The 54,059-nt window shown below is 65.9% G+C and carries 55 protein-coding genes and 2 pseudogenes (1 of these 57 running past the window's edge); 34 read left to right on the forward strand and 23 right to left on the reverse strand.

The genetic code is table 11. The features are described 5' to 3' along the window. Positions 1-246: 246 nt before the first annotated feature. Positions 247-1,218 (forward strand): IS110 family transposase, encoded by a 972-nt coding sequence (locus E8F11_RS03470; RefSeq protein WP_280287409.1) that lies wholly within the window; start codon positions 247-249, stop codon positions 1,216-1,218. Positions 1,219-1,333: 115 nt separating this feature from the next. Here E8F11_RS03470 and nadE read toward each other — a convergent pair whose 3' ends face one another. The 6 genes from nadE to E8F11_RS03500 form a co-directional block, all read right to left on the reverse strand. Further along, positions 1,334-2,164 carry an ammonia-dependent NAD(+) synthetase gene (gene nadE / locus E8F11_RS03475; protein ID WP_280287410.1) on the reverse strand — a complete coding sequence of 277 codons (831 nt, stop codon included), beginning with the start codon at positions 2,162-2,164 and terminating at the stop codon, positions 1,334-1,336. Positions 2,165-2,173: 9 nt separating this feature from the next. After that, positions 2,174-3,379 carry a nicotinate phosphoribosyltransferase gene (pncB, locus tag E8F11_RS03480; RefSeq protein WP_280287411.1) on the reverse strand — a complete coding sequence of 402 codons (1,206 nt, stop codon included), beginning with the start codon at positions 3,377-3,379 and terminating at the stop codon, positions 2,174-2,176. A 309-nt stretch (positions 3,380-3,688) separates the two neighbouring features. Beyond that, positions 3,689-6,229, reverse strand: coding sequence for a penicillin acylase family protein (locus E8F11_RS03485; protein ID WP_280287412.1), 2,541 nt, complete (start codon positions 6,227-6,229; stop codon positions 3,689-3,691). An 82-nt stretch (positions 6,230-6,311) separates the two neighbouring features. Beyond that, the gene (locus tag E8F11_RS03490; protein WP_280287413.1) at positions 6,312-6,962 is read right to left on the reverse strand and encodes a glutathione binding-like protein; all 651 of its coding nucleotides are present in this window, start codon (positions 6,960-6,962) and stop codon (positions 6,312-6,314) included. 223 nt (positions 6,963-7,185) lie between these two features. Beyond that, positions 7,186-7,380 carry an SEC-C metal-binding domain-containing protein gene (locus E8F11_RS03495; protein WP_280287414.1) on the reverse strand — a complete coding sequence of 65 codons (195 nt, stop codon included), beginning with the start codon at positions 7,378-7,380 and terminating at the stop codon, positions 7,186-7,188. Positions 7,381-7,387: 7 nt separating this feature from the next. After that, a complete protein-coding gene (locus tag E8F11_RS03500) occupies positions 7,388-7,888 on the reverse strand; it encodes an LEA type 2 family protein (RefSeq protein ID WP_280287415.1) in 501 nt (166 codons plus the stop codon). A gap of 114 nt (positions 7,889-8,002) precedes the next feature. On the opposite strand from E8F11_RS03500, the gene E8F11_RS03505 reads away from it, so the two are divergent. Beyond that, entirely contained in the window at positions 8,003-8,566 is a 564-nt protein-coding gene (locus tag E8F11_RS03505; RefSeq protein WP_280287416.1) for a hypothetical protein, read from the forward strand. Between the two features lie 42 nt (positions 8,567-8,608). Here the strand turns inward: E8F11_RS03505 and E8F11_RS03510 are convergent, their stop codons facing one another. Further along, positions 8,609-9,079 carry a YchJ family protein gene (locus E8F11_RS03510; protein WP_280287417.1) on the reverse strand — a complete coding sequence of 157 codons (471 nt, stop codon included), beginning with the start codon at positions 9,077-9,079 and terminating at the stop codon, positions 8,609-8,611. Between the two features lie 3 nt (positions 9,080-9,082). After that, a complete protein-coding gene (locus E8F11_RS03515; protein ID WP_280287418.1) occupies positions 9,083-9,580 on the reverse strand; it encodes a DUF6231 family protein in 498 nt (165 codons plus the stop codon). Positions 9,581-9,710: 130 nt separating this feature from the next. Between E8F11_RS03515 and E8F11_RS03520 the strand changes: the two genes are divergently transcribed. The 4 genes from E8F11_RS03520 (at position 9,711) to E8F11_RS03535 (ending at position 12,383) form a co-directional block, all read left to right on the forward strand. After that, positions 9,711-10,406, forward strand: coding sequence for an OmpA family protein (locus E8F11_RS03520; protein WP_280287419.1), 696 nt, complete (start codon positions 9,711-9,713; stop codon positions 10,404-10,406). Positions 10,407-10,499: 93 nt separating this feature from the next. Further along, positions 10,500-11,228 (forward strand): OmpA family protein, encoded by a 729-nt coding sequence (locus E8F11_RS03525; RefSeq protein ID WP_280287420.1) that lies wholly within the window; start codon positions 10,500-10,502, stop codon positions 11,226-11,228. A 122-nt stretch (positions 11,229-11,350) separates the two neighbouring features. Further along, entirely contained in the window at positions 11,351-11,629 is a 279-nt protein-coding gene (locus tag E8F11_RS03530; protein ID WP_280287421.1) for a DUF1145 domain-containing protein, read from the forward strand. After that, positions 11,622-12,383 (forward strand): collagen-like protein, encoded by a 762-nt coding sequence (locus tag E8F11_RS03535; protein ID WP_280287422.1) that lies wholly within the window; start codon positions 11,622-11,624, stop codon positions 12,381-12,383. The genes E8F11_RS03530 and E8F11_RS03535 overlap by 8 nt, the downstream gene beginning before the upstream one ends. Before the next feature lie 45 nt (positions 12,384-12,428). On the opposite strand, the gene E8F11_RS03540 is transcribed toward E8F11_RS03535, so the two are convergent. Beyond that, the gene (locus E8F11_RS03540; protein WP_280287423.1) at positions 12,429-12,893 is read right to left on the reverse strand and encodes a CopD family protein; all 465 of its coding nucleotides are present in this window, start codon (positions 12,891-12,893) and stop codon (positions 12,429-12,431) included. Positions 12,894-12,992: 99 nt separating this feature from the next. On the opposite strand from E8F11_RS03540, the gene dinG reads away from it, so the two are divergent. The 5 genes from dinG to pdxH all read left to right on the forward strand — a co-directional run bounded on the left by dinG (position 12,993) and on the right by pdxH (position 20,469). Next, a complete protein-coding gene (gene dinG, locus E8F11_RS03545; protein ID WP_280287424.1) occupies positions 12,993-15,137 on the forward strand; it encodes an ATP-dependent DNA helicase DinG in 2,145 nt (714 codons plus the stop codon). Positions 15,138-15,352: 215 nt separating this feature from the next. After that, complete coding sequence (locus tag E8F11_RS03550) at positions 15,353-17,704, forward strand: beta-galactosidase (RefSeq protein ID WP_280287425.1); 2,352 nt, start codon at positions 15,353-15,355, stop codon at positions 17,702-17,704. Between the two features lie 83 nt (positions 17,705-17,787). After that, on the forward strand, positions 17,788-18,936 hold the full coding sequence (locus tag E8F11_RS03555) for a serine hydrolase domain-containing protein (RefSeq protein ID WP_280287494.1): 1,149 nt from the start codon (positions 17,788-17,790) through the stop codon (positions 18,934-18,936). A gap of 191 nt (positions 18,937-19,127) precedes the next feature. Continuing rightward, on the forward strand, positions 19,128-19,772 hold the full coding sequence (locus E8F11_RS03560; protein ID WP_348529755.1) for an OmpA family protein: 645 nt from the start codon (positions 19,128-19,130) through the stop codon (positions 19,770-19,772). A 49-nt stretch (positions 19,773-19,821) separates the two neighbouring features. Further along, positions 19,822-20,469 (forward strand): pyridoxamine 5'-phosphate oxidase, encoded by a 648-nt coding sequence (gene pdxH / locus E8F11_RS03565; RefSeq protein WP_280287427.1) that lies wholly within the window; start codon positions 19,822-19,824, stop codon positions 20,467-20,469. Between the two features lie 7 nt (positions 20,470-20,476). On the opposite strand, the gene E8F11_RS03570 is transcribed toward pdxH, so the two are convergent. Continuing rightward, a complete protein-coding gene (locus E8F11_RS03570; RefSeq protein WP_280287428.1) occupies positions 20,477-20,716 on the reverse strand; it encodes a hypothetical protein in 240 nt (79 codons plus the stop codon). A 158-nt stretch (positions 20,717-20,874) separates the two neighbouring features. Here E8F11_RS03570 and E8F11_RS03575 point away from each other — a divergent pair, with 158 nt between their 5' ends. The 8 genes from E8F11_RS03575 to E8F11_RS03610 all read left to right on the forward strand — a co-directional run bounded on the left by E8F11_RS03575 (position 20,875) and on the right by E8F11_RS03610 (position 28,283). Beyond that, entirely contained in the window at positions 20,875-21,339 is a 465-nt protein-coding gene (locus tag E8F11_RS03575; RefSeq protein WP_280287429.1) for a hypothetical protein, read from the forward strand. Positions 21,340-21,571: 232 nt separating this feature from the next. Beyond that, complete coding sequence (locus E8F11_RS03580) at positions 21,572-24,367, forward strand: monovalent cation/H+ antiporter subunit A (protein ID WP_280287430.1); 2,796 nt, start codon at positions 21,572-21,574, stop codon at positions 24,365-24,367. Further along, positions 24,367-24,702 carry a Na+/H+ antiporter subunit C gene (locus E8F11_RS03585; protein ID WP_280287431.1) on the forward strand — a complete coding sequence of 112 codons (336 nt, stop codon included), beginning with the start codon at positions 24,367-24,369 and terminating at the stop codon, positions 24,700-24,702. The genes E8F11_RS03580 and E8F11_RS03585 overlap by 1 nt, the downstream gene beginning before the upstream one ends. After that, entirely contained in the window at positions 24,699-26,198 is a 1,500-nt protein-coding gene (locus E8F11_RS03590; RefSeq protein ID WP_280287432.1) for a monovalent cation/H+ antiporter subunit D, read from the forward strand. The genes E8F11_RS03585 and E8F11_RS03590 overlap by 4 nt, the downstream gene beginning before the upstream one ends. Then, complete coding sequence (locus E8F11_RS03595) at positions 26,195-26,695, forward strand: Na+/H+ antiporter subunit E (RefSeq protein WP_280287433.1); 501 nt, start codon at positions 26,195-26,197, stop codon at positions 26,693-26,695. Before E8F11_RS03590 ends, E8F11_RS03595 begins: the two co-directional genes overlap by 4 nt. Continuing rightward, positions 26,680-26,949, forward strand: coding sequence for a K+/H+ antiporter subunit F (locus E8F11_RS03600; protein WP_280287434.1), 270 nt, complete (start codon positions 26,680-26,682; stop codon positions 26,947-26,949). The genes E8F11_RS03595 and E8F11_RS03600 overlap by 16 nt, the downstream gene beginning before the upstream one ends. Continuing rightward, positions 26,946-27,293, forward strand: a complete 348-nt coding sequence (locus E8F11_RS03605) for a Na+/H+ antiporter subunit G (RefSeq protein ID WP_280287435.1) — start codon at positions 26,946-26,948, stop codon at positions 27,291-27,293. Before E8F11_RS03600 ends, E8F11_RS03605 begins: the two co-directional genes overlap by 4 nt. Positions 27,294-27,377: 84 nt before the next feature. Continuing rightward, positions 27,378-28,283 carry a DMT family transporter gene (locus E8F11_RS03610; RefSeq protein ID WP_280287436.1) on the forward strand — a complete coding sequence of 302 codons (906 nt, stop codon included), beginning with the start codon at positions 27,378-27,380 and terminating at the stop codon, positions 28,281-28,283. Between the two features lie 2 nt (positions 28,284-28,285). Here E8F11_RS03610 and gap read toward each other — a convergent pair whose 3' ends face one another. Together gap and E8F11_RS03620 are read right to left on the reverse strand one after the other, a co-directional pair. Beyond that, positions 28,286-29,284 carry a type I glyceraldehyde-3-phosphate dehydrogenase gene (gap, locus tag E8F11_RS03615; protein WP_280287437.1) on the reverse strand — a complete coding sequence of 333 codons (999 nt, stop codon included), beginning with the start codon at positions 29,282-29,284 and terminating at the stop codon, positions 28,286-28,288. A 97-nt stretch (positions 29,285-29,381) separates the two neighbouring features. Beyond that, positions 29,382-30,053, reverse strand: coding sequence for a hypothetical protein (locus E8F11_RS03620; RefSeq protein WP_280287438.1), 672 nt, complete (start codon positions 30,051-30,053; stop codon positions 29,382-29,384). A gap of 69 nt (positions 30,054-30,122) precedes the next feature. Between E8F11_RS03620 and E8F11_RS03625 the strand changes: the two genes are divergently transcribed. Then, positions 30,123-30,518, forward strand: coding sequence for a DUF488 domain-containing protein (locus E8F11_RS03625; protein ID WP_280287439.1), 396 nt, complete (start codon positions 30,123-30,125; stop codon positions 30,516-30,518). 15 nt (positions 30,519-30,533) lie between these two features. On the opposite strand, the gene E8F11_RS03630 is transcribed toward E8F11_RS03625, so the two are convergent. Further along, on the reverse strand, positions 30,534-31,133 hold the full coding sequence (locus E8F11_RS03630; RefSeq protein WP_280287440.1) for a short chain dehydrogenase: 600 nt from the start codon (positions 31,131-31,133) through the stop codon (positions 30,534-30,536). A 120-nt stretch (positions 31,134-31,253) separates the two neighbouring features. On the opposite strand from E8F11_RS03630, the gene E8F11_RS03635 reads away from it, so the two are divergent. After that, positions 31,254-32,168 carry a LysR family transcriptional regulator gene (locus E8F11_RS03635; RefSeq protein ID WP_280287441.1) on the forward strand — a complete coding sequence of 305 codons (915 nt, stop codon included), beginning with the start codon at positions 31,254-31,256 and terminating at the stop codon, positions 32,166-32,168. Between the two features lie 270 nt (positions 32,169-32,438). Here the strand turns inward: E8F11_RS03635 and E8F11_RS03640 are convergent, their stop codons facing one another. Then, a complete protein-coding gene (locus E8F11_RS03640) occupies positions 32,439-33,395 on the reverse strand; it encodes a LysR family transcriptional regulator (protein WP_280287442.1) in 957 nt (318 codons plus the stop codon). A gap of 177 nt (positions 33,396-33,572) precedes the next feature. Here E8F11_RS03640 and E8F11_RS03645 point away from each other — a divergent pair, with 177 nt between their 5' ends. The 5 genes from E8F11_RS03645 to E8F11_RS03665 all read left to right on the forward strand — a co-directional run bounded on the left by E8F11_RS03645 (position 33,573) and on the right by E8F11_RS03665 (position 38,865). Then, the gene (locus E8F11_RS03645; RefSeq protein WP_280287443.1) at positions 33,573-35,081 is read left to right on the forward strand and encodes an efflux transporter outer membrane subunit; all 1,509 of its coding nucleotides are present in this window, start codon (positions 33,573-33,575) and stop codon (positions 35,079-35,081) included. Between the two features lie 9 nt (positions 35,082-35,090). Next, positions 35,091-37,331: an FUSC family protein gene (locus E8F11_RS03650; RefSeq protein ID WP_280287444.1), complete on the forward strand. Its 2,241-nt coding sequence runs from the start codon at positions 35,091-35,093 to the stop codon at positions 37,329-37,331. Next, complete coding sequence (locus tag E8F11_RS03655) at positions 37,321-37,521, forward strand: DUF1656 domain-containing protein (RefSeq protein ID WP_120652388.1); 201 nt, start codon at positions 37,321-37,323, stop codon at positions 37,519-37,521. The genes E8F11_RS03650 and E8F11_RS03655 overlap by 11 nt, the downstream gene beginning before the upstream one ends. Positions 37,522-37,528: 7 nt before the next feature. Further along, positions 37,529-38,440, forward strand: a complete 912-nt coding sequence (locus E8F11_RS03660; protein ID WP_280287445.1) for an HlyD family secretion protein — start codon at positions 37,529-37,531, stop codon at positions 38,438-38,440. Positions 38,441-38,619: 179 nt separating this feature from the next. Next, complete coding sequence (locus E8F11_RS03665) at positions 38,620-38,865, forward strand: DUF2790 domain-containing protein (RefSeq protein ID WP_280287446.1); 246 nt, start codon at positions 38,620-38,622, stop codon at positions 38,863-38,865. A gap of 232 nt (positions 38,866-39,097) precedes the next feature. Here E8F11_RS03665 and E8F11_RS03670 read toward each other — a convergent pair. Next, positions 39,098-39,319, reverse strand: a pseudogene (locus E8F11_RS03670) (LuxR C-terminal-related transcriptional regulator); the annotation flags it as partial. On the opposite strand from E8F11_RS03670, the pseudogene E8F11_RS03675 reads away from it, so the two are divergent. The 4 genes and pseudogenes from E8F11_RS03675 to E8F11_RS03690 all read left to right on the forward strand — a co-directional run. After that, positions 39,305-39,570: pseudogene (locus tag E8F11_RS03675) on the forward strand (amino acid permease); the annotation flags it as partial. The pseudogenes E8F11_RS03670 and E8F11_RS03675 sit on opposite strands and share 15 nt — an antisense overlap. A gap of 107 nt (positions 39,571-39,677) precedes the next feature. Further along, positions 39,678-40,100 carry a homoprotocatechuate degradation operon regulator HpaR gene (gene hpaR / locus E8F11_RS03680; RefSeq protein WP_280287447.1) on the forward strand — a complete coding sequence of 141 codons (423 nt, stop codon included), beginning with the start codon at positions 39,678-39,680 and terminating at the stop codon, positions 40,098-40,100. A gap of 281 nt (positions 40,101-40,381) precedes the next feature. Then, a complete protein-coding gene (locus E8F11_RS03685; RefSeq protein WP_280287448.1) occupies positions 40,382-41,551 on the forward strand; it encodes a p-hydroxyphenylacetate 3-hydroxylase oxygenase component in 1,170 nt (389 codons plus the stop codon). Positions 41,552-41,648: 97 nt separating this feature from the next. Further along, entirely contained in the window at positions 41,649-42,587 is a 939-nt protein-coding gene (locus E8F11_RS03690) for a p-hydroxyphenylacetate 3-hydroxylase reductase component (RefSeq protein WP_280287449.1), read from the forward strand. Positions 42,588-43,042: 455 nt separating this feature from the next. Here E8F11_RS03690 and hpaI read toward each other — a convergent pair whose 3' ends face one another. From hpaI to E8F11_RS03725, 7 genes are all read right to left on the reverse strand, one after another. Then, positions 43,043-43,846: a 4-hydroxy-2-oxoheptanedioate aldolase gene (gene hpaI / locus E8F11_RS03695; RefSeq protein WP_280287450.1), complete on the reverse strand. Its 804-nt coding sequence runs from the start codon at positions 43,844-43,846 to the stop codon at positions 43,043-43,045. A gap of 103 nt (positions 43,847-43,949) precedes the next feature. Continuing rightward, a complete protein-coding gene (gene hpaH / locus E8F11_RS03700) occupies positions 43,950-44,753 on the reverse strand; it encodes a 2-oxo-hept-4-ene-1,7-dioate hydratase (protein ID WP_280287451.1) in 804 nt (267 codons plus the stop codon). Positions 44,754-44,760: 7 nt separating this feature from the next. Next, positions 44,761-45,171, reverse strand: coding sequence for a 5-carboxymethyl-2-hydroxymuconate isomerase (locus E8F11_RS03705; protein WP_280287453.1), 411 nt, complete (start codon positions 45,169-45,171; stop codon positions 44,761-44,763). Positions 45,172-45,182: 11 nt separating this feature from the next. Continuing rightward, on the reverse strand, positions 45,183-46,106 hold the full coding sequence (gene hpaD / locus E8F11_RS03710) for a 3,4-dihydroxyphenylacetate 2,3-dioxygenase (protein ID WP_280287454.1): 924 nt from the start codon (positions 46,104-46,106) through the stop codon (positions 45,183-45,185). Positions 46,107-46,231: 125 nt separating this feature from the next. Beyond that, complete coding sequence (hpaE, locus tag E8F11_RS03715) at positions 46,232-47,692, reverse strand: 5-carboxymethyl-2-hydroxymuconate semialdehyde dehydrogenase (RefSeq protein WP_280287495.1); 1,461 nt, start codon at positions 47,690-47,692, stop codon at positions 46,232-46,234. A 5-nt stretch (positions 47,693-47,697) separates the two neighbouring features. Next, entirely contained in the window at positions 47,698-48,483 is a 786-nt protein-coding gene (locus E8F11_RS03720; RefSeq protein ID WP_280287455.1) for a fumarylacetoacetate hydrolase family protein, read from the reverse strand. A 10-nt stretch (positions 48,484-48,493) separates the two neighbouring features. Then, positions 48,494-49,153: a fumarylacetoacetate hydrolase family protein gene (locus tag E8F11_RS03725; protein WP_280287456.1), complete on the reverse strand. Its 660-nt coding sequence runs from the start codon at positions 49,151-49,153 to the stop codon at positions 48,494-48,496. 170 nt (positions 49,154-49,323) lie between these two features. On the opposite strand from E8F11_RS03725, the gene hpaA reads away from it, so the two are divergent. Further along, positions 49,324-50,241 (forward strand): 4-hydroxyphenylacetate catabolism regulatory protein HpaA, encoded by a 918-nt coding sequence (gene hpaA, locus E8F11_RS03730; RefSeq protein WP_280287457.1) that lies wholly within the window; start codon positions 49,324-49,326, stop codon positions 50,239-50,241. Between the two features lie 132 nt (positions 50,242-50,373). On the opposite strand, the gene E8F11_RS03735 is transcribed toward hpaA, so the two are convergent. After that, entirely contained in the window at positions 50,374-51,621 is a 1,248-nt protein-coding gene (locus E8F11_RS03735) for an OprD family porin (RefSeq protein ID WP_280287458.1), read from the reverse strand. Positions 51,622-52,002: 381 nt separating this feature from the next. On the opposite strand from E8F11_RS03735, the gene E8F11_RS03740 reads away from it, so the two are divergent. The 3 genes in view from E8F11_RS03740 to E8F11_RS03750 are tightly spaced (at most 6 nt apart) and all read left to right on the forward strand, a layout consistent with a single transcriptional unit that may run on beyond the window. Continuing rightward, entirely contained in the window at positions 52,003-53,025 is a 1,023-nt protein-coding gene (locus E8F11_RS03740) for a TRAP transporter substrate-binding protein (RefSeq protein WP_280287459.1), read from the forward strand. A gap of 6 nt (positions 53,026-53,031) precedes the next feature. Continuing rightward, positions 53,032-53,562, forward strand: a complete 531-nt coding sequence (locus tag E8F11_RS03745) for a TRAP transporter small permease (RefSeq protein WP_280287460.1) — start codon at positions 53,032-53,034, stop codon at positions 53,560-53,562. Then, positions 53,559-54,059: the 5' end (the start) of a TRAP transporter large permease gene (locus E8F11_RS03750; RefSeq protein ID WP_280287461.1), read on the forward strand. 822 nt of this gene lie beyond the right edge of the window; only the first 501 of its 1,323 coding nucleotides appear in the window; it begins with the start codon at positions 53,559-53,561; the stop codon falls past the right edge of the window. The genes E8F11_RS03745 and E8F11_RS03750 overlap by 4 nt, the downstream gene beginning before the upstream one ends.

The raw sequence follows: 54,059 nt of genomic DNA on the forward strand, positions 1-54,059 counted from the left end.
TTTCCACCCTTGTATCTCGACTATCGCTCTGTGATGGGGCGATAGTTCCCGACTGATCATCGGGGGAGGGTCAGGAAGCCGTTTCCACCCTAAGGCCTCGAGCCAGCAACGTAGATAGTGCTCCTGCCCTCCACACTCACTCGAATAGCTCGAACGGTATCCAGAGCCCACCTCAGGTGAGAGCTCGCATTCACAAGGTCGTGCCGAGTGCAGTGATGATCCTTCTGGAGAGATTGAGGAGTTCGCATGTCCGGCATCGTTGGCATTGACATTGCCAAGCACAGTTTCGATATCGCCACCCAGCAGGCCAACGGCAAGTACCGCACCAAAGCCAAGCTGGCCAATAGCGCGGCGGGTTTTCAGGTACTGCAGGAGTGGCTGCTCAAATACAGCGAACCAGGGGCCTGGATCGTGATGGAGGCCACGGGGACCTACCACGAGGCGCTGGCCGAATACTTCCATGGCTTGGGCTACCGGGTTTGCGTGACCAATCCGGCGCAGATTGCCCTCTATGCCCGCAGCCAACTGCAACGGGTGAAGACGGACCAGGTCGATGCCAAGCTGATTGCCGACTATGGCGCCCGGCACGTGGACGAGTTGCGTGCCTGGCGGCCCGAACCGCCGGCCATCCGCCGCCTGCGGGCCCTGGTACGGCGCCTGCAGGACCTCCAGGAGATTGCCCAGATGGAGCGCAATCGCTTGGACGTCGCCGATGTCAGTGTGCAGGACTCGATTCGTTCGGTGCTGCAACACATCGAACAGCAGATCGCCGAAACCTTGAAGGCGATTCAGGCGCACATTGACGACGATCCCGATTTACGGGGTAAGCGCGACTTGCTGACCAGTATCGACGGCGTCGCGGACAAGACTGCGGCCCTGCTTCTGGCCGAGCTGGGAGACCCGCTGCAATTCAAGAATGCCCGGGCCATCACGGCGTTTGCCGGGCTGAATCCGCAGCTGCGGGAGTCCGGCACCCAAAAGGCCTACGCCTGCATTTCCCGGATGGGCTCCAGCCGACTCCGCGCGGGTCTCTACATGCCGGCCATCGTTGCGCTGACCCACAACCCGGCGATCAAAGCGCTGGGACAACGCCTGCGAAGTCGAGGCAAGGCCGGGAAGCAGATCGTCTGCGCCGCGATGCGCAAGCTGCTGCACATCGCTTATGGCGTCCTGAAATCGGGCCAGCCTTTCGATGCAAAACTGGCCCTTGCGCACTAGGTTCCAAGACGGTATCTACACAGATCCGGAGCAGCCCGGCGAACCGGGTCAGCCCCATGAGCCGGGGGAGCCCACCGTACCCGATGAGCCCCCGCCTTCCCCCGTCGTCTGATATTCAGGGCACCAGCGGCAGCATGCGCTTGTGCTGGGAGTTGTCGTAGGTCCGCACTATGGTGGCGTGGGCCTCGGGGCTGACTTGCTGGCCGTGGAGGAAGGCATCGATTTCCACGTAGGTCACGCCGTGGGCTTCCTCGTCCGGCTTGCCCGGGCGCAGCTCTTCCAGGTCGGCGGTGGGCACCTTGTGCACCAGGGATTCCGGCGCGCCCAGGTGGCGGGCGATGCTGCGCACCTGGTTCTTCACCAGGCCGGAGAGCGGGGCCAGGTCGCAGGCACCGTCGCCGAACTTGGTGAAGAAGCCCATCACCGCCTCGGCGGCGTGGTCGGTGCCGATCACCAGGCCGTTGTTGGCGTTGGCGATGGCGAACTGGGCCACCATGCGGATGCGCGCCTTGATGTTGCCGGTGACGAAGTCGCGGCGGGCATCGGTGAGGTTGTTCAGGTGGGCGACCTGCTCGGCCAGGCCGATCACGCTGTCGGCGATGTTCACGGTCTCTTCTTCGTCGGCATCGATGAAGTTCATCGCCACCTGGGCGTCCGCCTCGTCGTGCTGGACGTTGTAGGGCAGGCGCACGGCGATGAAGCGGTAGCCGGCGTCGCCGGTCTCGGCGCGCAGTTCTTCCACCGAGAGCTGGGCCAGGCGGCCGGCGGTGGTGGAGTCGACGCCGCCGCTGATGCCGAGCACCAGGACCTTCAGGCCGGACTTGCGCAGGCAGTCCTTGATGAAGGTCTTGCGGCGTTCGATCTCGGCCCGCATCGCGGCTTCGTCGGCGAAGGGCGGGACAACGTCCAGGGCTTGGGCGATTTCTTGCTGGCGGATGCTGCTCATGGGGAGTCCTTACTGGGTATCGGCGACGCGGAATACATGTTTCAGGTAGGCGACGAAATTCTCGTCGCGGCATTGGGTCTTGCCCGGTGTATCGGAGATCTTTGCCACCGGCTGTCCATTGCAACCGGTCATCTTGATGACGATGTTCATGGGTTCGACGCCCGGGATATCGCAGGTCAGGTTGGTGCCTATGCCGAAACTGACGTGGATGCGTCCGCGCAAGGCACGGTAGAGCGCGAGCGCGCGGGGCAGGTCGAGTCCGTCGGAGAATACGAGGGTCTTGGTCTGCGGGTCTATGCCGAGCTTCTCGTAATGGCTGATGGCGCTTTCCGCCCAGGCCAGGGGGTCACCCGAGTCGTGGCGCAGGCCATCGAAGAGTTTGGCGAAGTAGAGGTCGAAGTCGTTGAGGAAGGCCCGCATGGTGATGCAGTCGGTCAGGGCGATGCCGAGCAGGCCACGGTATTCGCGGACCCAGCAGTCGAGGGCGGCAATCTGGCTTTCGATCAGCCGCGGGCCGAGCTGCTGGTGCGCCATCAGCCACTCGTGGGCCATGGTGCCGATGGGCTTGATGTCGTACTCTCGGGCCAGGTGCACATTGCTGGTGCCGACCAGGCGGCCGGGGAAGTCGCGCTTGAGGATGTGCACCACTTCTTCCTGCACTCGGTAGGAGAAGCGCCGGCGGGTGCCGAAGTCGGCCAGTTGGAAGCCGGCCAGTTCCTCATCGCTGGCATTGGCCCGGAGCCAGTCGAGCTTGCGGTAGAGCTGCTCGCGCGCCTGGACCAGCTTGATATCGCGGTAACGGTAGCGGTTGCGCACTTCGCTGATGATCGCCAGTAACGGGATTTCGAAGAGGATCACGTGCAGCCAGGGGCCGCGCAGGCGCACGCAGAGCTGCCCGTCCTCGATGCCCAGCTGCAGGTAGCGCAGGTTGAAGCGGAACAGGCTGAGGAAGCGGGTGAAGTCCGGCTTGATGAAGGGAATGCGTTCGAGGAAGGCCAGTTGGTCGGCGGTGATGGAGATGTCCGCCAGTTGCTCGATCTGGTAGCGGATCTCCGCCAGGTAAGGCGTCAGGTCCTCGTCATTGCGGCAGCGGAACTCCCATTCGACTTCGGCGTTGGGGTAGTTGTGCAGCACCGCCTGCATCATGGTCAGCTTGTAGAAGTCGGTGTCCAGCAGGTTCTGATTGATGCGGCCGGAGAAGGCGCTGTCGGGCATGTCGGTTCTCGAAGCTCCAGTCAGCCGATAGGGAGGGGCAGGATGCGACAAGGTCAGGTGATGCGCAAGGTTGTGGGGATAGCTGTTGTGGGGGCGAATTCATTCGCTGACCGGACCGCAGGGCCGGCCTGCAGACTCGCGGGGGGACGCTGCGCATCCCTTTGCGAATGAATTCGCCCCCTACAGGAAAGGCGAGACCCATTGCGCGGGCAAAAGAAAAGGCGCTCGAGAGCGCCTTGAAATGTGATCTATGGAGTAAGTCCACCGGATCAGATCGGAGCGGCGGCGGGAAGTTCCGCCGCCCCTGGATCATTTTTGCGGGGTCAGCATCAGGCGCTTGGTGCCGTAGATGCCATCGAGGTTCTGTGGCTGGAAGGGGAACTTCATGTAGCGTGCCTTGAGCCAGGCATCGATGCCGTCGGCATAGTGCGGGCTGGCCGGGTTGCCGGACTGGCCGGAGCTGTTCATGCCCATCATGGGTTCGGGCTGGCCGAAGTCGACGATGATGCGCATGGCCGGGATCAGCCAGGTGTCGAAGCCCTGTCCCCAGTGGTAGGCAGACACGTTCAGGGTGCTGTGGTCGCCACCCGCCGGGTAGGGGCCGCGGTCGAGGTAGCCCTTCAGCGCATTGAGGCCGGTGCGCTGGCTGGCGCTCATGTAGGGCGCCAGCTGGGTGCTTTCGGTGATCCAGCTGTAGCTGTGCAGCTTGCCCCACTGCCAGGCCTTGCGGTCGGCGCCGAGGCGGCTTTCGGCGTAGGTGACGGCGGCTGCCAGGCTGCGCGCGAGGATCGCCGGCTTGTCTTCCTTCTGCGGGGTATTGACGTCATCCCAGAACGGGCTGTCGACGCGGCCCAGCAGATGGTCGGCCTGGGCCGAGTAGGACAGGTCCGCGGCCTGCACCAGGGCGCGCCAGGCGGGGCTGGATTCCGGGCCCAGTTCGTCGAGGAAGATCTGCCGCGCGCTCTCGTGGAGGAAGGCGCCGTAGTAGGCGGCGTCCGCCGACGTTGGGCTGAGTCGGCCGTCGAAGGCCTGCAGGCGGCTGAGGGCTTCCTGGGCCTTGGCCCGGTCGGCGGGCGGCAGTGCAGCGATGGCTTGCGTGAGGGGCTGGGCCATGCCCGGGTCCTGCAGCATGGCCTTGAGTTTGGCGACGAAGGGGCTGGTCTGGTCGTACTGCATGGCGATCATGCTCTGCCAGTCGTGCTTGCCGCTGCCGGCCAGTTCAGCGATGCGTTCGGCGCGCTCCGGGTAGTACCAGGAGTTGGACAGCTGCACCCCATAGCCGCCCTGGACGGTGCGGTGGTTGGCGGTGCCGAGCCAGCCCTGGGCCGGGTCCTGGTCGTAGGGGTGGAGCATGGGGTCGGCGAAGCCGTCCCAGTCATAGCGGCCGTCCCAGCCGGGGGAGGGCAGCAGGCCACGGCCTTCGCGGCGGTTCGGGTAGCGGCCGGTCACCTGCCAGGCGATGTGCTTCGCGTCGGCATAGAGGATGTTCAGGCCCATGGCGCGAATGGAACGGGTGGCCTCGTGGGCTTCTTCCACCGACTGGGCGCGGGACAGGGCGAAGAAGGCGTCCAGGGACTGGTCGGCTTCGAACTGGCTGGTCTGCAGGGCCAGCCCCAGGCCGCTCTTGATCTCCAGCGGCTGCAGCGGGTGCTTGCGCTGGCCCAGCACCGAGTTCAGCAGCGGGCCGTGGCGGGTCTCGTGGATCACCTCGCGCACCGGGCGCTCACCCTTGATGAAGAAGGTTTCCACCCGTTCGCTGGTGGGCAGCCATTTGCCGTTCGCCTGGTAGTAGAGGCGGTTGCCTTCGCGCTTGAGCTTTTCCAGAAACAGGTCTTGGTTGTCGTCCATGACCATGGTCATGCCCCAGGCCAGCTTGCTGTTGTAGCCGGCGACCACGGCCGGCACGCCAGCGATGGACACGCCCGCGGCCTGGAATTTCGGCGAGCGGATCTGGACGAAGTTCCACACCGAGGGCATGGATATGGGCAAGTGGGTGTCGTTGGCGAGGATGCTGCGACCGCTGCGGCTCTTCTGCGGGGCGATGGCCCAGTTGTTGGAGGCGGCGACGCCGAGCATGTTGAGCGCGGCGATCTGCCCGGCCGCATTGTCCAGTGCAGCAAGGCCGGGAATCTGCCCGCCCAGTTGCAGGCCCTTGAGTTTCTCGGCCTCTTCGAAGGGCAGCGGTTCGTCCGGATAGACGGGTGTCAGCCAGGCCAGCTTGTCGGCGCCGACCTTCTGCGCCAGGACCAGGGAGGCGATTTCTTCCTGCAGGTTCACCGCCAGGCCGAAGTTCAGCAGGCTGAACACCAGTGCCGAGTCTTCAGGTTTCCAGTAGGCCGGCTTGTAGCCGGACTCGGCCAGGTCCATCGGCAGCTTGTCGCGGTAGCGATAGAGGTAGGCGTTGACGCCGCGGGCATAGACCTCGAAGAACTCCTTCAGGCGCGGCGAGGCGTTCTTGTAGAGGATGTCGGCGCTCTTGCGCAGGTTCACCGCGCGCATGAAGCGGTCGATCTCCAGCGCGCCGGGGCCGACCATCTCGGCCAGTCGGCCCTCGGCCATCAGGCGCAGACCGACCATCTGGCTGAGGCGGTCGGAGGCGTGGACGTAGCCGAGGGTGAACAGGGCGTCGTGGAAGGTGGTGGTTTCGATCAGCGGCATGCCCAGCGGGTTGCGGCGGATCGAGACGCTCTGCGCCAGGCCCTTCACCGGCTGGAAGCCGGAAGTGGGCGGCAGGCTGTCGGAGTAGCGGCTGTCCAGCCAGGGCTGGCAACCGCTGAGGCCGATCATGGCGCCAGCGGCGGCGGCAACGCAGAACCGGGGAAGGAAGCGCTTGGGGGCTGGCGAAGCCATGGAACGGGCTCTCCTGAGAGGGGCATCGGATCAAGCGCGCTACGTTAGTGAGCCGCCCCGCGCCGCGCAAGCGCCGCCAAGCTTACTTTTTCACCGCAGCCGGATTGACCTGCTCCACCAGTGCGTAGGCACGGACCGTTGCCGGGCGGGCCTGGATCGCCAGGTACCAGCGCTTGAGGTTGGGGAAATCGTCCAGGTTCTGTTCCTGCCAGACGTGGCGGTCGATCCAGGGGTAGATGGCCATGTCGGCGATGCTGTACTCGTCGCCGGCGACAAAGACACGGTCAGCCAGGCGCTTGTCGAGCACGCCGTAGAGACGCGCGGTTTCCTTGAGGTAGCGCTGGATGGCGTAGGGCAGTTTCTCCGGGGCGAAGCGGTTGAAATGGTGGTTCTGCCCGGCCATGGGACCGAGCCCGCCCATCTGCCAGAACAGCCATTGCAGGCATTCCTGGCGGCCGCGCAGGTCCTGCGGGATGAAGCGGCCGATCTTCTCGGCGAGGTAAAGCAGGATGGCGCCGGACTCGAACAGGGAGAGCGGCTCGCCGCTATCGGCCGGCTGGTTGTCGACTATGGCCGGGATGCGGTTGTTCGGCGAGATCTTCAGGAAGTGCGGCTGGAACTGCTCGTCCTTGCCGATATTGATCGGGTGGATGCGGTAGGGCAGGCCGGCCTCTTCGAGGAACAGGCTGATCTTGTGGCCGTTGGGCGTGGTCCAGTAATACAGGTCGATCATCGGGAAGGCTCCAACTCGGCTTTGCTCGGTCCTGAAATGAACAGGCCCGCACGAGGCGGGCCTGGAAGAGTGCGGCGGCGTCCGAACCAGTTCACGATCAGCTGCGCGTCGGCCCTGCTGCGTTAAAAGCAGGCTCGGAATGCTCATTTACCACTCGTAAACTCCGCTTCCTCGCCTGCTTTTGCCTTGCATGGCTCTAGCTCGCAAGATCGTGAGCAGCTTCTCAGGCGCCGTGGCACTTCTTGAATTTCTTCTGGCTGCCGCAGGGGCAGGGATCGTTGCGGCCCACTTCCTTCAGCGGGTTGCGCACCGGCTCCTGGTGGCCGTGGTTGCAGTGCGGGCCATGCACGTGGTGGTGGTGATCGTGGTCATGGTCGTGATTGCAGTCCGGACCATGTACGTGGGGTTCTTGACTCATGAAGGTTCTACTCCGGGATGTAACTGCCGGGGATTATCTCGCCATTGCGGCTGAGGTGCACGCTCTTGCCGAACATCAACCCGGTTTTCACCTCGCCCTGGAGGCGGTACTTGATGGGCTCGTCGGGTTTTTCCAGGAGTTTGACGATGTACTTCATGTGCCGCCAGAGATTAGTGCGCACCGGTACCTCGAATGTCTCGCTGCCATGGGCGGGTACGGTGAACCAGGTGCTGGATTCGCCGGAGGCGAGTTTCACGTCGTTGAGGTGGACGGTGTAGACCAGTCCGCGCACCGGCAGGCTGACATCGTTGGGATTGTCGATGCGAAAGCGCAGCACGAACTGCTGCTCCAGCAATTTGGCGCGCACCACGTCCACCTTCAGCAGACGCACGTCGGGGTCCTGGAAATCGCCGCTGATCCAGGTGGAGCATCCACTGAGACCCGAAAAGGGAAGGGCAAAGAAAAACAGTAGGCTGAGAATTCTTATCGTTTGCGCCTGGGAAAACATTGCAATACTCCAAGTGACGCTTCAGTGTAACAAGCAACTGCTCGGCCGCAACCTGTTGTGGGCCGAAAAAAACCTGCGCCATACTGCTCGTCAATTCGGACAGGAGTGTGACCAATGGGTCGTTACGAGATTGCCTTTTCCGGGAAGCTGGTTCCCGGGGCGCAGCGGGAGCTGGTGCAGGCCAATCTGGCGAAGCTGTTCCAGGCCGACGCGCAGCGCATTGCCATGCTCTTCTCCGGGCGGCGCGTGATTCTCAAGAACAACCTGGATGAAGCCGCTGCGGAAAAGTACCGCTCGACCCTGGAGCGCGCTGGCGCGCTGGTCGAGGTTGTGTCGATGGAGCCGGAGATAGAAGAGGTCGAGCTGGCGCCACCGCCGGAGCCCGAACCCCAGGCCGCGCCGGCCCAGGCACCGGCACGCGCCGACGCGCCAGGCAGGCTGAAGGTGGTGCCTCGCGACGAGTACATGGCCGCATTCGTCGGGGTGGATGCACCGGACTTCGGCATCGCCCCTGTCGGCGCTGACCTGCAGGACGCCAGGCCGGAAACGCCGCCGCCGCGATTCGACCTTTCCAGCCTCAGCCTGGCTCCCGTCGGCAGCGACATGGGACAGGCAAAGACGCCACCGGCGGGGCCGCCGCCGGACATTTCCCACCTGCGCCTGGAAGAGAGCAGGTAGATAGAAAGAGGCCCGCAACATGCGGGCCTTGTCATCTCTGCTTCAGAGATAGCTGGCGCAGCATTTCTTGAACTTCAATCCGCTGCCGCAGGGACAGGCGTCGTTGCGCCCGGCATCGAGCGGAACGGTCGGGTCGAGAAAGTACCAGCGGCCATCCGCCTGGACGAAGGCGGAGCGCTCACGGTGGCTATGCTCGCCGCCCTGGTCATGCCAGCGCGCGGTGAAAGTGACGAAGGCGTGCTCGGGCTGGCCGCCGAGCAGTTCATGGCCTTCCACCTCGAGGCCGAGCCAGGTGCTCGACAGGCTCCAGGCGCGGATCGCCTCCATGTCGAGGCCGGTGCGCTGGGCGGGCAGGGTGGTTTCCACCAGGTAGTCCACCAACCCCAGTACGTAGGCGCTGTAGCGCGAACGCATCAGCGCTTCGGCGCTGGCGGCAGCGTGGCCGGCGTGATGACGGCCGCAGCAAAGCTCGAGGAGATTGCCGCTACCGCAGGGACAGATCGCAGTGCTCATGGCTTACCACCAGTACTTGCCGAAGTTTTCCGGGTTGGCCCAGAACTTCGCGTTCAGCCAGTCGGGGACCTGCTTGTACTCGCGCAGGTCGTAGGTGAACAGGGTCAGGGTCTGCTCGTCGCGACGGAAGCGTTCACTCGCCTGCAGGGCCAGGGCGAAGAAGTCGGTGTCGTGCCAGCCACAGGCGTTGAGGTCCGCCAATACCGCCACCCGGCTGGCGTTGAGGTTGCGGATGCCGCCCAGCAGTTGCAGGCCGGTGCGCTTGGGGAGGTGTTCCAGGCAGTCCGCCAGGACGGCCAGGTCGAAACGGTGCGCCGCCTGCTCCGCTGGCAGGGGACCGGCGGGCACTTGCACCACCTGGCTTTGCGGGTGCGCGGCGGCGAAAGCCTCGAGCGCCGGGAACGGGCTATTGCCGACCAGCAGCAGGCTTTGCGGCGCATAGCGTTCGAGCAGGGCGGCGAGGGCTTGCTGGGGCGTGCGGGTTGAGAAGCTGTCAGTCATCGAAAATCCTCGAACAGGTTGTTCAAGACTAGCTTGAAGGCGGGTCATGGCCTAGTGCTGGCGGTTTCCGGGGCTGGCGTCTTTACTCCCTATTTGTCGGTATGGGCCGATTCTAAGAGGAGACTCGCTTATGAGCATTACACGGACAGCTTTACCCCTGATATTGGTGACCAGCCTGTTGACCGGTTGCTCCGGCCTGCAGAAGACCGACTGGCCCAAGTGCGCGGCAGTAGGGGGTGTCGTAGGTGCGGGACTGGGTGCAATCGAAAGCAGCACCTACGCCGGTTGGGGCGCGTTGATCGGCGCTGGCACTGCGGCCGCCTATTGCTGGGTACACGGGGATGGTGACGAGGACGGTGATGGCGTATTCGATAGCCGCGACAAGTGCCCGGGCACGCCGCCCGGCACCCAGGTCGATGCCGACGGTTGCCCGCTCAAGGCTGAAGAACCGGTGGTAGAAGAAGTGGTTGTGGTCGAACAGGAAACCATCGTCGTCCGCGACCTGCTGTTCGCATTCGACTCCGCCAAACTCGACCCGGCCGACGAAGCCAAACTGGATACCGTCGTCAGCCGCCTGAAGAACGAAGCTCCGGACGCCAAGCTGACCGTCACCGGTCATACCGACAGTGTCGGCGCCGACGCCTACAACCAGAAACTCTCGGAACGCCGTGCGCAAGCGGTGGCCGACTACCTGGTTAGCAACGGCATCCCGGCTTCCAGCATCGTCAGTGTCGGTGGTGCAGGTGAAAGCCAACCGGTGGCCGACAACTCCACCAAGGACGGCCGCGCGATGAACCGCCGCGTGGAAATCCAGATCGACCGTTGATCCCTGGAACCCACGGCGCACGCCTTGTGCGCCGTGGGGCCCGGGTCTTTACTCCTGCTTACCGGCTTGGCCGGAGACGCAGGAGAACCCATCATGAGCCCCCCCCTTCCCCGGGTTGCGATTTCCTTTCTTCTGGTCAGTGGTTTCCTTTCTGGTTGCGCATCTACCTCCAGTGATGGCGGTGCAGTGGTCAACCAGGGGAATTGGCCCATTTGCAGCCTGATCGGAGGCCTGGCCGGCGGAGGCCTGGGTGCCATCGAAAGCTCGGCTTGGGCGGCGGGCGGCGCTGCGGCAGGTGCCATAGCCGGTGGCCTGATCTGCTACGCACAGGACGGCGATGCCGACGGCGATGGCGTTTTCGACCGCCGCGATACCTGCCCCAATACCCCGCCGAACACTCAGGTCAACGTCAATGGCTGCCCGGAGCGCACCTATCCCCAGGCGCCGGCCGCCGAAGCGCCACCGCCCCAGGATGAGGTGATAGTGCTCAGCGATATGGGCAATGTGCTCTTCGCCTTCGATTCGGCGGAGCTCACCTCTTCGGCCAAGGATCAGTTGGCAGGTATCGCCAATCGCCTGATGAGTGCCAGCCTGGTGGGCGCCAAGGTGATCGGCCATACCGACAACGTCGGCTCCGACCCATACAACCAGGGTCTGTCGGAACGTCGGGCGCAAAGCGTCGCGGACTTCCTGGCGAGCCAGGGTGTTCCGGCCGACAAGCTGACCACTCAGGGCAGGGGTGAAAGCCAGCCGGTGGCGGACAACGAATCGGATGAAGGTCGCGCAAAGAACCGCAGGGTGGAAATACAGGTCGACCGCTGACTGAAAGTTCCGTTCGATGTGCAGGGGCCGTCCCTCGGCCCCGCCCTTTTCCCAGCCATGCTCTGGTGCGCCGTCGGGCTTCGGCGTATGTTCCGCAAAACTAAAAAATGCTAGGGGGAGGCATGCGCTTATACATGGGGCTGGGCAAGCTGGTTGCCCTGATGTTCTGGCTGGTGGTGGTCGCCAATCTGTTGTCGCCTTTCGCCAGGCCATTCGAAATGCTGCTCAACGGTGCCGGTATCCTGCTGATCCTGGTGCACCTGTTCGAAATCCTGCTGTTCAACTCGCTACTGCGTGGGCGGGCCAATCCCTGGCGGGATCGTCTGCAGCTGCTGCTATTCGGGATATTCCACCTGCTCAGCCTGCCGCGCCACGGCGCCAAGGGGGCTGGCCATGCGTAAGCTCTGCCTGCTGGCGGCCCTGATCGCGCCCATGGCCCTGGCCGAGGGCCAGGTGAAGGTGGACGCCCACAACTTGCTCAAACTGCCACCCAGGTCCGGCAGCCTGAGCCTCGACCAGGTCGAGGTCGCCGACTACGCGACCCTGCTGATCCCGGCCGGCGTCACCGAACTGCGTATCGGTGAGCTGCGCATGGGGCGCGAGGCGCGCCTCGGCATCGCACCATCCGAGCAAGGCTTTCGCCTGGAAGTGGAGAGTGGTGCGATCGGCACCGGCAGCCATATCACCGCGTCCGGCTTGTCCGGCAGCTCGTCCAGGCCGGCCACCCCTGGCCGAGATATCAGCTTGCGTCTGGTGAATGTCCAGGTCAGCGAGATGACCCTGGACGTGCGCGGCGGCATTGGTGCACCGGGGTACGCGGGCCTGGACGGCGCCGACGGTGATGCCGCCGGCTGCTTGTGGGGGCAGGCCAGCCGCGGTTGGGACGGCCAGCCCGGTGGCGACGGCCAGACCGGCGGCGCCGGTGGCCAGGTGCGCCTGGAGGTGCCTGCAACCTTCCCGGTGGAGTTGCTGCGCGTGCGCCTGGAAGGCGGTGCTGGCGGTGCGCCGGGCGAAGGCGGTGCGGGTGGCCATGGCGGGGCGAGCAAGGGGTGCCTGCTTTACCAGGCCGATGGAGCGAAGGGCGGCCGTGCCGGGCAACCCGGCCATGCCGGTGCTGCCGGCGGGACCGGCAGCCTCAAGGTCGTGCGTTTCTAGTTCTGCCGACCTGATACAGCTGGCGCACAGGGATGTGCGCCCGGATCAGAAGCTGGGGCGGATGGCGACCACGGTCACCAGCGCCAGCCCGATCGCCAGGTTGAACCCCACCACGCGGCGGATGCGACCCAGCACTGCGCCACCTTCCGGCCAGTTCTCGGCGGCCACCGCCGCGCGCAGTTGCGGCAGCAACAGGGCGCTGATCCGCAGGAACAGCGCGAGCATCGCGACGTAGAGGCCGATCATCATGTGCACATAGCGCGGCGCCGCCTCCAGGCTGGCGAACGACAGGTGCAGCATGCCGACGCCGGTGAAGGGCAGGACCAGCACCGCCGGCCATACCCAATAGAAGAAGCGGCGGAACACCTCCAGCCACAGGCGCAGTCGTGCCGGAGGCTCCAGCACGTCCACCGCGGCCGGTCGCAGGACCATCCAGGCGAAGAACATGCCGCCGACCCAGATCAGGGCGGCCAGCAGGTGCAGGGCATAAAGGGCGGCGTGGGGTGTCATCCGGTCAACTCCATTCGGCTGGGAAGAGAAGGCGCGCTATGATAGCCGGCCTGTTAAAGTACTGAAAATTTATCCAGCGTTCCGGCCCCGCCAATTCCCATGCTCAGCACCGAACTCAAGTCCCAGATCCAAGGCGCCTACAGCCGTTTCCTCGAAGCCAAGGGGCTCAAGGCCCGTTATGGCCAGCGCCTGATGATCGCCGAGGTGGCCAAGGCCCTGGGTGCCATTCCGGTGGACGATGAGGGCCACCGCGAGGGTGAACCGGCTGTGGTGGCGGTAGAGGCGGGCACCGGTACCGGCAAGACGGTGGCCTACAGCCTGGCCGCCATTCCTTCGGCCAAGGCCGCCGGCAAACGCCTGGTGATCGCCACGGCCACGGTGGCGCTGCAGGAGCAGATCGTCCACAAGGACCTGCCGGACCTGATCCGCAACAGCGGCCTCAACTTCAGCTTCGCCCTGGCCAAGGGCCGCGGTCGTTACCTCTGCCTGTCCAAGCTCGACATGCTGCTGCAGGAAGGCCAGGCGCAGAGCTCCACGGCCCAGCTGTTCGCCGATGAAGGCTTCAAGATCGATGTCGACGAGAAAGGCCAGAAGCTGCTCAACCAGATGATCGAGCGACTCGCCGGCAACCGCTGGGACGGCGACCGTGACTCCTGGCCCGAGGCGATCGAAGACCAGGACTGGGCCCGCGTCACCACCGACCATAGCCAGTGCACCAAGCGCCATTGCCCGAATTTCCAGCAGTGCGCCTTCTACAAGGCGCGGGAAGGCATGACCAAGGTCGACGTCATCGTCACCAACCACGACATGGTGCTGGCCGACCTCGCCCTGGGCGGCGGCGCCGTGCTGCCGGACCCGCGCGAGACCCTCTACGTCTTCGACGAAGGCCATCACCTGCCGGACAAGGCCATCGGTCACTTCGCCCACTACACGCGCCTGCGCTCCACCGCCGAGTGGCTGGAGCAGGTGGCCAAGAACCTCACCAAGCTGTTGGCGCAGAACCCGTTGCCGGGCGACTTCGGCCGGCTCGTCGAGGGAGTGCCGGAACTGGCGCGGGAACTGCGCACCCAGCAGCAGTTCATGTTCAACGCCTGTGAGGAGATCGCCGACTTCCATGCGGGCGAGGACATGGAAGGGCGCGATCGTCCGCGCCACCGTTTCGAGGCCGGCGTGGTGCCCGAGCATCTGCGGGAGCTGGGCATCGAACTGAAGAAGGGCTTCTCCAGGCTTCACGACGTCTTCACCCGCCTGACTGAACTGCTCAAGGAGGCCATGGACGGCGAAGCCAACATCGGCGTCGCCAGCCACCAGGCCGAGGAGTGGTATCCGCTCTTCGGCAGCCTGCTGGCCCGCGCCCAGGGCAATTGGGAGCTCTGGACCGCCTTCACCACCGAGGACCCTGAGGACAGCCCACCCATGGCGCGCTGGCTGACCCTGGCCGAAAGCGGTGCGGCGCATGACATCGAGGTCAATGCCAGCCCGATCCTTGCCGCCGAGACCCTGCGCCGGAACCTGTGGAATGTCGCCTACGGCGCCCTGGTAACCTCCGCTACCCTGACCGCCCTGGGCAAGTTCGACCGTTTCCGCATGCGTGCCGGTCTACCCAAGGTGGCCGTCACCGCCGTGGTCCCCAGTCCCTTCCATCACGCCGACGCCGGCCTGTTACGGGTGCCGGACCTCAAGGCCGACCCGCGGGACGCCGCTGCCCACACCGCGGCCATCGTTCGCGAACTGCCGAACCTGGTGGAAGGCGCGCGCGGAACCCTGGTGCTCTTCGCCTCGCGTCGGCAGATGCAGGATGTGTTCGAAGGCCTCGAACGTGACTGGCGTAAGCGGGTGCTGATCCAGGGCAACCTGTCCAAGCAGGAAACCCTGAACAAGCACCGGGCCCGGGTGGACGAGGGAGAACCCAGTGTGCTCTTCGGCCTGGCCAGCTTCGCCGAAGGCGTCGACCTGCCGGGCGCGTATTGCGAACACGTGGTGATCGCCAAGATTCCCTTCGCGGTACCCGACGACCCGGTGGAAGCGGCGCTGTCCGACTGGATCGAGGCCCGTGGCGGCAATCCCTTCATGGAAATCGCCGTGCCCGATGCCTCTCTGCGCCTGGTGCAGGCCTGCGGTCGCCTGCTGCGAACCGAGGCCGACCGCGGCACCATCACCCTGCTGGACCGGCGCGTGGTCACCCAGCGTTATGGGCGTGCCATCCTTGACGCATTGCCGCCCTTCCGTCGCGAGATCGCCTGAGAGCCTGACTGCCCTTGACGCTGTGCGCCCCCCATCTGCGATGATGCCGGGGTTTTTGCGGGTGCCTCGCCGGCGTCCGCGTTGTCCCGCTTCGTTTTGTCGCATCGTTGGCGAGATACGAACTTTTTGCGGTCTATGCACAGCATTCTCTTGGGAACTCCGGTCCGATGCTTTCGACACCAAAACGCCCCCTCGTCCTGGCCATCCTCCTCGGGATGACAGGAATCCCCCTGGCTGCCCAGGCAGAGACCTTGTTCAACTTTGTGCGCCCGCTGGACGCGGTCCAGGTGGTAACCCAGGACGCCAGCCTGCCGAGCGTAACCGCCGAAACGACCGCCAATGGCGAAGTCCTCCGCCGGCTCACCTTCAACCCGGCAGAGAAGCCCAGCTTGCGCCTGGTCCCTCAGGCCGGCAGCTGGGACTGGAGCAAGGCCGAGGCCATGAGCCTGCGTATCCAGAGCGCGCAAGACTGGGCCATTACCCTGGATGTCAGCATCGAAAGCACCGATGGCAAGGTCCTGACCACCCAGGTGGCGCTGCCGGCAGGCCCGGCGCAGACCCTCCTGGTGCCGCTGGCCGCCACTTCCCCCAACGCCCACGGCATGCGCGCGGCGCCGCCGGTACCCTGGACCCGCGACGGTCAGCGCTGGTTGCCTGCGACCCTGGTCAATGGCGAACTGGACCGCAGCAAGGTCGCCTCCGTGACTATCTCCCTGAACCAGCCGAACGCTGCGCAGAATGTACTGCTGGGGCGTTTCGGCACCGCCGAGGCTGACCAGGAGACTGCCCTCTACGTCGGCCTGATGGATGCCTATGGCCAGTACGCCCGCGGTGACTGGCCGGACAAGGTGAAGAACGACGAACAACTGAAGAAGGGCGCCCAGGACGAGCAGAAGCAACTGGCCGACTGGACCGCCAAGCTGCCGCAGCAGGACGCCTTTGGCGGCTGGCTCGGCGGTGAGACCTTCGAGGCCAGCGGCTTCTTCCGCACCGAGAAGCGTGGTGGCCGTTGGTTCCTGGTGACCCCGGAAGGCCATCCCTTCTTCTCCCTCGGGGTCAACGCGGTAACGCCCGGGTTGAGCCAGACCTACGTCGAGGGCCGTGAGGCCATGTTCAGGTCGCTGCCCAAGGACAACGAGCCCCTGGCCAGCCACTTCGGCAAGGGCGACAACCGCGCCGAGACCGATTCCAACAAGGGCCGTGCCTTCAACCAGGGCCGCTGGTACGACTTCTACGGTGCCAACCTGGAGCGAACCTATGGCGGCAACGACCCGCAGCGCTGGGTCGGCCATAGCCTCGATCGACTCAAGGCCTGGGGCTTCAATACCCTGGGCAACTGGAGCGACCCGGCCTTCAACACCAGCAAGCGCATGCCCTACACGCTGCCGCTGTCGATCCAGGGCGACTACGCCACCATCAAGACTGGCTTCGACTGGTGGGGCGGCATGCCCGATCCCTTCGATCCGCGTTTCGCCATGGCCGCCGAGCGCGCCATCGCCATCGCCGCCCGCGACCACCGCGACGACCCCTGGCTGCTCGGCTTCTTCGCCGACAACGAACTGGCCTGGGGTGGCCACAGCAATGACCCGAAAGCCCGCTACGCCCTGGCCTACGGCACCCTGCGCCTGACCACCGACGTGCCGGCCAAGCGCGCTTTCCTCAAGCAACTGCGCGACAAGTACCGCAACCAGCAGGGCCTGTCCAAGGCCTGGGGCATCGAGCTGCAGGCTTGGGAACTGATGGAGGACCCGGGCTTCGAGCCGCCGCTGCCAAACCCCGAGCACCCGGCCATCGAGGAGGACTTCCAGCGCTTCCAGCGCTTCTATGCCGACACCTATTTCAAGACCATCGCCGACTCGATGAAGTGGCACGCACCCAACCACATGTTGCTGGGTGGTCGGTTCGCCGCCACTATTCCCGAGGCCATCGAGTCCTGCGCCCAGTACTGCGACGTGATCAGCTTCAACCGCTATACCCGCGAGCCGCAGCACGGGCTGGACATGGATCTGCTGCGTCGCCTGGACAAGCCGCTGATGATCACCGAATTCCACTTCGGCTCCCGCGATCGCGGCCCGTTCTGGGGTGGCGTGACCGAGGTCTACAAGGAAGAGGAGCGCGGCCCGGCCTATGCCAAGTTCCTGAAGAAAGCCACCGAGGAGCCGCTGATAGTTGGTGCCCACTGGTTCCAGTACCTCGACCAGCCGGCCACCGGTCGCCTGCTCGATGGCGAGAACGGCCACCTGGGCCTGGTGGGTGTCACCGACAGACCCTGGCAAGGTTTCGTCGGCGCGGTGCGCAAGGCCAACCTGGCCCTGGCCGCCGAGATCAACAAGCCGCTCGAACCCAAGGATCAGGCCGAGCAGCCGGACGCGGCAGCGAAGAAACCGGCCGCAACTACGAAGCCTGCCAAGCAGAATGAACCCGCCAAACCGACGGAGCCCACCAAGCCTGCAGAGCCGTCCAAGCCAACGGAAACGGCCGACCCCGCACAGTCTGCCGAGCAGCCCAAGGCAGAAGCGCCCGCAGAGCCTGCCGCGGCGCCAGCCCAGGATAACGGGAAGCCCTGACGGGCGACCCGTCTTCGGCACGGTTCACAAGGGGCGGCAAGGCTGGAACAATGCCGCCTTCAATTTTCGACAGGAGCACGCCGGTGCAGATCCAGGGCTATTTCGACTTGCGCTTCGAGGCGGCGAAGGAGGCTTTCGCCGAACTCTTCGATGACCCACAGGAGCGTGGTGCCGCCCTCTGCGTGCAGGTCGGCGGGGAAACCGTACTCGACCTCTGGGCCGGCGTAGCCGACAAGGATGGCCAGCAGGCCTGGCACAGCGACACTATCCTCAACCTGTTTTCCTGCACCAAGCCCTTCGCCGCGGTGACCCTGCTGCAGCTGGTGGGGGAGGGCAAGCTGGAGCTGGACGCGCCCGTGGCGCGCTACTGGCCCGAGTTCGCCGCCGCCGGCAAGGAACGCATCACCCTGCGCCAACTGCTCTGCCACCGCGCGGGCCTGCCTGCGATCCGTGCCGCGCTGCCCGCCGAGGCCCTCTACGACTGGCAGGTCATGACCAGCGCACTGGCCGCCGAGCAGCCCTGGTGGACACCCGGCGAAGCTCATGGTTACGCCCCCATCACCTATGGCTGGCTGGTGGGCGAGGTGATCCGCCGCGCCGAAGGCCGAGGCCCCGGCGAATCCATAGTGGCGCGAGTGGCCCGGCCCCTCGAGCTGGATTTCCATGTCGGCCTGGATGACGCGGAATTCCATCGGGTCGCCCATATCGCCCGCGCCAAGGGCAACCTGGGCGATGCCGCGGCGCAGCGCCTGCTCAAGTGCATGATGACCGAGCCCGCGTCTCTGAGTACCCGCGCCTTCACCAACCCGCCGTCGATCATGACCAGTACCAACAAGCCGGAGTGGCGACGCATGCAGCAACCAGCGGCGAATGGCCACGGTAACGCGCGCAGTCTGGCAGGCTTCTACGCGGCCTTGCTGGACGGCCAGCTGCTGGATTCGGAACTGCTCGCCGAGCTGACCCGCGAACACAGTCAGGGCGAGGACCTCACCCTGCAGACCGCGACCCGCTTTGGCCTCGGCTGCATGCTCGACCAGCCCGAGGTGGCCAACGCCAACTATGGTCTGGGCCGTTATGCCTTCGGCCATCCCGGTGCCGGCGGCTCCACCGGCTTCGCCGACCCCGAACGCGACCTGGCTTTCGGCTTCGTCACCAACACCCTGGGCCCCTATGTCCTGATGGACCCACGAGCGCAGAAACTGGCGCGTGTTGTCAAAGGATGCCTGGGCTGAGCCACTCGTCAGATAGGCCCTTTTTTCCTTTTCCGATTAATGGGTTGGCGAGAAAATTTAAGACCAGTTGTGAAATTAGATCGCCATCATTGCAGTGCTGGCGTGAGGCCCTCAGCGACTACGGAGCCCTGCCCATGAAACTGTTCAAGATCTCTACCTTGATTCTCTGCATGGCTGCGGCCGGATGCAGCATGCCCGGCCTGCAGAAAGCCGAATCCCCTGCCGTGCCCCAGAAGGCCGCATCGGCCAACCAAGGGTGGTGGCCCTTCGGTGGTGGCCAGAAGGTCAAGGCGCCCACGGTGGCCAAGGTGGACACCAAGGCGACCCAGGCCTGGCTCGACCAGTACGAACCGCGCCTGCGCGAGGCGGTGAAGGGCAGCAAGCTGGATGTCGAGCGCCGCGAAAACGTGCTGGTGGTGATCATGCCGGTGGATCCGTCGTTCAACCCGGACCGCCCAAGCATGCTGCTGCCCATTACGCTGGGTCCCATTACCAGGGTGGCCAAACTGGTGGAGGGCGATGCCAAGACCGCGGTGCTGGTGCTGGGCCATGCCGACGGCTCCGGCAAGGACGACGCCAACCGCAAACTCAGCCAGGAGCGTGCGGGTGCGGTGGCCGCTATTTTCCGCCTCAGCGGCCTGCAACGTGATCGCCTGTATCTCAAGGGGCTGGGCTCGGATATGCCGCGCGCGGCCAACGACAGCCAGCAGGGTCGCGCCCTCAACCGCCGCGTCGAGATGATCCTGACACCCCAGAGCACCCTGGTGGCGCTCATCGCCCAGTACAGCAAGCCGGCCAAGGGCGAAGCGGTGGTTGCGACAGATCAAGCCAAATAAGCCGGGGCTTGGGTAAGCTATTGGCTTTCCGCAAACAGGATCGCCAACCATGACCCAGACCCTGGCCGACATGCGCCGTGACTACACCCGTGACGGGCTCAGCGAGGAACAGGCTCCTGCCGAGCCCTTCAGCCTGTTCCAGAGCTGGTTCGGCGACGCGGTGAAGACCGAGCAACTGCCGGTCGAACCCAATGCCATGACCCTTGCCACCGTGGACGCCGGCGGCCGCCCGCACTGCCGGGTGCTGCTCCTCAAGGGCCTGGATGACCGGGGCTTCACCTTCTTCAGCAATTACGACAGCGCCAAGGGCGAGCAGCTCGCCGCCAATCCCTGCGCCGCCATGACCTTCTTCTGGCCGGCCCTGGAGCGCCAGGTGCGCATCGAGGGGCGGGTGGAGCGGGTGACCCCGGCCGAATCCGACGCCTACTACCAGGTTCGGCCCCTGGGCAGTCGCCTGGGCGCCTGGGCCTCGCCTCAGAGCCGGGTGATCCACGACCGCAGCGAACTCGAATCCCTGTTGGCGAAAACCGAACAACGCTTCCTCGACCAGGCGCCCAACTGCCCTCCGCACTGGGGCGGCTATCGCCTGTTGCCCGAACGCATCGAGTTCTGGCAGGGTCGGCCGAGCCGCCTGCACGACCGCCTCAACTACCGCCTGCTGGACGGTGCCTGGATGCGCGAGCGCCTGGCGCCCTGAGTCGTGGTCAGTCCTGCGCCCGGTAACCGTCGGAGGCCTGGCGCAGCCAGTCGGGAAGTTGACGCCGTTTAACGCCGGCTTCGCGCGCCAGGGCCAGCTGCTCCAGCATGAATGCCTGCTTGGCCTTGTCGCCCCCGGCGAGGGATAGCGCCAGGTCACGGTCCATCCAGCGCTTGATGCGGACGTAGAGCCACCAGTGGAAGTAGAGGCCGGCGGCGGTGGTAATGAAGATGATGAAGTAGTCCATGGGCTAACCTTGGGTAACAGGGAGGTCTTAGGACGAATCTCCGTTGCTGTCAGGAAACTGAATTCAGGCTGAACGAAAGCTGAGGAGAACGGCGCGTCAGGTGACAGCCTTCCCGGCACGGAGTCTAATGGACAAGTAGTCAATTTGGAGGAAATGCTATGCGTAAACCCGTTCTGCTGGTGGCCTCTTTCACGGCAGTGGCACTGGCGCTGGGTGGCTGTCAGTCGAGCCTGACCGGTGACACCTATTCCCGCGACGAGGCTCGGCAAGTACAGACTGTGCGCATGGGCACCATCGAATCCCTGCGCCCGGTGAAGATCGAAGGCACCAAGACGCCGGTCGGCGCTGGTGCCGGTGCGGTGGTCGGCGGTATCGGCGGTAGCACCATCGGTCACGGACGCGGCAGCGCGGTCGCGGCGGTGGTCGGCGCGGTTGCCGGCGGCTTGCTGGGTGCGGCGGCCGAGGAGGGTGTGACCCGTACCCAAGGTGTCGAGATCACCGTGCGTGAGGACGATGGCTCGATGCGCGCCTACGTCCAGGAAGTGGCGCCCAACGAAACTTTCCGCGTTGGCGAGCGCGTGCGCATCATGACGGTCAACGGCACCAGCCGCGTCAGCCACTGAAGCTAAGCTGTCCCGATCGGGACAGCTGCTCTTTCCCGTACCAGTCCTGTTTCCCGGGGCGGCAGTCCTTCAAGCCTGCCGCACCTTGGGCTGGGCGTTTTCCAGCCTCGCTAGCGTTTTGAAATAATTCAATCTATCGCGCTCAATCGATAGTAATGGATAATCGCCAGGTTTTTTCGCCTGCCATTTCCAACCTTTGACGTGAGATGGCGCTGACCTAGGGGAGTTATGGATGATATTGGCGCTGATTGTCGCGCTGCCTTTTCTCGGGGCTCTTCTTCCACCACTGGCCGAGCGCCATGGCCGTTCCTTCTGCACGGGCGTCACCGCCCTGGTTCCGCTGAGCGGCCTGATCCTGCTGCTGTTCCAGGCCGATAGTGTCTTCGCCGGCAACACATTGAAGCTGGTCCTGCCCTGGCTGCCCGGTTTCGGCCTCAGTTTCAGCCTGCGCCTCGATGGCCTGGGCTTCCTCTTCGCCTTGCTGATCCTCGGCATCGGCCTGTTGGTCATCCTCTACGCCCGCTACTACCTGTCGAAAGAGGAGCCCATGGGGCGCTTCTTCGCCTTCCTGCTGCTGTTCATGGGCGCCATGCTCGGGGTGGTGCTGTCCGAGAACCTGCTGCTGATGCTGGTGTTCTGGGAACTGACCAGCCTGTCGTCCTTCCTCCTGATCGGCTTCTGGGGCCATCGCTCCGATGCGCGCAAGGGCGCGCGCATGGCTCTTGCGGTCACCGGCGGAGGTGGCCTGGCGCTGCTGGCCGGGGTGCTGCTGGTGGGGCAGATGGCCGGCAGCTTCGAATTGACCCAGGTCCTCGCGGCGGGCGAGCAGATCCGCACCCACCACCTCTACCCCTTGGCCCTGGTCCTGGTGCTGCTGGGCGCCTTCACCAAGTCCGCGCAGTTCCCTTTCCACTTCTGGCTGCCCCACGCCATGGCGGCGCCCACCCCGGTATCCGCCTACCTGCACTCCGCCACCATGGTGAAGGCGGGTGTGTTCCTCCTGGCGCGCCTCTATCCGGCGCTATCCGGCTCCGACCTCTGGTTCTACCTGGTCAGCCTGAGCGGCCTGGCGACGCTGGTGATAGGCGCGGCTATGGCGCTGTTCCAGCACGACCTGAAAGGCCTGCTGGCCTACTCGACCATCAGCCACCTGGGCCTGATCACCCTGCTGTTCGGCCTGGATTCGCAGCTTTCCAACGTCGCGGCGGTGTTTCACATCATCAACCACGCCACCTTCAAGGCCTCGCTGTTCATGGCCGCCGGGATCATCGACCACGAGACCGGCAGCCGCGACATGCGGTTGATCAACGGGATGTGGAAGTACCTGCCGCACACCGCGGTCCTCGCCATGGTGGCGTCGCTGGCGATGGCCGGGGTGCCGTTGCTCAACGGTTTCCTGAGCAAGGAGATGTTCTTCGGCGAGACCCTGCAGCAGGACCTCCTGGGCAGCTTCAGCTGGTTGGTGCCGGCGGCCGCGACCCTGGCCGGGGTGTTCTCGGTGGCCTACTCGCTGCGCTTCGTCCACGACGTCTTCTTCAACGGCGAGCCGGTGTCCCTGCCCAAGTTCCCGCCCCACGAGCCGCCGCGCTACATGAAGGTTCCGGTGGAGATCCTGGTATTCCTCTGCCTGCTGGTCGGCATGCTGCCGGGGTATACGGTGGCGCCCCTGCTGGCCGCGGCTGCCGCCGCGAGCCTCGGCGGTGAACTGCCGGAGTACAGCCTGGCGATCTGGCACGGCTTCAACCTGCCGCTGGCCATGAGCGTGGTGGCGTTGATCGGCGGTGTGCTCGTCTACGTCCTGCGCAAGCCGCTGTTCCGCTGGTACGCCGGCCTGCCCGACACCGATGCCAAGGAGGTCTTCGAGCAGCAGGTGCAACGCGTCACGGCCATGGCCCGCTGGCTCACCGGGCATCTGGAGAATGGCTCGCTGCAGCGCTACCTGGCCTGGCTGCTGGGCAGCGCCCTGGTCCTGATGGCTGTCTCCCTGGCGCCGCTGCCGCAGATCGCCGGCTCGCGTCCCCTGACACCGCTGGATGGCATAACCGCCCTCGGCCTCGTGGTGCTGTCCCTCTCCGGCGTGCTGACGGCGATCTTTCATCGCCAGCGCCTGATATCCCTGATGATCCTCGGCGTTGCCGGCCTGCTGGTGGCCCTGGCCTTCGCCCGCTTCTCGGCACCCGACCTGGCCCTGACCCAACTGGTGGTGGAAGTGGTGACCCTGGTGCTGCTGATCCTGGCGCTCTACTACCTGCCGTCCCGCACACCGGGGGAAAGCTCCAGCCTGCGCGGCTTGCGCGACCTCGTCCTGGCCTGTGGCGTGGGGGTGATGGTGGCCCTGCTGGCCTACGCCGTGCTGACCCGCCCCTACGCGGGCATCGCCGAATTCTTCCTTGCCAACAGCCTTTCCGGTGGCGGCGGCAGCAACGTGGTGAACGTGATACTGGTCGACTTCCGCGGCTTCGACACCCTGGGCGAGATCACCGTCCTGGCCATCGCTGCCGTTGGGATCTTCGCCATGCTTTCCGGCTTCCGCCTGAGCAACCCCACCTGCGATCCCCAGGGCCGCAACTGGGCCAATGCGAAACACCCGCTGGTCCTGGAGACCCTGTCGCGCCTGCTGTTGCCGCTGGCGTTGCTGATCTCGGTGTTCATCTTCCTGCGCGGGCACAACCTGCCGGGCGGCGGCTTCATCGCCGGGCTGATCACCTCCGTGGCGCTGGTGCTGCAGTACATCGCCAGCGGCATCGGCTGGGTCGAGCAGCGCATGCCGCTGAACTACCAGCGCATGGCCGGTACCGGGGTGCTGATCGCCGGTCTCACCGGCCTTGGCAGCTGGTTCTTCGGGCACAGTTTCCTCACCACTGCCTTCGGCCATTTCGAATTGCCGCTGGTGGGCGAATTCGAGCTGGCCACCGCCATGCTGTTCGATCTCGGCGTCTATCTCACCGTGGTCGGCTCCGCCCTGCTGGTGCTGGTCAATCTGGGGCGGGTGAGCCTGGCCCCCGCCGCGATCAAGGAGGTTCATTGATGGAAGCGCTGTTCGCCGTGACCCTGGGCCTGCTCACCGCCTGCGGCGTCTACCTGCTGCTGCGCGGGCGGACCTTCCCGGTGGTGCTGGGGCTGACCTTGCTGTCCTATGCCGTCAACCTGTTCCTGTTCGCCATGGGTCGTCTAAGCGGCGAGGCGGCGGTGCTGGGGCGTGATGTCCAGTACGCCGACCCGGTGCCCCAGGCGCTGGTGCTGACTGCCATCGTCATCGGCTTCGCCATGACGGCCTTCGTCGTGGTGCTGGCCCTGCGCGGCGTCGGCGACCTGGGCAACGACCATGTGGACGGGCGCCCCAACGGGGAGTCGTCGCCATGAATCACCTGCAGATCCTGCCCATCCTGATTCCGCTGTTCGCCGGCGGCCTGCTGCTGGTGCTGCCGTCCAACGAGCGCCTGAAGCGCAGCCTGTCGGTGCTCGCCACCCTGGCCCTGGTGCCGCTGGCCCTGCTGCTGATGCAGCAGGCCGACGACGGCCAGCTGCGGGTCTACGCCCTGGGTGGCTGGCAGCCGCCTTTCGGCATCGTGCTGATGCTGGACCGCCTGGCCGCGCTGATGCTGCTGGCCACCGCCGTGCTGGCCAGCGCCGCAGTGCTCTACGCCGTGCGTGGCGACGACCGCGCCGGGCTGCGTTTCCATGCGCTGTTCCAGTTCCAGCTGTTGGGGATCAACGGCGCCTTCCTCACCGGCGACCTGTTCAACCTCTTCGTCTTCTTCGAGATCCTGCTGATCGCCTCCTATGCGTTGCTGCTGCACGGCGGCGGCGCGGAGCGGGTGAGGGCGGGCCTGCACTACGTGATCCTCAACCTCGCCGGCTCGGCGCTGTTCCTGATCGCGGTCGGCACCCTCTATGGCATCACCGGTACCCTGAACATGGCCGACATGGCCCGCCAGGTGGCCGCCGCCGGACCGGACCAGGCGCCGGTGCTGGCCGCCGCCGGGCTGCTCCTGCTCCTGGTGTTCGCGCTCAAGGCGGCACTGCTGCCGCTGTACTTCTGGCTGCCGCGCGCCTACGCCGCCGCCAGCGCACCGGTGGCGGCGCTCTTCGCGATCATGACCAAGGTGGGCATCTACTCGATCCTGCGGGTCTACAGCCTGGTCTTCGGCCCCGAGGCCGGCGAGCTGGCCAACCTGGCCCAGGCGTGGCTCTGGCCCCTGGCCCTGGCCACCGTGATCGTCGGCGCCCTCGGCGCCCTGGCCGCTAGCACCCTGCAGGGCCTGCTGGCCTACCTGGTGGTGGTGTCGGCCGGTACCCTGCTGGCGGCCATCGCCCTGGGCACGCCCGAGGCCCAGGGCGCGGCGCTCTTCTATCTGTTGCACAGCACCTGGGTGGCCGGCGCGCTGTTCCTGCTCGCCGACCTGGTCAGCCGCCAGCGCGGCGACAAGGGTTGCAACCTGGTGCAGGGTCCGGCCCTGCAGAATCCGCACATCCTCGGCGCCGCCTTCTTCTTCGGCGCCATCGCGGTCGCCGGCCTGCCGCCGTTGTCGGGCTTCTTCGCCAAGGTCCTGCTGCTACAGGCGGTGCCGCCGGGCGGTGGGGCACTGCCGCTGTGGAGCGTGCTGTTGCTGGGGGGCTTCATCAGCCTGGTCGCCCTGAGCCGCGCCGGCAGCACCCTGTTCTGGCGCACCGGCAACACCATGCTCGGCAGCGCCGAGCTGGATGGTGGCCGGCTCTTCGCCACGCTGCTGCTGCTGGCCGGCAGCATCGCCCTGGTGGCCTTCGCCCAGCCGCTGCTGGACTACGCCCGGGCCAGCGCCGCGCAGTTGCATGACCTGAACCTGTACCGCGGCATTCTCGGGGAGGCCGGAGCATGATGCGTCGACTCTTTCCCCATCCCGCCGAAAGCCTGCTGCTGCTGCTGGTCTGGCTGCTGCTGGTGGATTCGTTCGCCTTCGGCCACTGGCTGCTGGGCGGCTTCCTCGGCTGGGCGATTCCCTTCTGCTTCAAGCCGCTGCTGATCGAGCGGCCCAAGCGCTGGCACGCCCTGAAGCTGTTTCGCTTCCTGCTGATGGTGATAGGCGATGTGCTGGTGGCCAACTTCCATGTGGCGCGGCTGACCCTGGGCCGGGTCGAGGCGCTGCGCCCGGCCTTCATCGAGGTGCCCATCGAGCTGGACAACGAGTTGGCCATCAGCGTGCTGGTGAGCGTGGTGTCGCTGACGCCGGGTTCGCTCGCCGCCGACCTCAGCGCCGACCGCCGGACCCTGCTGGTGCATGGCCTGGACGTGCCGGACAAGGCCGCCATGGTGGCCGAGATCAAGACGCGCTACGAGGCGCCGCTGAAGGAGATATTCCCATGCTCGCCTACGTGATCCCGCTGTGCCTGGCCATGCTCGGCCTGGCGTTGCTGCTGGCCCTGGCCCGGCTGATCAAGGGGCCCTGCCTGCCGGATCGCGTGCTGGCGCTGGACACCCTCTACGTCAACGCCATTGCGATGCTGATGCTCTATGGCATCTGGAAGGGCAGCGAGCTGTTCTTCGAAGTGGCGTTGCTCATCGCCGTGCTGGGCTTCGTCAGCACGGTGGCAGTGGCCAAATACATGCTGCGCGGAGACATCATCGAATGATCGGCGAACCCCTGGCCCTCTGGGTGGAAATACTCGTCTCGCTGCTGTTGATCCTCGGCAGCCTCTTTGTGCTGATCGGCGCCCTCGGGCTGTATCGCCTGCCAGATTTTTTCATGCGCCTGCACGGCCCGACCAAGGCCACCACCCTGGGGGTCGGCGGCGTAGTGGTGGCTTCGCTGGTGTTCTTCTCGGCCGGCCGTGACGGCCTCAGCCTGCACGAACTGCTGATCAGCCTGTTCCTCTTCATCAGTGCGCCGGTCAGCGCCTACATGCTGGCCAAGGCCGCGGTCCTGCAGCAATTGCCCCTGGACCAGAAGACCCGCGGCAAGCCCTGGGACCAGTGAGCGCTACAGTTTTTCCAGCTCGTTGTGCCTGTCTGGGGCGGGGAGCGCCCGCCTAGACTGGCGTTTTTCCACAGGAGGTGATCCATGGCGCAGCAAGGTCGACTGGTGGCGGTGGCCTGCCTGGTACTGGCCATGGCGCTCTGGGGCAGCTCCTTCATCGCCCTCAAGCTGGCCTTTCGCGAGGTCGCGCCGCATTGGGTGATCTTCGCCCGGATGGCCCTCGGCAGCCTGGTCTTCCTGCTCGCCTGGCGCTGGCGCGGCAATCTCGACTACCGCCCTGGCGACTGGAAGTACCTGCTGGGCCTGGCCGCCTGCGAGCCTTGCCTCTACTTCATCTTCGAAGCCCTGGCGCTGCAGCACACCAGTGCGTCCCAGGCCGGCATGATCACCGCGCTCCTGCCGCTGCTGGTGGCGGTAGGCGCCTTCGCCCTGCTGCACGAACGCATTACCCGCAGCACCCTGGCCGGCTTCCTCCTGGCAGTGTTCGGCGCCGTCTGGTTGAGCCTGGCCGGCGAATCCGACGCCCATGGGCCGCAGCCGCTGCTGGGCAACTTCTACGAATTCGTCGCCATGCTCTGCGCCACCGGCTACACCCTGCTGCTCAAGCACCTGTCGGCGCGCTACTCGGCGTTCTTCCTCACCGCCATGCAGGCCTTCATCGGCAGCCTGTTCTTCCTGCCACTGGCCTGGGTCACCTCACCGCTGCCGGGGTCGGTCAGCGTCCTGGGCGTAGGCGCCTTGCTCTACCTGGGCACAGTGGTCACGGTGGGCGCCTACGGCCTCTACAACTTCGGCGTGTCGCGCCTGCCGGCCAGCCAGGCCACCGGTTTCATCAACCTGATCCCGGTGTTCACCCTGGTCTTCGCCTGGTATTTCCTCGGCGAGCGGCTGACGGGCATGCAACTGCTGGCGGCGGGCCTGGTGTTCGCCGGCGTGGCATTGAGCCAGTGGCGCAGCACCGCGCCGGCACCGGCAGGCGTTCTGGACTAGCCCTAGGGCGTCAGCCAGGCCAGCAGCACGTCCAGCATGCGGTTGGCGAAGGCCCACTCGTTGTCGTACCAGGCCAGCACCTTCACCAGCTCTCCCTGTACCCGGGTGTGGTTGAGGTCCACCACACAGGAAATGGGGTAGCCGTTGAAGTCACTGGACACCAGGGGCAGCGAGTTGCATTCCATCACCCCCGGCGGCAGGTCGCGGGCGCCGGCCGCCAGGGCGTTGTTGATGGCCTCGCGGCTGGCTGGGCGCTCGGCGATGAAGCTGAGGTCCAGCAAGGACACGTTGGGCGTCGGCACCCGTACCGCCAGGCCATCCAGGCGCCCGGCCAGTTCCGGCAACACCAGGCCGATGGCCTTGGCCGCGCCAGTGCTGGTGGGGATCATCGAGAGCGCTGCGGCGCGGGACCGATAGAGGTCGCCGTGGCTCTTGTCCAGGAGGTTCTGGTCGTTGGTGTAGGCGTGCACCGTGGTTACCAGGCCGCTGCGGATGCCCACTTCACGGTGCAGCAGCATGGCCAGGGGCGCCAGGCAGTTGGTGGTGCAGGAGGCGTTGGAGACGATCTGCTGGCTGCCCAGCAGCTCATGGTTGACGCCGTAGACCACCGTCAGGTCGGCGCTATCGAGCGGGTGTGATAACAGCACGCGCGGCGCGCCGGCGGTGAGGTGCTGTTCCACCTGAGCGCGTTTCTTCATCTTGCCCGAGCATTCCAGCACCAGGTCCACACCCAACTGCTGCCAGGGCAGGTTGACCGGATCGCGCTCGCGCAGCAGGCGGATGGTCTGGCCGTTCACCTGCAGGTGGTCGTCGTGCAGGGCGACGTGGCCGGGAAAGCGGCCGAAGGTGGAGTCGAAGCGGGTGAGGTGGGCCAGCGACTCGAAGTCGCCGAGGTCGTTGATGGCTTCGATGCGCAGGCGCTGGTCGAGACCTCTCTCGAACAGCGCACGAACCACAGCGCGACCGATGCGCCCGTATCCATTCAGGGCGATTCGCAGCATGGCATTCTCCTTCCGGTTGTCCTTCGTTCAGCTTAGCGACGAAGGGCCCGAAGGGTGTCCGTTGTTGCCGGGGGAATGCTTGGCAGAGACCGTGGGATCAGTCGTCGCGGGCGCCGCCGAAGGAGGCGCAGCCCCTTTGCGGCTTGCCGTCCAGACGCAGTTCGGCGGTCAGGTGCTGGACCGCGCCACTCATGCTGTCGACGCAGCGCTGGGGTGCCACCCAGAGTTCCAGGCGCTGGCCGTTGGCTTCGCTGGACAGGTTGAAGCGCCCATCAGGCAGTTGTTCCTCCATGTAGGGCAGGGGCAGGGAGGGCTGGCCGGGCCGGTCGAGCACCAGGCCCTTGCCGCTGACGTTGATGCTCCAGTCCGGCTCGTGGCCGCCGGCACGCAGCAGCAGGCGCTTGAAGTTGGGGTCCTCGCAGCCGTGGCCTTCACGTTGCAGGCGATAGAGCGTCTGCAGGTTCAGCTGGCCGTCGGCGCCCTGCACGCCGCTCGGGCCCATGCTGGCGCGGACATCGGCGAACAGCGTGCCGGGGCCGTCCGCCGAGAGGTTCGCGGCCTCGGGCAGCAGGCCGGTAGCGCCGCTGTCCACCAGGGCGAAGCGGCGTTGCTCGCCGCAGGGGCGGAACATCACCTGGCCAGCGTCTACGCTCAGCTCACCCTGCAGACGCACCAGGTTGGCGGCAGGGGCGGGGGCCTTTTCGGCGAACATCTGGCAGGCGCCGAACAGGGGCAAGAGGCTGAACAGCAGGGGGCGGGCGAAACGCATCGGGGGTCTCCTTCAGGGAGCGGCCAAGTTACCGGTGCGGGGCGCCCAGCTCAAGGGTGGAGAGGGCGGATGATCCAGTACAAGCGCGTCTACGAGCCTGTGGATAAGCAAGACGGCCAGCGCGTGCTGGTGGATCGCCTCTGGCCGCGGGGTTGCCGCAAGGATGCCCTGGGGCTGGCGGCCTGGCTGCGCGAGGTGGCGCCCTCCGATGGCCTGCGCAAGCAGTTCTGCCACGACCCGGCGCTGTTCGACGAATTCCGCCTGCTCTACCGCGCCGAGCTGGCGGCCCATCCCGAGCACTGGCAGGGACTGCTGGAGATGGCGCGCAAAGGCCACCTCACGCTGCTCTATGCGGCACGCGACGAAGCGCACAACAACGCCCGGGTACTGGCCGAGTTCCTCGAGGAGGAACTGGAACGCGGCGGCCCGCCCAGCTCGCCGGTGTGTTACGCCGGCGAGCTCTAGCTGGCCTGTGGGCTGTCACCAGACCCGATAGACCTGTCCGGTCTGTGCACCTTCGGCGCTCTTGGCGTAGGCGAGGGCAGCCAGTGCGGCGGGCACTGCCTTGTAGCCACGGAAGTAGGGGGCGTAGGCGGGCAGGGCTTCCTCGATCACAGTGGGGCTGACGCTGTTGATGCGGATCCCGCGTGGCAGTTCGATGGCGGCGCTGCGCACGAAGGCGTCGATGGCGCCGTTGACCAGGCTGGCCGAGGCGCCGTAGCGGATCGGGTCATCGCTGAGCACGCCGGAGGTCAGGGTGAAGGACGCGCCATCGTTGGCGAACTCGCGGCCGATCAGCACCAGGTTGACCTGGCCCATCAGCTTGTCCTTCAGGCCGATGGCGAACTCGGCCTCGCTCATCTCGGCCAGGGCGCCGAAATGCACCTTGCCTACCGCGCTGATCAGGGCATCGAAGGGGCCGGCCTGCTCGAACATCTGGCGGATCGACGCCGGGTCGGTGATGTTCACCCGCAGGTCGCCGCTGCTGTGGCCGACGCGGACGATCTCGTGGCGCTCCTTCAATTCGTTGTCGATGGCTCTGCCGATGGTGCCGCTGGCACCGACGAGGATGATTCTCATGGGGTGGCTCCTGGGTTGTTGTAGGACTTCTCGCTCAGTGTAGAGTGGCCTCTGTGATCGATAATCCATGCAATTGGAAATCTTTGATTTTCAATTGGAAACAATCGAGTGGTATCCGCCATGAGCGATATGGAAGACCTGGCAGCCTTCGCGGTGCTGCTGGAGAGCGGCAGCTTTACCCGCGCCGCCGAGCGTCTGGGCTGCAGCAAGGGCCAGCTGTCCAAGCGCATCCGTCAGTTGGAGCAAGGGCTGGGCGCGGCGCTGCTGCACCGCACCACCCGACGTCTGGGCCTGACCGCTGCCGGGGCGGCGCTATTGCCTGAAGCCCAGGCCCTGGCCGCCCAGGCCGAGCGGGCGCGGCAGTCGGTGCGGCGCCTGCAGGAGGAACTGGCCGGCTGCGTACGGCTGACGGTGCCGGTGTCCCTGGGCGAGACCTTCTTCGATGCCTTGCTGCTGGATTTCACCCGCCAGCACGCGCAGATTCGCATCGAACTGGACCTGCACAACGGCTATCGCGACCTGGTGGCCGAAGGCTTCGACCTGGCCATCCGTTCCGGCATGGACATCGACGAGCGCCTGGTGGCCCGGCCGCTGTTCTCCCTGCAGGAAATCACCTGCGCCACGCCGGCCTACCTGGCGGCCCACGGCGAGCCCACGCAGCCGGCGGACCTGGCCCGTCACCAGTGCCTGCTGAACACCCACTACAGCGGCTTCGAGGAATGGCTCTACCACCGCCAGCATCACGTGGAGCGGGTCCAGGTGGCGGGGGCGCTGGCCAGCAACCACTACAGCCTGTTGAAGAAGGCGGTGCTGACCGGCGCCGGCATAGCGCGGCTGCCGTCCTACATGATCTACGACGAACTGGCCGATGGTCGGCTGGTGTGGTTGCTGCGGGACTACCAGACGCGGCAGACGCCGGTGTTCCTGGTGCACCCCTGGCAGGCCGGCCTGCCCCGGCGCACCCAGGTGCTGGCGGACTACCTGCTGGGTTGGTTCGAGCGCAGTCGGAAGATGCTGGACAAGGCGGGGGAATGAAACGCAGGGGCTTTGCTATTCCTGTGGGGGCGAATTCATTCGCCAAGCAGTCAGCAGCCTGGATGAAATCCAGGAAAATCCCACCGCCGCTCCCGGATTGCATCCGGGTTACGACTTGCTAGCCAAGGTGGGGGAACAGGGCGCGCTTTGCTTTTCCTGTGGGGGCGAATTCATTCGCTAAGGGCAGCGCAGCTACCCCTTTGGAATCTTGCAGGGCAGCCCTTCGGTCTGCATAGCGAATGAATTCGCCCCCACAAGGCCTGTCATCAGTCAGCTCCGGGGAATGCCCAACCTCAGGCTGTATTCGACCACGGCCTTCTCGTCGGCCGCGACGCGCTCCGGCAGGAATTCGCGGAGGAACTCCACCCAGGTGCGGATCTTCGCATCGAGGAACTGCCGTGACGGGTAGAGCGCGTAGATGCCCAGGGGGAACAGGCTGTAATGGGGCAGCACGCGCACCAGGCTGCCGTCCTTGAGGCCGCTGATGGCCGAGTACACCGGCAGCACGCCGACGCCGATGCCGGCCTTGATGGCCTCGGTCATGGCGTCGGCGGTGTTCACCTGGAAGGGCGTCTGGTTGACACTGACCATCTCCTGGCCGTCCGGGCCTTCGAACAGCCACTTGTCCAGCGACATCACATTGTTCACCAGGCGCAGGCAGCGGTGCTTCGAGAGCTCCGAGGGCAGGCGCGGCGCGCCGTGCTTCTCGATATAGCCGGGGGAGGCGCAGAGCACGCTGTAGGTGGTGCCCAGCTGCTTGGAAATGAAGCCCGAGTCCGGCAGCTCCTGGGCGATGACCACGGAGATGTCGTAACCCTCGTCGAGTATGTCGGTGGTGCGGTTGGCCAAGGTCAGGTCGAAGCTCACGTCCGGGTACTTCTCGCTGTACTGGGCGATGGCCTTGATCAGGTAGTGCTGGCCGATGCCGGTCATGGCGTGGACCTTGAGGTTGCCCACCGGGCGCGCGTGGGCCTCGCTGGCCTCGGCTTCGGCCTCCTCGATGTAGCCGAGGATCTGCTCGCAGCGCAGCAGGTAGCGCTGGCCGGCTTCGGTCAGGGCGATGCGGCGGGTGGTGCGGTGCAGCAGGCGGGTACGCAGGTGGGTTTCGAGGGTGGCCACCGCGCGGGAGATGTACGAGGTGGTGAGGTCCATGCGCTGGGCGGCGGCGGTGAAGCTGCCAGTCTCCGCCACGCAGACGAAGGCGCGCATGTTGAAGAGGATGTCCATGGAGGGTCCTGGCCCGGGAGGGATGCGAATTTTGTCACGAAGTGTGTCCGGGATTATGGCTGATTCAGTACACAATGCTTCATCTATCCGTCGCCTTATCCTCGCTCCCGCCCGGCCCTAGAATCGCCGCCGTTCCAGGCCTCGTTCCTGGTTTTCCAGCCCGCAGGATATGCCGCAGTGCACCGCAATCCTTGGCCCGGCGTCGCCCGCGCCAGTCTGTTCGCCGTTGTTTCGCTCCTCTCCGCCTGTATCGACAGCCAGGGCATCGCGCCACAGGCCAATCGCCTGGACGCCGCCCAGCTTGACCCCGGCTTGGCCATCCGCCGCGCCGAGCACGATGCCGCCTGGCCCAGCGCCCAGTGGTGGCGCGCCTATGGCGACCCGCAGCTGGACGCCTGGATGGATCAGGCCCTGGCCGGCAGCCCCAGCCTGGCCATGGCCGCCGCGCGGGTGCGCCAGGCCCGCGCCCTGGCCGGGGTGGTCGAGTCCGCCGAGCAGCCCCAGGTCAACCTGGACGCCAGCCTGCAGCACAAGCGCTGGCCGGACGACTTCTTCTACGGCCCCGGCGACCTGGCCCGCACCACCACCTGGAACAACACCAGCCTGCTCGGCTTCAGCTATGACCTCGACCTCTGGGGCCGCGAGCGCAGCCGCAGCCACCAGGCCCTGGACCAGACCCAGGTGGCCGTGGCCGAGGCGCGCATGGCGGCGCTGGAGTTGCAGGGCAACCTGGTGCGCAACTACATCCGCCTGGCGCTGCTGCATGCCGAGCGCGATGTCGCTCAGGCCAACCTTGCACAACAGGAACAAATCCTGCGCCTGGCCGAGCGGCGCCTGCGGGATGGCATAGGCACCCGCCTGGAGGTCAGCCGCGCCGAAGCGCCGCTGCCGGAAACCCATCGCCAGCTGGATGCCCTGGGCGAGTCCATCGCCCTGGTGCGCAACCAACTGGCGGCACTGGCCGGCAAGGGGCCGGGGGAGGGCGAACGCCTGCAACGGCCCACGCTCGCCCTGCAGAATCTCCCCGGCCTGCCGGCGCATCTACCGCTGGAACTGCTCGGCCGCCGCCCGGACCTGGTGGCCAGCCGCTGGCAGGTCGCCGCTCAGGCTCGCGGAATCGAAGTCGCCAAGGCCGGCTTCTACCCGAACATCAACCTGCTCGGCGGCCTGGGTTCCAACGCCACCCAGGGCGGCATGCTGGATTTCCTCCGCTACGACAAGCTCACCTACGGCCTGGGTCCCGCCCTCAGCCTGCCGGTGTTCGATGGCGGACTGCGGCGTGGCGAACTGGGTGCGGCCGCCGCCGGCTATGACCTGGCGGTGGAGCAGTACAACCAGACCCTGGTTGGCGCCTTGCAACAGGTGGCCGATGCCCTGGTGCGCATCAAGTCCTTGCGCCAGCAGCAGGAGCTGGCTGCCGAGGCAGTGGCAGCGGCGCAGAAGACCTGCGACCTCGCGCTGCTGGCCCAGCAGCGCGGGCTCACCGATTTCGATGCGGTGCTGGAAACCCAGCCCACCCTGTTCCAGCGCCAGCTCCAACAGCAGCAAGTGCGCGCGGCGCTGCTCGGCGCCCAGGCCGAGCTGTTGCTGGCCCTCGGCGGTGGCGTGCTGCCTGAGCCCGCCGGCCCGGCCGATACGAGCCTGGCCCCGCAGGAACCGCGCCTGCGCTTTCTCCCCAAGCCCTGAGGAATCTCCATGGTGCACACCTTCAACCGCGCGCTGGCCGAGTGGGCGCGCAGTGACGGCCTGACCTGGGCCTTCATCTTCAAGGCCCTGCTCACCGCCTTCCTCGCCCTCTGGCTGGCCTACCGCCTGGAACTGCCGCAGCCGGGTACCGTACTGGTGACGGTGTTCATCGTCATGCAGCCGCAGAGCGGCCAGGTCCTGGCCAAGAGCTTCTACCGCATCGTAGGCACCCTGCTGGGGCTGACGGTGATGGTGGCGCTGATCGCCCTGTTCAACCAGGAACGGGTGCTGTTCATGCTCTGCCTGGCCATCTGGATCGGCCTGTGCACCGCCGGTGCCGCACGCTATCGCGACTTTCGCGGCTACGCCTGCGTGCTGGCCGGCTACACGGCGGTGATGATCGGCCTGCCGGCCACCAGTCACCCCGACGACGCCTTCATGCTCGCCCTCTGGCGGGTACTGGAGATCACCCTGGGGATTCTCTGCACCGGCCTGGTCAACGGCCTGATCCTGCCGCAGAGCACCAGCACCGACCTGCGCAATACCCTGCACGGGCGCTTCCGCGACTTCGCCGCCTTCGCCTGCGAGGGCCTGGCCGGCAGCCTCGACACCGCCCGCTTCGATGCCCACAACGCGCGCTTCGCCGCCGCCGCGGTGAGTCTCGAGAACATGCGCAGCGCCACCGCCTTCGAAGATCCGCACATGCGCATGCGCAGTGGCCGGCTGGCGCGGTTGAACAACGAGTTCATGGTGCTTTCCACCCGCTTTCATGGCCTGCACCAGTTGCTCCGGCGCCTGGCCAATGAGTCGCCCGGCGCGCCGACCCCACCTGTAGGAGCGAGCTCTGCTCGCGAAAGCTCGCTCGCCAGCAGAGCTGGCTCCTACGGTGGTGGCGTGGTGCTGGAGGCGCTGCAGCCTTGTCTCGCGGAAGTCTCCGGCCTGCTGGCGCCACTGCGCGACCGCCTCAGCAGCGAGGCCGACGCGGCACAACTGGCTACACGCCTGGAGGCCTGCAAGCAGGAGCTGATGGAGCTGATCCGTGCCGGCCGCGCGCGACTGGCCATGCAGCAGCCCAGTGAGGCGCAGGGCCTGGACTTCGATACCGCCGCCGAGCTGCTCTATCGCTTCGCCGACGACCTGCACAACTACGCCCAGACCCATGCCTCGCTGCTGGACGACCACCATGCCCGCGAGCAGTGGAAGGAAAGCTTCCGGCCCCGCGCCAACGCCGTGGCCGCCGCGGTGGCAGGGCTGCGCAGCAGCCTGCTGATCCTCCTGCTCAGCCTGTTCTGGATGGCCACCGCCTGGCCCAGCGGCGGCACCTTCGCCATGACCGTGGGCATGGTGTCGGCCCTGGCGTCGTCGTCCTCCAACCCCAGGCGTCTGTCGTTGCAACTCACCCTGGGTGCCTTCGGCGGCGCCTGCCTCGGCATCCTGATGACCTTCTGGGTATTGCCCGAACTGGATGGTTTTGCGCTGCTTTGCTGTGCCCTGGCGCCGGTGGTCGCCCTCGGCGCCTACATGCTCTCGCGGCCGCAACTGGCCGGTGCCGGGCTGGGCCTGCTGGTGTGGTTCAGCATGACCTCCATGCCGGCCAACCAGACCCTGTTCGACCCCCATCGGGTGCTCAACGAATACCTGGCCTCGGTGCTCTCCATGGCCATCGCCACCGCCGCGGCCGCCGTGCTGTTGCCGCCCAACCGCCCCTGGCTCTGGCGGCGCCTGGAACGCGATCTGCGCATGTGCGTGGTGAACGCCGTGAGCGGGCGGATGAAGGGCCTGGTATCCGGCTTCGAAAGCGGCACCCGCGACCTGCTGAACCAGGCCTACCTGTATTCCGCCGGGCGTCCCGACGTGCAGCGCCAGCTGCTGCGCTGGATGTTCCTGGTGCAGGAGGTCGGCCATGCGGTGATCGAGTTGCGCCTGGAGCAGGCGCGCCTGCCGGCGCTGTCCTGCTACGCCGAGTCCATGCCCTGGCGCAACGCCATCCGCGCCATGGGCCGGGCCCTGATACGGCTGTTCATCCAGCCGTCCGAGGCCAACCGCCAGCGCGCACTGGCCGCCGTGGAGCAGGCCATCGACAGCGTACGGACCACCGCCGAGCCCTGTGCGCCACAGTTCGAGACTTCGCCCCTGCGTCGTCTGCAGAGCTACCTGCATTTCATCCGCACCTCGCTGCTCGATCCGCAGACGCCGCTGGCCGTCGCTGACGAACCGGCCCCTGCGCAAGGATTCGCCCATGCCACGTGAGATCGCCCTGCACGGTGTCTATCTGCCGAGCCTGACCCTGCTGTTCCTGGTCGCCTTCCTGCTGGGCTGGGCGCTGGACCGGCTGTTCGCCTGGTGCGGCCTTTACCGCCACGCCTGGCACCCGGCGCTGCTGCGCGTCGGTCTGTTCACCTGCCTGTATGGCGCCCTGGCGCTGACCATCTACCGTTGAGGCCCCCATGTCCCTGAAACGAATCCTCAGTGTCGGCGTGACCCTGTTCATCCTCGCCCTGGCGGTACTGCTGGTGCGCGCCCTCTGGCTGCACTACATGGACTCCCCCTGGACCCGCGACGGCCGGGTGCGCGCCGACGTGATCAACATCGCTCCGGATGTGGCCGGACTGGTGGTGGAGGTGCCGGCGCAGGATAACCAGAAGGTCGAGGCCGGCGACCTGCTGTTGCGCATCGATCCATCCCACTACGAGGTGGCGGTGAAGCAGGCCGAGGCCCTGGTAGCGGCACGCAAGGCGGCGCTGGAAATGCGCAAGGTCAATGCCGACCGCCGCGCCGACATGGACGACTTGGTAGTCTCCCGCGAGAGCCGCGAGGACGCCGGCCACCTGGCCGCCGCCGCCCTGGCCGAATACCAGGAGGCCCAGGCCGCATTGGATGCGGCCAGGCTCAACCTGGCGCGTACCGAAGTGCGCGCGCCGGTGGCCGGGCATATCACCAACCTCAACGTCTACAAGGGCGATTACGCCGCCAGGGGCGAAGCCAGCATGGCCCTGGTGGACGACCGCTCCTTCTACGTCAACGGCTATTTCGAGGAGACCCGCCTGCCGCACATCAAGGTTGGCGATCACGCCGAGCTGCGGCTGATGAGTGGTGAGCGCCTGCGCGGCCGGGTGGACAGCATCGCGCGCGGCATCTATGACCGCGACAACCCGGAAAGCCGCGAGCTGATCGCCGATGTGAACCCCACCTTCAACTGGGTGCGCCTGGCGCAGCGGGTGCCGGTGCGCATCCACCTGGACGAGGTACCCGAAGGCGTACTGCTGGCCGCCGGCATGACCTGCACCGTGGTGATAGGGGAAGAGGGCGCGGAACCGGAAACTTCCGGCTTTCTCAACGGATTGTTGTTTGCCCAGTAAATAGTCCTTGTGGTGTTTGGCGCTGTTTAGAAAATTGCCCGCTCAATAAAATAGTCCCGCCTCCCACGACGAGGCGACGCTGCCGTAAAACTTCACCGACAGGTGTTGCGCTGTACCTTCGGCCAGTTCGTGGAGAGCTGGCCGAAGTTTCAACTTAAAAGCACTCGGGAATACATCCAATGAAAGCTTTTGCCTTGCTGGCGCTGACCGGCATGTCGTCCTTCGCCCTGGCTGCGGAGCCGGCGGAAACTGCCGTCGAGCAGTACCACTACGGCATGGAGCTGGATATCGCCAGGGTCATTTCCCGCAGCGAAATCCCCGATGTTTGCGGAATAGTCCCCGCCTATATGACGTACGAAGATCACCAGGGAAAAGTTCATCGCCTGGAATATATGGTGTTCGGCCAGGGTTGCAGTAACGGTTGATTCTGCGGTTGTAATTCTTTTGACGGAATGCCCGGCTGTTGAAAGTCGGGCGTTGTCGTTTCTGGGGGGATGGATTTATCGCGGTATTGTTCAGGTGGCGGAGCGTTGGGCAAGACCTTGTGGGGGCGAATTCATTCGCGAAGCAGGCCGAAGGCCTGCCCTTCGATCTCCAAGGGGGCAGCTACGCCGCCCTTGGCGAATGAATTCGCCCCCACAGAAAAGCCAATCCCCGTCACCCCTCCTGCGCCTTCAGGACCAGCCCGAACAGCTCCGACTGCGACTTGATCCCCTGCTTGCTGTAGATGTGCTTGCAGTGGACCTTCACCGTCTCCGCGGAGATTTCCAGCTTGCGGGCGATCTCCTTGCTGGAGCAGCCGCTCAGCATCAGCCGGCCCACCTCCAGTTCGCGGGCGGTGAGGGCGGTTTCCACCTTCTGCCCGGCGCCTTCCTGGCCTTCACCCTGGTGAACCTCTCGGTGATCTTCCACTACTGGCTGAACGGCGAACGCCGCGGCCCGCGCGAGCTGGTGCGTTTCTGTTGTTCCCGCTGGTGGGGATGGTGGCGACCCTCTGGCTGATGGCCAGCCTGGACCACCTGGCGATCATCCTCGGCCTGTCCTGGCTGGCGCTGGGGGTGATCTACCTTGGCTGGCTGACCGGCGGCTTCCGCCGCCAACCGCCGGAGCTGAGTTTCGAAGAGGCTTGATGCACCGGGGCGGGCGCCATGCGCTCGTCCCTTCCTCTTCTCGCGGCTGCTGCATTCCGTTGATTTTTCGTTAAAATCTTCACGATGTTCCCCGGACCCAAGCCGCCATGCCCATTCCAAGACCCTCGCTGACCCTCACCCTCCTGCAAGCCCGCGAAGCGGCCATGAGCTTCTTCCGCCCCTTGCTGAACCAGCACGACCTGACCGAACAGCAGTGGCGGGTGATCCGCCTGCTGCGCCAGCACGGCGAGCTGGAGAGCTACCAGCTCGCCGACCTCGCCTGCATCCTCAAGCCGAGCATGACCGGCGTACTGGCACGCCTGGAGCGCGACGGCATGGTCGTTCGCCGCAAGGCGCCGCAGGACCAGCGCCGCGTGCTGGTGAACCTGACCGAAAAGGGCCAGCAATGCTTCGTCTCCATGAGCGAAGGCATGGAGAGCAACTACCAGAAGATCCAGGAGCAGTTCGGCGAGGAGAAGCTCAAGCAGCTCTTCGAACTGCTCAACGAGCTGAAGCAGATCAAGCCCTGAGAGGCTCCCGTAGGATGGGTGGAGCGGAGCGATACCCATCACTCGACCCTGATGGGTATCGCCGAGCTCGCGGAACGCCGCCCGACCCATCCTACATATTGGTTCTGCGCTCCATGAAAAGTGCAATCTAGACTCCGTAACGTCCATTCTTGGGGCTCGGCACCCCATCCCATAATCGCCCTGCACCCACTTGGGTTACCGCCTTCGGCAGCGGCCTGATCCGGCTATCAGGACCGCTTCGACCCGACGGCGCCACCTCTAACAATAAGCAGGGCTCCGACATGAAAAAGCCAAACCCTCTTCTCGATGACCTGCAGGCCATCCTGCCTGCCATCGCCGCCAATGCCGCGAAGGCCGAGCAGCTGCGCCAGGTCCCGGATGAGAACATCGCCATGCTCAAGGGCATCGGCCTGCACCGTGCGCTGCAGCCGAAGAAGTACGGCGGCATGGAGATCTCGCTGCCGGAGTTCGCCGACTGCGTCGTCGCCCTGGCCGGCGCCTGCGCCAGCACGGCCTGGGCCTTCAGCCTGCTGTGCACCCACAGCCACCAGTTGGCGATGTTCTCCGCGCAGTTGCAGGAAGAGGTCTGGGGCGAGAACTCCGACGCCACCGCCAGCAGCTCCATCGCACCGTTCGGCAAGGTGGAGGAGGTGGAAGGCGGCGTGCGCTTCAATGGCGAGATGGGCTGGAGCAGCGGCAGCGACCATGCCGAGTGGGCCATAGTCGGCTGCCGCCGGAAGAACGCCGAAGGCGAGCTCATCTACTGCTTCGCCGTACTGCCGCGCAGCGACTACGAGATCCGCGACGACTGGTTCGCCGCCGGCATGAAGGGCAGCGGCACCAAGACCCTGGTCATCAAGGATGCCTTCGTGCCGAACCACCGCATCCAGGCGGCCAAGGACATGATGGAAGGCAAGTCCGCCGGCTTCGGCCTGTACCCGGACAGCAAGATCTTCTACTCCCCCTATCGGCCGTACTTCGCCAGCGGTTTCGCGGCCATCAGCCTGGGCATCGCCGAGCGCATGCTCGAAGCCTTCAGGGAGAAGACCAGGAACCGCGTGCGCGCCTACACCGGCGTCAGCGTCGGCACCGCCACCCCGGCGCTGATGCGCCTGGCCGAGTCCACCCACCAGGTGGCCGCCGCCCGCGCCTTCCTGGAGAGGACCTGGCAGGACCACGCCGAGCACGGCGAACGCCACCAGTACCCGAGCCGCGAGACCCTGGCCTTCTGGCGCACCAACCAGGCCTATGCCGTGAAAATGTGCATCCAGGCGGTGGACCGCCTGTTCGAGGCCGCCGGCGGCACCGCCTGGTTCGAGAACAACGAGATGCAGCGACTGTTCCGCGACTCGCACATGACCGGCGCCCATGCCTACACCGACTACGACGTCTGCGCGCAGATACTTGGGCGCGAGCTGATGGGGCTCGAGCCCGATCCCAGCATGGTGTGATGCCTGCAACCCTCACCTGCGTGCCGGGCGGCGCTGATCCGCCCGCCGACGAACAATCGCGCGGCCATCCCATGAGGCGGCCGCCAGGAGCTGCGTCATGTCCTCCCAAGAAAGCGTTTTCGATTCCCGTGCCTTCCGCCGCGCCCTGGGCAACTTCGCCACCGGGGTCACCATAGTCACCGCCACCGCGCCCGACGGCACCCGCGCCGGTGTCACCGCCAACAGCTTCAACTCGGTCTCCCTGGAACCGCCGCTGGTCCTCTGGAGCATCGACAAGCGCTCCAGCAGCCTGGCTGTGTTCCAGCAGGCCAGCCATTTCGCTGTGAACATCCTGGCCGCCGACCAGATCGACCTGTCCAACCAGTTCGCCCGTCCGCGCGACGACAAGTTCGAGGGCGTGGCTTTCGACAGCGGCATCGGCGGCGCGCCGCTATTCCCCGACTGCGCGGCGCGCTTCCAGTGCGAGCTGCACCAGCAGGTGGATGGCGGCGACCACGTCATCCTCATCGGCAAGGTGCTGGCTTTCGACGATCTCGGCCGCTCGCCGCTGCTTTACCACCAGGGCGCCTATTCCATGGTCCTGCCGCATACCCGCATGACGCAGAAGAGTGAAGGCCAACCGGCTTCCAGCGCCTTCCAGGGGCGTCTGTCGCACAACCTCTACTACCTGATGACCCAGGCGGTGCGCGGCTACCAGGCCGATTACCAGCCGAAGCAGCTCTCCACCGGCCTGCGCACCAGCGAGGCGCGCATGCTGATGGTGCTGGAGAACGACGCCGGCCTCGACCTCTGCGACCTGCAACGGGAAGTGGCGATGCCCCGGCGCGAGATTGAGGAGGCGGTGGCCATCCTCAAGCGCAAGGGAATGGTGGCCGATGCCGGTGAGCGTTACCTGCTGACCCCGGCTGGCGTGGAGCAGGCCGAGGCGCTCTGGCGCATCGCTCGCGAGCAACAGGACAAGGTGTTCGCACAGTTCAGCGAGGAGCAGGTGGAGACTTTCAAGACGATGCTCAAGGCGGTGATTGCGCTGGGGTGATCGGTGTTGCCGCAATGAATGGCGCCCCCTGTGGGCGCCATTTTCGTTTCGGGGAAGGGGTGGGGATAACTTGTGGGAGCGAATTTATTCGCGATCTGTGTTCAGTCAAGGCACCGAGCGGACGGATACAACCCTCACCCCCGGCCCCTCTCCCGGAGGGAGAGGGGGGACTCGCGGCGGCGGCGAAGTGCCAAATCCCACCTGCTGCACGGCCAGCCCCCTCACCCTTTGGGAGAGGGTTGGGGTGAGGGGGCTTCGCGATCGCTCGATGCCAAGAAAGTCCCGTAGGTTGGGCTGAGCTATGCGAAGCCCAACAGGCGGAGTCGATGCCGGAATCGTTGGGCTTCGCTGCGCTCTGCCCAACCTACAAGAGCCCCTCTCCCGGTCGCTCGATGCCGGCGGGACGGCACAAAAAAGCCGGCTACCCGAGCCGGCTTCCTTCACTCGCGGGGTAATCAATACACCCCACCACCTCCACTCACCGGCGCCTGCGTCTCCTTGAACGCCCCCGCCAGGCTCTGCAGTCCGCGCATCAGCACCGTGGTATCCACCCCCACTGCGACGAAGGCGGCGCCCAGTTCGATGTAGCGGCGTGCCAGGGCCTGGTCGGCGGAGAGGATGCCGGCGGCCTTGCCCGCATGGCGGATGCGCAGGATGGCATCCTCAATGGCCGCCTGGACCTCGGGATGGCCGGGGTTACCGCGATGGCCCATGGCGGCGGACAGGTCGGCGGGGCCGATGAACACGCCGTCCACGCCGTCGACGGCAGCGATCACATCCAGGTTGGCCAGGCCGTCGAGGTTCTCGATCTGCACCAGCAGGCACATCTGCTCGTCGGCGTTGTCCAGGTAGCCGGGGATGCTGTTCCAGCGCGAGGCGCGGGCCAGGGCGCTGCCGACGCCACGGATGCCGAAGGGCGGGTAGCGCATGGCGCGCACCAGTTCGGCGGCCTGTTCGGCGGATTCCACCATGGGCACCAGCAGAGTCTGGGCGCCGATATCCAGCAACTGCTTGATCAGCACCGCGTCGCCGATCGGCGGGCGAATGATCGGCTGGGCGGGGTAGGGCGCGATGGCCTGGAGCTGGGCGAGCAGGCTGCGCAGGTCGTTGGGCGCGTGCTCGCCGTCCAGCAGCAGCCAGTCGAAGCCGGCGTTGGCCGCCAGCTCGGCACAGTAGGCGTCGGCTAGGCCGAGCCAGAGGCCGATCTGCGGCTGGCCGGAATGCAGGCGGGCCTTGAAGGTATTGATAGGCATGTCCACAGGAGGACTCCTTGAGGGCTCCGGATGTAGGAGCCAGCTCGCTGGCGAAGAGCTTCGCGAGCAAGCTCGCTCCTACAAGGGCTGGGTGAAGTTCGAATGCGGCTCAGACGAAGCGGCAGGCGATGGAGCCGAGCTGGTCGTAGTCGACGTGGAAGGTGTCGCCGGGGGCGGCCGCCACCGGACGGGTGAAGGAGCCGCCGAGGATGATCTGCCCGGCTTCCAGGGTGACGTCGTAGGGCGCCAGCTTGTTGGCCAGCCAGGCCACGCCTTTGGCCGGGTGGTTGAGCACCGCGGCGGAGACGCCGGATTCCTCGATCACGCCATTGCGGTAGAGGATCGCCGGCACCCGGCGCAGGTCGATCTCGGTGGGGCGCACGGCGCGGCCGCCCATCACCACACCGGCGTTGGCGGCGTTGTCGGAGATGGTGTCGAAGACCTTGCGGGTCACCTTGGTGTCCGGGTCCACTTGCTGGATGCGCGCGTCGATGATCTCCAGGGCCGGGATCACCCAGTCGGTGGCGTCCAGCACGTCGAAGACCGTGCAGTTTGGCCCGCGCAGGGGCTTGCCGAGGATAAAGGCCAGTTCCACTTCCACGCGCGGGACGATGAAGCGCTCGAAGGGGATGTCGCTGCCTTCGTCGAACAGCATGTCGTCCAGCAGCGCGCCGTAGTCCGGCTCCGTGATGTTGGATGACACCTGCATGGCGCGGGAGGTGAGGCCGATCTTGTGGCCCACCAGCCTGCGGCCGCCCTTGATCTTCTGCTGCACCCAGGCGCGCTGGATGGCGTAGGCGTCATCGATGCTGATGGACGGGTAGTCCAGGGAGAACTGGCGCACCTGTTCGCGGGAACGCTCGGCGGCGTCGAGGCGGGCGGCGGCTTGCTGGATGATGCTGGCGTCGAGCATGGAAACCTCAGGAACTCTTGGTGAACAGGGGGTGCAGGCTGCTGTGCTTGGCATCAAAGACCTGGCCGGGGCTTTCGTCGATCTGCAGGGTGATGCCGATCGGGCGTTGCTCCAGCAGGCCGTCGAGGTGGTGGCGCAGCACTGCCAGCAGGCTGTCGCCCACCTGCTTGTGCACCACCGGGCTGCGCCCGGCGCCCATGCGCAGGTTGGCGTAGAGGAAGCCGTAGTCGCCCTGGCCGTCGGCCACGGCGACATGGGCGGCCGGGTAGGCCAGCACGCGGGTGCCGCCGGTGGGGAACACCTGGCGGCCGGTTTCGTCGCGCTGCTCGAGCATGCAGTCGGCGAGGGCGCGGCAGAGGCCGCCGATATCCGCCTCGCGTTCCAGGTCAGGTGTGTAGAGCAGGACCAGATGAGGCATGGCGGCGCTCCTTAGAGGCGGCTGGTGGAGCCGACGCCGGCCGGGCTGGAGGCCTGGGCGGCGGGGATGGCGGAGCCGTCCTGCGGGGTGACCGGGAATACCGCGTTGATCTGGCCGGTGCCGGAGGAGCCGAAGTAGGGGGTGATCACTTCCGCCTTGCCGTCGTACTTCGACCAGCCCAGGGCGCCCAGCAGCATCGCGGTGTCGTGCATGAAGCCTTCGCCGTGACCCTTGACCGCGTACTCCGGGAGCATGGTGCAGAAGTCGTCCCACTCGCCGTCTTCCCACATCTGCACGACGCGGTGGTCGAGGATTTCCAGGAAGGGGCTCCAGACCTTGGTCGCGAATTCCGGTGCCTGGCCGTTCTGGGCGAAACGGTGAGACAGGGATCCGCTGGCGAGGAAGGCGACGTTGCCGTCGTAGTGTTCTTCCACCGCCTTGCGCATGGCCCAGCCGAGGCGGGCGCTGTCGTTGAGGTAGTGGGACGTGCACAGCGCCGAGACCGAGATCACCTTGAAGTGCTGGTCGGCGTTCATGTAGCGCATCGGTACCAGGGTGCCGTACTCCGGTGCCAGGGTCGTGGCGTCGTGGGCCATGGTCTCCACGCCGAAGCGGTTGCATTCCTCGGCCAGCAGGCGACCCAGTTCGGGGTTGCCGGGGAACTCGTACTCCATGTTGCTGATGAAGTGCGGCAGCTCGTTGCTGGTGTACAGGCCCTGGAAGTGCGGGCCGCAGTTGACGTGGTAGTTGGCGTTGACCAGCCAGTGGGTGTCGAACACGACGATGGTGTCGACGTTCAGCTCGCGGCAGCGGCGGCCGATCTCGATGTGCCCGTCGATGGCCGGCTTGCGGAAGCCCTGGCGCGGGCCGGGCAGCTCGGACAGGTACATGGACGGGACGTGGGTGATCTTGGCAGCCAGAGCAAGTGTGCCCATGACGGTTCTCCTAGCGGCGGGCGCCCTCTCTCAAGGGGCGTCCTGGTTGTTGTGGTGTTTGCACGCCAGCGAAAGTGGCCGCTCGCGCAGGGCTTGCCTGCGGAGCGGCTCTATGCGGACGAGCCTTACACGCCCCAACGCGGGATGTGGTGGCTGCCCATGGAAATGCACACGTTCTTGATCTCGGCGAACACCTCGAAGCTGTACTGGCCGCCCTCGCGGCCGGTGCCCGAGCCCTTCACGCCGCCGAACGGCTGGCGCAGGTCGCGCACGTTCTGGCTGTTGATGAACACCATGCCGGCCTCGATGCCGCGGGCCAGGCGGTGGGCCTTGCCGATATCCTGGGTCCAGATGTACGAGGCTAGGCCGTATTCGGTGTCGTTGGCCAGACGCAGCGCTTCGGCTTCGTCCTTGAACTTCATCAGGCAGACCACCGGGCCGAAGATCTCTTCCTGGGCGATGCGCATGCGGTTATCCACATCGGCGAACACCGTCGGCTGAATGAACTGCCCGCGGGACAGGTGCGCCGGGAGGCCCGCCGGGCGTTCCAGGCCGCCGGCCAGCAGGGTGGCGCCTTCCTCGATGCCGATGCGGATGTAGCCGGTGACCTTGTCGTAGTGGGCCTGGGTGATCATCGAGCCGACCTGGGTCTTCGGGTCCTGCGGATCGCCGACGATCAGGCGCTTGGCGCGGGCGGCGAATTCGGCGACGAACTGGTCGTACACCGACTCCTGGATGAAGATCCGGCTGCCGGCGGTGCAGCGCTCGCCGTTCAGGGAGAAGATGGTGAACAGCGCGGCGTCCAGGGCGCGGTCGAGGTCGGCGTCATCGAAGATCAGCACCGGCGACTTGCCGCCCAGTTCCATGGAGTACTTCTTCAGGCCGGCGGTCTGCATGATCTTGCGCCCGGTGGCGGTGCCGCCGGTGAAGGAAATGGCGCGCACGTCCGGGTGGCGCACCAGCGCGTCGCCGGCGCTGGCGCCGTAGCCCTGCACCACGTTCAGCACGCCTTTCGGGATGCCGGCTTCCAGGGCCAGGCGGCCCAGTTCATTGGCGGTCAGCGGCGACAGCTCGCTCATCTTCAGCACCGCGGTGTTGCCCAGGGCGAGGCAGGGCGCGGTCTTCCAGGTGGCGGTCATGAACGGCACGTTCCACGGCGACACCAGACCGCACACGCCCACCGGCTGGTAGAGGGTGTAGTTGAGCATCTGGTCGTCCACCGGGTAGCTGTGGCCGTCCATGCGGGTGCAGACCTCGGCGAAGAACTCGAAGTTGTGCGAGGCACGGGGGATCAGCACGTTTTTGGTCTGGTGGATCGGCAGGCCGGTGTCCAGGGTTTCCAGCTCGGCCAGGTGCGGCACGTTCGCGTCGATCAGCTCACCCAGTTTGCGCATCAGCTTGGCGCGTTCCTTGGCTGGGGTGTTGGCCCACTTGGGGAAGGCTTCCTTGGCGGCGGCCACGGCGGCGGCGATTTCCTCGGCGCCGCCGCTGGCGACTTCACCGATGGCTTCCATGGTGGCCGGGTTGTAGTTGACGAAGGTCTCTTTGCTTTCGACTTCCTGGCCGTTGATCCAGTGCTTGATCATGTTGCTCATGCCTCTTGCTTGCGGGCGAACTCTTTGTTTTCGAAGAACGCGCCTTCGCTGACGATTCGGTTGACCAGGCGGCCGACGCCTTCCACTTCCACCACCACCTCATCGCCCGGCACCACGTCGGCCAGGCCCTCCGGCGTGCCGGTGGCGATCATGTCGCCCGGCTGCAGGGTCATGAAGCTGGAGAAGTATTCGATCAGGTAGGGGATGTCGAAGATCATGTCCGCGGTGGTGCCTTCCTGTTTCAGCTCGCCGTTGACCCAGGTGCGCAGCTTGAGGTTGGAGGGATCGGCCACGTCGGCGGCGTCGACCATCCAGGGGCCCACCGGGGTGGTGGCGTCGCGGTTCTTCACCCGCAGGTTGGGCCGGTAGTAGTTCTCCAGGTAGTCGCGGATGGCGTAGTCGTTGCAGACGGTGTAGCCGGCGAGATAGGCGAGGGCGTCTTCGCGCTTGACGTTGCGCGCCGGCTTGCCGATCACCGCCACCAGCTCGCACTCGTAGTGCATGTAGGCGACGTTGTCCGGGCGCCAGGTGACCTGGTTGTGGCCGGTGTAGGTGCCCGGCGACTTGATGAACGCCAGCGGCTCGGTGGGCGCCTTGAAGGACAGCTCGGCGGCATGGTCGGCGTAGTTCAGGCCGAGGGCGAACATGCTGCCGGTGGCCGGCGGCAGCCACTGGACCTGGTCTTCGGCCAGCAGGCGGCCATCGGCGAGGCGGACGGCGTTGTCCGCGTCCACGGTCACGGCGTGGACCTCGCCCTGGTAACGGATGCGTGCGTGTTTCATCTCGGGCTCCTTATTCCGCGACCACGGTGTTGGCGAGGCGGCCAAGGCCGCTGATTTCCACTTCCACGACATCGCCGGGCTGTACGTCGACGCGGCCTTCCGGGGTGCCGGTGATCAGCACGTCACCTTCGTGCAGGGTCATGAATTCGCTGATTTCCTCGATCAGTTGCGGAATGCCGCGCACCAGGTTGGCGGTGCTGTTCTCCTGGCGCAGTTCGCCGTTGACGAAGAGCTTCAGGGTCAGGGCGTGCGGGTCCCGCACATCGGCGGCGGGGACGAATTCCGGGCCGAGGGGGCAGAAGCCGTCGCGGCACTTGGCTTTCACCGCCGGGCGGTAGTAGCTCTCTTCCGGCAGGCTGAACTCGTTGACGATCACATAGCCGGCCACATGGTCCAGGGCGTCTGCGGCGCGCACGCGGCTGGCGTTCTTGCCGATTACCACGCCGAGGGCCGGGCCCGGTTGCAGGCGCTTGACGCCTTGCGGGTAGACCACCGGCTGGCCGTGGCCGTTGCGGGTGTTCGGGGTCTTGATGAACAGCACCGGCTTGACCGGAGGCTTCTGGTAGGGAGGCTGCTGGAATTCGTCCAGACGGCTCTCCAGCAGGCCCCGGTAGTTCAGCGCAACGCCGAACAGGGTGCCGGTGGCGACGTGGTCGAGTGCGGGGCGCATGGGTCGTCTCCTGTGGATAAAAAAGGCGGGTGGGTCGTGACGGAACGCCACCCGTAAACGAGGATTTCGTTAATGTGTTAACGTTATATTTAACATGTTAATGATCGTCAAGTCTTGCGTCGTCGCCTTTCGTCATCGAAGGTGTGCGAAGGCAGCGGAGAAAGGTCGCCATGCAAGAGCGCCAACCCATCCCCAACATCAACATCGGCCAGGTCTACGACCAGCGCTACGCCGACGCCGAGGTGCACTACGAGGCCCTCGGCAAGCTGGCGGACTTCTTCGGCCGCAACATGCCGGTGCACCGCCACGACCGCTTCTTCCAGGTGCATTACGTGAAGAGCGGGGCGGTGCGGGTCTACCTCGACGAGCAGCAGTACCGGCAGCAGGGACCGCTGTTCTTCCTCACGCCGCCGACCATTCCCCACGCCTTCGTCACCGAGCAGGACGCCGACGGCCATGTGCTCACCGTGCGCCAGCAACTGGTCTGGCCCTTGCTCGAAGCCGAGCAGGGCCTGGCCGACGGACCGCAGATCGCGCCCGTGTGCGTGGCCTTTTCCGAGCTGGGCGAGGAGTACCGCGAAGAGGTGCAGCGCCTGGACCTGCTCTTCGACCAATTACGTAGCGAATTCAGCGCCAATCGCCCGGGGCGGGACGCCAGCCTGTCGGCGCTGACCCGGCTGATCTTCATCAGCCTGCTGCGCCTCTCGGCCCGCTCGCTCAAGGCGCAGCCGGCGCGCCACGAGGACCTGCAGGTGTTCCACCGCTTCAACGCCCTGATCGAGGCGCACTACCGCGAGCACTGGCCCCTCGGCCAGTACGCCAGCCAGATGGGCGTGACCGAGGCGCGGCTGAACGATATCTGCCGGCGCATCGCCGACCTGCCATCCAAGCGCCTGATCCACGACCGGGTGATGCAGGAGGCCAAGCGGTTGCTGCTGTTCACCGGCAGCTCGTCCAACGAGATCTGCTACCTGCTGGGCTTCAAGGACCCGGCCTACTTCAGCCGCTTCTTCGCCCGCAACGCCGGCATGTCGCCGGGCGAGTATCGCCAGCGCAGGGCGGGGGACAAGGAAGAGGCCTGGCGATAAGCGTCATTGGCAGGACGGTGTCCTGCTTGGCGAATGAATTCGCCCCCACAGTAGAAGCGCAGACCTGCACACTTCTGTGGGTTCGAATTCATTCGAAAAAGGCCGCGAAGCGGCCCCTAAGAGTGTCCCCGGTTACCACAGCGCCAGGGTATAGCCGAGGATGATCCGGTTCTCGTCGATATCCTGGGTCAGCCCATCGCCGGAGCGGAAGGTGACGTTGCGCAGGCGGACATTGAAGCCGCGCAAGGGGCCGCTCTGCACCACGTAGGCGAGGTCGCTGTCGCGCTCCCATTCGCGGCCATCGCGCACCGCGCCCTGTTTCACCCCATCGCCGCTGACGTAGCGGGTCATGAAACTCAGCCCCGGAATCCCCAGGCTGGCGAAGTCGTAGTCATAGCGCAGCTGCCAGGAGTCTTCCTCGGCCTTGGTGAAGGTGTTGTAGGTCACCAGGTTGACCACGAAGGGATCGCCCCCGGTAAGGAAGGGGAAGGCGCTGTCACCGGACAGCCGCTGCCAGGCCGCCGAGAAGCGCTGGGCGCCGGCGGTCAGGCTGAGCATGCCGTTGAAGTTGCGGTTGTCGACGCGTCCGGCCTTGGCCGCGCCGCTGTCGCTACTGTCGAAGTAGCGCAGGTCGCTCTTCAGGCTCAGGCCTTCGCCCAGGGGCAAGGTGTGTACGAGGCCGGCGAAGTGCTGGCGGTAGATGTCCTGCAGCTCCGAGCTGTAGGCGGTCAGCGCGAGGTTGGGCGTCAGTGCATAGGTGCCGCCGGCGAAGTCGAAGTGGTCGCTGGTCTGCCCGGCGAAGCCGATGTCGTCGCGGCTGGAGGAGTCGCGCAAGTTGGTTTCGGTGAGGCGGCCGGCATTCAGGGTCAGGCCGTCGATCTCCTGGCTGGTGAGCATGCCGCCGCTGAAGGTCGAGGGCAGCAGACGGGTGTCGTTGTACATGGCCACTGGCAGGGTGGGCAGCAGGGTGCCAACCCGCAGGGTGCTTTTCGACGCGCGCAGCTTGGCGGTCAGTCCCAGTTCGCTGTAGTCGTCCACCGGCTCTTTCGAGGTGGGGCCGAAGGGCAGCAGGCCGGTGCCGCGTCGGTCGCGGCTGGAATCCAGTTTCACGCCCAGCTCGCCCAGGGCGTCCAGGCCGACGCCGATGCTGCCTTCGGTGAAGCCGGACTCGAAGCGGGCGATGAAGCCCTGGCTCCACTCGGCGGCCTTCGATTGCGGTGCCCCTTCCTGGCGGAAGTCGCGGTTGATGTAGACGTTACGCAGCTCGAGGCTGGCCTTGCTGTCCGCGACCAGATCGGCCTCGGCGTTGCCGCTGCAGGCCAGGGCCAGCAGGGCGAATGATGGAAGTGCGAGCGAGTGCTGCCCTAGGGTCCTGATCATTGTTCTTTTCTCCAGGAGGCCGAATTGGGTGAGGCTCGACCGGTCTTGCCGATCCTGAGCGGGGCAGATTACTAGCACTTGATTAATATCTTAACAATGTGTTTTTTGTGTATGCCTGCCAGAGCGCCGAGCGCATGGCATGGCTGTTTTTGCGCGATAAAGTTTTTAAATAATTGTTTTTAAAGAATTTATTTTTATTTGTTGGGTTCTCGCAATAGCCGTTAGGCGGCAAGTGGAATTGTCTCTGGTTGACATGCTTGTTTTAAAAGTTAATGTGTTAACGAGATCTTGAGGCTGTTAACGAGATCCTGGACCGCCGATGCTCCCGCGCGGGGTTGGCTGTCACACCCGCAAATACAAGAACAACGAGGCTCACCCCCCATGAAGATGTCCAAGCTCGCCGTCCTCTTCGCTGCCGCCTGCACCTCAGGCGCGGCCCTCGCGGAAACCACCTACACCCTGAAGGTCGCGCATTTCCTGCCTGCCAACTCCAACGCCCAGCGCAACATCATCGAGCCCTGGTGCCAGCGGCTCAGTGACGAGTCCGCCGGCCGCCTGAAATGCCAGCTCTATCCCTCGATGCAACTGGGTGGAACCCCGGCCAAGCTGGCCGACATGGCGCGCAACGGCGTCGCCGATATCGTCTGGACCGCGCCGGCCTACTCGGCGGGCAAGTTCCCGCGCATCGAGGCCATGGAGCTGCCCTTCATGCTGCCGGCGGGGGCGAAGGCCAGTAACCCGATCATCTGGCAGTACTACGAGCAGTACGCCAAGGACGACTTCAAGGGCTACAAGGTGCTGTCGATCCACGGCGATGGCGGCATGGACATCCATACCCGCGGCAAGGCCGTGGCCAGCCTCGACGACCTGAAGAACCTCAAGCTGCGCGCCTCCAGCCGCACCGCGGCGAAGCTGGTGGAAGCCCTGGGCGCCACTCCGGTGAGCATGCCCCCGGCGCAGATGACCGAGTCCATCTCCAAGGGGGTGGTGGATGGTGCGCTGGCCTCCTGGGAAGTGGTGCCGCCGACCAAACTGGATGAAGTCACCGATCACCATTCGAGCATCCCCGCCGGCGAACCGGCCTTCTCCTACACCGTGCTCGCCATGCTGATGAACGCTCGCAAGTTCGATAGCCTGCCGGATGACCTGCGCGCCATCATCGAGCGCAACAGCGGCCCGGTCCTGAATGAGCGCTTCGCCACCGCCTGGGACAAGGCCCTGGACGCAGCCCGCACGGGCACCCCGGTCGAGCAGATGGTGGCGATCGATGCACCGGCCTACGCCGGCATGCGCCAGGCCGCCGCGCCGGTGGCCGATGCCTGGGCGGCTGACGCGAGCGACAAGGGACTGGATGGCAAGGCCTTGCTGGAAGGCGCCCGCAACCTCTCCGCACAGGCCCGGTGATCCACGATGAACGAGTCCCTTTCCTTCGACGCCGCGCCCGAGGTAGGGCGCGGCACGGCGGGTCGCCTGCTGTACCGCGTCACCCAGGGCTTCGCCCTCGGTGGTGGGCTGATCCTGCTGGTGCTGGTGGGCATGTCCCTGATCTCGGTGATCGGCCGCAAGCTGTTCGCCACGCCGGTGCACGGCGATATCGAGCTGATGGAAATCGGCGCCGCCATGGCCATCGCCGCCTTCCTGCCGCTCTGTGAGCTGCGTGGCCAGCACATCAAGGTGGATGCCTTCACCCTGAAACTGCCGGTGCGGGCCCAGGCCTGGCTGGACGCCTGCGCCCATTTCCTCTGCCTGGTGGCCGCGCTGGTGCTGGCTTGGCGCACCAGCCTGCAGGTGCTGGAGAGCCGTGAGTACGGCGAGGTCTCGACGCTGCTCTCGGTGCCCCTGTGGATACCCTTGCTGCTGATCGTGCCGAGCTTGCTGTTGCTGGCCGTGACTGCCGGTGCCCGAACCTTCCATTGCCTTGCGCGGGAGCAACGCCCATGAGCGGACTCAGTCTCGGCCTGCTGGCGCTGGCCGCCACCTTTACCCTGCTGGTGCTGCGCGTGCACATCGGCCTGACCATGATGGTGGGCGGCGCCCTGTGCTTCCTGGCGGTGAACCAGGGCGACCTGTCGGCGCTGCTCTTCAGCCTGAACAACCTGGCCTGGTCGCGCCTGTCCAACTACGACCTGGCGGTGATCCCGCTGTTCGTGCTGATGGGCCAGTTCGCCACCCACGGCGGCCTGTCCAAGGCCATCTTCCGCTGCGCGGCGGCGTTCGTGGGGCACCTGCGCGGAGGCCTGGGCATGTCGGCCATCGGCGCCTGCGCTGGCTTCGGTGCCATCTGCGGCTCGTCGCTGGCCACCTCGGCGACCATGAGCCAGGTGGCGCTGCCGGAGCTGCGCCGGCACAACTACTCCGGCCGCCTGGCCACCGCCACCGTCGCGGCGGGCGGCACCCTGGGCATCCTCATCCCGCCCTCGGTGCCGTTGATCATCTAT

The organism is Pseudomonas sp. BN417 (genome assembly GCF_029871205.1).
GTDB lineage: Bacteria > Pseudomonadota > Gammaproteobacteria > Pseudomonadales > Pseudomonadaceae > Metapseudomonas.

What these genes read in the sequence shown, in the direction of transcription:
- E8F11_RS03590 (WP_280287432.1), top strand. Translation starts at nt 24,699, where the DNA reads ATGAATCACCTGCAGATCCTGCCCATCCTGATTCCGCTGTTCGCCGGC.
- E8F11_RS03540 (WP_280287423.1), bottom strand. Translation starts at nt 12,893, where the DNA reads ATGACACCCCACGCCGCCCTTTATGCCCTGCACCTGCTGGCCGCCCTG.
- E8F11_RS03745 (WP_280287460.1), top strand. Translation starts at nt 53,032, where the DNA reads ATGAACGAGTCCCTTTCCTTCGACGCCGCGCCCGAGGTAGGGCGCGGC.
- E8F11_RS03725 (WP_280287456.1), bottom strand. Translation starts at nt 49,153, where the DNA reads ATGCGCCCCGCACTCGACCACGTCGCCACCGGCACCCTGTTCGGCGTT.
- E8F11_RS03495 (WP_280287414.1), bottom strand. Translation starts at nt 7,380, where the DNA reads ATGAGTCAAGAACCCCACGTACATGGTCCGGACTGCAATCACGACCAT.
- E8F11_RS03585 (WP_280287431.1), top strand. Translation starts at nt 24,367, where the DNA reads ATGGAAGCGCTGTTCGCCGTGACCCTGGGCCTGCTCACCGCCTGCGGC.
- E8F11_RS03650 (WP_280287444.1), top strand. Translation starts at nt 35,091, where the DNA reads ATGGTGCACACCTTCAACCGCGCGCTGGCCGAGTGGGCGCGCAGTGAC.
- E8F11_RS03485 (WP_280287412.1), bottom strand. Translation starts at nt 6,229, where the DNA reads ATGGCTTCGCCAGCCCCCAAGCGCTTCCTTCCCCGGTTCTGCGTTGCC.
- E8F11_RS03600 (WP_280287434.1), top strand. Translation starts at nt 26,680, where the DNA reads ATGCTCGCCTACGTGATCCCGCTGTGCCTGGCCATGCTCGGCCTGGCG.
- hpaA (WP_280287457.1), top strand. Translation starts at nt 49,324, where the DNA reads ATGCAAGAGCGCCAACCCATCCCCAACATCAACATCGGCCAGGTCTAC.
- E8F11_RS03705 (WP_280287453.1), bottom strand. Translation starts at nt 45,171, where the DNA reads ATGCCTCATCTGGTCCTGCTCTACACACCTGACCTGGAACGCGAGGCG.
- E8F11_RS03690 (WP_280287449.1), top strand. Translation starts at nt 41,649, where the DNA reads ATGTCCTCCCAAGAAAGCGTTTTCGATTCCCGTGCCTTCCGCCGCGCC.
- pncB (WP_280287411.1), bottom strand. Translation starts at nt 3,379, where the DNA reads ATGCCCGACAGCGCCTTCTCCGGCCGCATCAATCAGAACCTGCTGGAC.
- E8F11_RS03735 (WP_280287458.1), bottom strand. Translation starts at nt 51,621, where the DNA reads ATGATCAGGACCCTAGGGCAGCACTCGCTCGCACTTCCATCATTCGCC.
- E8F11_RS03500 (WP_280287415.1), bottom strand. Translation starts at nt 7,888, where the DNA reads ATGTTTTCCCAGGCGCAAACGATAAGAATTCTCAGCCTACTGTTTTTC.
- hpaR (WP_280287447.1), top strand. Translation starts at nt 39,678, where the DNA reads ATGCCCATTCCAAGACCCTCGCTGACCCTCACCCTCCTGCAAGCCCGC.
- E8F11_RS03570 (WP_280287428.1), bottom strand. Translation starts at nt 20,716, where the DNA reads ATGGACTACTTCATCATCTTCATTACCACCGCCGCCGGCCTCTACTTC.
- E8F11_RS03560 (WP_348529755.1), top strand. Translation starts at nt 19,128, where the DNA reads ATGCCCGGCCTGCAGAAAGCCGAATCCCCTGCCGTGCCCCAGAAGGCC.
- E8F11_RS03595 (WP_280287433.1), top strand. Translation starts at nt 26,195, where the DNA reads ATGATGCGTCGACTCTTTCCCCATCCCGCCGAAAGCCTGCTGCTGCTG.
- E8F11_RS03520 (WP_280287419.1), top strand. Translation starts at nt 9,711, where the DNA reads ATGAGCATTACACGGACAGCTTTACCCCTGATATTGGTGACCAGCCTG.
- E8F11_RS03685 (WP_280287448.1), top strand. Translation starts at nt 40,382, where the DNA reads ATGAAAAAGCCAAACCCTCTTCTCGATGACCTGCAGGCCATCCTGCCT.
- E8F11_RS03660 (WP_280287445.1), top strand. Translation starts at nt 37,529, where the DNA reads ATGTCCCTGAAACGAATCCTCAGTGTCGGCGTGACCCTGTTCATCCTC.
- E8F11_RS03630 (WP_280287440.1), bottom strand. Translation starts at nt 31,133, where the DNA reads ATGAGAATCATCCTCGTCGGTGCCAGCGGCACCATCGGCAGAGCCATC.
- E8F11_RS03490 (WP_280287413.1), bottom strand. Translation starts at nt 6,962, where the DNA reads ATGATCGACCTGTATTACTGGACCACGCCCAACGGCCACAAGATCAGC.
- E8F11_RS03550 (WP_280287425.1), top strand. Translation starts at nt 15,353, where the DNA reads ATGACAGGAATCCCCCTGGCTGCCCAGGCAGAGACCTTGTTCAACTTT.
- hpaH (WP_280287451.1), bottom strand. Translation starts at nt 44,753, where the DNA reads ATGCTCGACGCCAGCATCATCCAGCAAGCCGCCGCCCGCCTCGACGCC.
- hpaE (WP_280287495.1), bottom strand. Translation starts at nt 47,692, where the DNA reads ATGATCAAGCACTGGATCAACGGCCAGGAAGTCGAAAGCAAAGAGACC.
- E8F11_RS03575 (WP_280287429.1), top strand. Translation starts at nt 20,875, where the DNA reads ATGCGTAAACCCGTTCTGCTGGTGGCCTCTTTCACGGCAGTGGCACTG.
- E8F11_RS03625 (WP_280287439.1), top strand. Translation starts at nt 30,123, where the DNA reads ATGATCCAGTACAAGCGCGTCTACGAGCCTGTGGATAAGCAAGACGGC.
- E8F11_RS03535 (WP_280287422.1), top strand. Translation starts at nt 11,622, where the DNA reads ATGCGTAAGCTCTGCCTGCTGGCGGCCCTGATCGCGCCCATGGCCCTG.
- E8F11_RS03655 (WP_120652388.1), top strand. Translation starts at nt 37,321, where the DNA reads ATGCCACGTGAGATCGCCCTGCACGGTGTCTATCTGCCGAGCCTGACC.
- E8F11_RS03515 (WP_280287418.1), bottom strand. Translation starts at nt 9,580, where the DNA reads ATGACTGACAGCTTCTCAACCCGCACGCCCCAGCAAGCCCTCGCCGCC.
- E8F11_RS03530 (WP_280287421.1), top strand. Translation starts at nt 11,351, where the DNA reads ATGCGCTTATACATGGGGCTGGGCAAGCTGGTTGCCCTGATGTTCTGG.
- dinG (WP_280287424.1), top strand. Translation starts at nt 12,993, where the DNA reads ATGCTCAGCACCGAACTCAAGTCCCAGATCCAAGGCGCCTACAGCCGT.
- hpaD (WP_280287454.1), bottom strand. Translation starts at nt 46,106, where the DNA reads ATGGGCACACTTGCTCTGGCTGCCAAGATCACCCACGTCCCGTCCATG.
- gap (WP_280287437.1), bottom strand. Translation starts at nt 29,284, where the DNA reads ATGCTGCGAATCGCCCTGAATGGATACGGGCGCATCGGTCGCGCTGTG.
- E8F11_RS03635 (WP_280287441.1), top strand. Translation starts at nt 31,254, where the DNA reads ATGAGCGATATGGAAGACCTGGCAGCCTTCGCGGTGCTGCTGGAGAGC.
- E8F11_RS03640 (WP_280287442.1), bottom strand. Translation starts at nt 33,395, where the DNA reads ATGGACATCCTCTTCAACATGCGCGCCTTCGTCTGCGTGGCGGAGACT.
- E8F11_RS03740 (WP_280287459.1), top strand. Translation starts at nt 52,003, where the DNA reads ATGAAGATGTCCAAGCTCGCCGTCCTCTTCGCTGCCGCCTGCACCTCA.
- E8F11_RS03510 (WP_280287417.1), bottom strand. Translation starts at nt 9,079, where the DNA reads ATGAGCACTGCGATCTGTCCCTGCGGTAGCGGCAATCTCCTCGAGCTT.
- E8F11_RS03720 (WP_280287455.1), bottom strand. Translation starts at nt 48,483, where the DNA reads ATGAAACACGCACGCATCCGTTACCAGGGCGAGGTCCACGCCGTGACC.
- E8F11_RS03665 (WP_280287446.1), top strand. Translation starts at nt 38,620, where the DNA reads ATGAAAGCTTTTGCCTTGCTGGCGCTGACCGGCATGTCGTCCTTCGCC.
- E8F11_RS03580 (WP_280287430.1), top strand. Translation starts at nt 21,572, where the DNA reads ATGATATTGGCGCTGATTGTCGCGCTGCCTTTTCTCGGGGCTCTTCTT.
- E8F11_RS03505 (WP_280287416.1), top strand. Translation starts at nt 8,003, where the DNA reads ATGGGTCGTTACGAGATTGCCTTTTCCGGGAAGCTGGTTCCCGGGGCG.
- E8F11_RS03610 (WP_280287436.1), top strand. Translation starts at nt 27,378, where the DNA reads ATGGCGCAGCAAGGTCGACTGGTGGCGGTGGCCTGCCTGGTACTGGCC.
- pdxH (WP_280287427.1), top strand. Translation starts at nt 19,822, where the DNA reads ATGACCCAGACCCTGGCCGACATGCGCCGTGACTACACCCGTGACGGG.
- E8F11_RS03620 (WP_280287438.1), bottom strand. Translation starts at nt 30,053, where the DNA reads ATGCGTTTCGCCCGCCCCCTGCTGTTCAGCCTCTTGCCCCTGTTCGGC.
- E8F11_RS03525 (WP_280287420.1), top strand. Translation starts at nt 10,500, where the DNA reads ATGAGCCCCCCCCTTCCCCGGGTTGCGATTTCCTTTCTTCTGGTCAGT.
- nadE (WP_280287410.1), bottom strand. Translation starts at nt 2,164, where the DNA reads ATGAGCAGCATCCGCCAGCAAGAAATCGCCCAAGCCCTGGACGTTGTC.
- E8F11_RS03605 (WP_280287435.1), top strand. Translation starts at nt 26,946, where the DNA reads ATGATCGGCGAACCCCTGGCCCTCTGGGTGGAAATACTCGTCTCGCTG.
- E8F11_RS03470 (WP_280287409.1), top strand. Translation starts at nt 247, where the DNA reads ATGTCCGGCATCGTTGGCATTGACATTGCCAAGCACAGTTTCGATATC.